A 57,671-nucleotide genomic window follows, 5' to 3' on the forward strand; every position below is an offset into this window, starting at 1 on the left:
AGATCGCAAGTTCAGAAAATTGTAATGAAATGAAAATTTGTAGGAACTTGCAATCTTGTTAAAAACTAAAGTAATTGAGGAAATCCGTAAAAAAAAGAATGAAAAAATCATTTACTTGTATTTAATAATAAATTATAGAAGTCAAAATAATAAGTAAAATAACACTCTTATAATTAATTACATAGGAGATTAATTCTTACATTTAAGTAATATAATAGTAATTATATTACTTAATATTTTTTAGTTTATGGAAACAAAAAAGAAACTTCTTAGTTTACTTAAAAAGGGTAATTTTAAAGAAGTAATAAATAAATTATCTTCATTAGGAGAAGAAAACAAAAACCAGCAACTTCTCCAGGTATTATCTCTACAATCAAAGCGCATAGAAGCTATTGAAGATACACCTACCGCCTCTCAAGAATATCAGCTTGAAATTATAAAAATAAAAAAAGCCTTAAAACAGGTTATAGATCACTTACCTGATGATTATTTTCATAACAGCAAACAGTCATTTTTATTTAAAATTTCAAAATCTAAATGGAAAAGATACTCTGCTATTTTTATAGCAACTGTTGCCTTTTTAGCAGGGCTAGCTGGAATCTCAGGATTTAGCATTAAAGATTTTTTTCAAAAAAAAGAAGATAAAGAACAAGAAAATAATAAATACAAAACTTTAAAACATGCAAATACCTCAGGTGACATAAGTCCTGCGATTATTAATGATGATGGAGATGTTAATATCAATTATCATGATTATAAAATCTCTGAAGATTCTACTAAAACAAAAAAAGATAAATGAAATTATACAAGCTTTTGCTATTTTGTACTTTTAGCTTTTCATTAGTTTTAAGTCAAACAACCAATATTAATACAGAAGGTGATAAGAGCCCAGCAGTAATAGCAAAAAAACTATCTATAACCTATGGAGTACGAGCAGATGCTATTAAAGCGATTCTTTGGATATATGAAGCTGAGGGTTATGACACCAATCGAAGAAAAAGAGCTTTAGAGCAAATTTTGAAAGAATACTCTAAAACTCCAGAAAAGCTTCAGAAAAAAAATAAGCTTTCACAAACATCACTTAAAAAAATGGGAATCTTAAATATTCCCAAAATAGCTAATGTATTAGAATGGGATTTGTTTGCTAACAATTACTATTTATCAACTTCTGGTCACAATAGCCCAGCAGTTGTAGCCAAAGGAGATGTTACTATTTGGTATGGGATTCCCCCTAAAGCATTAATGGCTTTAGTAAACAAATTAGAGCAAGATAAAACTGAGGTTACAGAATTTGAAACAAAATTGGCTAAGCAGGTAAAAATATATGAAGAGTTAAAGATAGAATTACAGACATACGGAAATAAAGAAAAAATATATGGAAAGGCAGAAATATTGCTTGATCAAGGTAAGCTAGAGGAAGCTGAACAACTCATAGAATCTGATTTTTATGCCTCCGTTAAGCGTCTAGCATATAAAGGTTTTATTTATGGAAAAACTAAGGAGCTACTTTTCAAATATGAAGAAGCGTCAAAAGGGTTTAAAACAGCTATAAACAATGATGAGGAAAACCCTGAATATCATTTATATTATGCAAATATTATGTTAATACTTGCAAAATATGATGATGCTATTTCACACTATAATATTGCTCTAGAAAATTATATAAAAAAAAATGGAGACCAACATCATAAGATTGCTATTTTATATCATAATATTGGTGTTACATGGGGACAAAAAGGGATACTTGATAAGTCTATATTCTACATTAAAAAAGCGATTGAAATAGATTTAATAGTTCAAGGCAAAGATCACCCAGACATCGCTATACAATACAATAGTTTAAGCCTAGTCTTTAATTTAAAAGGAGATTATGAAAAAGCGATTGAAACTTGTAAAAAAGCATTAGAAATCCAATTGTCATTTCCTGACAAGAATAATCTAGATATTGCATCTACATACAATAACTTAGGTCTTATATACCAAACAAAAGGAGATTTAGAAAAAGCTCTATTTTTTTTTGAAAAAACATTGGAGATTTATTTGACAAATTCCAATAATCCAAATGTTGCTTATACATATGGTAATTTGGGTTCATTATGGAATCTTAAAGGTGAATATAACAAAGCTTTAAAATTCTATGAAAAAGCTCTTGAAATAAGCTTATTCTTTTTTGGGAAAAATCATACTACTGTAGCGATTACATATAACGATATGGGAACTATCTTCCAAATTAAAGGAGATAATGATAAAGCAATCGAATATTATGAAAAAGCTTTAAAAATAAATTTAGCTTTATTCGGTAAAAAACATCTAAATATAGCAACTACCTATAATAATTTAGGAGGAGCTTGGAACTTAAAATCAAAACCTAACAAAGCAATAGAACATCATGAAAAAGCACTTGAAATAGAGTTTGCTATTTTTGGTAAAGAACATCCAAATATGGCAACTACTTATAATCATCTAGGATTAGCATGGAACTCAAAATTAAAACCTTACAAAGCTATTAGATATTTTGAAAAAGCTCTCAAATTGATTACAGATAAACAGAACCTCACAGCTAGTTTGTACAATAATTTAGGGCTAGTCTGGAATTCATTAGGGGATAATGAAAAGGGCATTGATTTATTTGAAAAAGCGATTGAAATAACTCTAGAAAACTTAGGTGATGAACATCCAAACCTAGGAGTATATTACCGTAATTCAGGACATTCTTGGAAATCGCTTGGGAATAATGAAAAAGCTCTTGAATTACTTGAAAAAGCTCTTAAAATAAATTTAAAAGTTTTTGACAAAAAACACGATAACGTTTGTAGTTTATATATTGATGTTGGCGCAATATGGTTGTTGAAAAGAGTGCCTGATAAGGCTATTTTATATTTAGAAAAAGCTCTTAAATTAGATATAAATACCTCAGAGAATCATCATCTCAGTTTTGCAAGTATTTACAATAATTTAGGAGTTGCTTTTTATTTAAAAAGAATGTATAATAAAAGTATACATTTCTATGAAAAAGCTCTTAAAATAAATTTAATTCATTCATTCAATAGAGACCAAATTATAATTGGCAATTATAATGACTTAGGAAGTGCATGGAATTCTCTAAAGCAACATGAAAAAGCTCTCTTATATTTTGACAAAGCTTTATATAAAAGTGAGATAATAAAACATGAAAAATCAATTTTTACTTCCATTAAAAATATCGGATCGACTTATATACATCTACAAGGTTATAAAAAAGGACTTATATATTTTAATACTAGAATTAATAAAGATAGAACAATTAAATACTCAGAATCAACAATTAGACTCATCAAATATTACAAAATAATTTTTCTTAAACGTCTAAATAAAAAAGTTGAAGCAAATAAAATAGCTGAATTATTATGGCACGAATGTGTTCAAAAAAATCAAAATTATTTATTGAAAAAGCTAAAATTAGAAGGTTATGATTTTTAATACTCTCAGTTGTCTTATAGAAAAGAAACACCTAGCATCAATAGTATTCATTTTTATTAGCTTCAATACTAACCTAGCACAAACAACAAATGTTAAAACAGAAGGTGACAATAGTCCTGCTGTTGTAGCAAAAAGCTTTTCTGTCACATATGGGGTGCGAACGGATGCTATTGAAGTCATTCTTCAGATATATAAAGATAAAGGATACGACTCAAACAGCAGAGCAAAAGCTACAGAACAAATTTTAAGAGAATATTCTCAAACACCCGAAAAGCTTAAAAAAAATCAACAACTTTCTAAAACTTCACTTCAAAAAATTGGTGTTACCAATTCCCCCAAAATTGTTAATGCCCTAGAATGGGATTTATTTGCTACGAACTATTACTTATCAACTTCTGGTTATAATAGCCCAGCAGTTGTAGCCAAAGGCAATGTTACTATTTGGTATGGGGTTTCACCAAAAATACTAAGGGCTTTAGCAAAGGAGCTAGAACAATATAAAATTGACTTTATCAATTTTGAAACAGTAATAATTGAACAAGTAAAAAAATATAAGGAATTAAAGTTAGAACTTGATACATATAAAAATAAAGAAAATATTTATAAAGAAGCAGATGCTTTACTCGAACAAGGAAAATTAGATGAGGCGGTACAACTTATTGAATCTGATTATTATGCTTCAAAAAAGAGACAGGCATACAAAGGATATATTTTTGGAAAAACTAAAGAGCTGACCTTTAATTATGAAGAAGCATCACTAGGTTATCAAGATGCCATTGAAATGGATGAAAAAAATGTTGAATATTATTTATCCTATACAAGAGTTGAACATAAAATAGCGAGATATGATAACGCAATTAAGCACTATAAAATAGCTTTAAAAATTGATTCTCTCTATAATGAAAGTAAAAACAAATCTGTCTTATTCAATAATTTAGCTGGAAGTTTAGAAAAGAAATTTGAATATGATAATGCCTTAAAATATTTTGAAAAAGCTCTAAAAATAGATTTAATAAGCTTAGGCGAATGGCATCCAAGTGTTGCTTCAGAGTATAATAATATTGGAGGAATATGGACTGCTAAAGGAAACTATGACAAGGCATTAATGTATTATAAAAAAACACTAAAAATAGACTCTACAAATTTTGGTATAAACAACCCTAAAATCTCAAAAATATATAACAATATTGGTGTAGTTTGGGACTTTAAGGGTAAATATGATAAAGCAATACAATATTACAATAAATCTTTTAAAATTGATTCTATAAATTTTGGAATACATAGCCCAAGAATTGCAACAGTTTATAATAATCTTGGTCTGGCTTTGAAAGCTAAAGGAGATAACACCAGACAATATCCAAAAGCTCAAGAATTTTATAAAAAATCAATACAATATCATAAAAGAGCCTTGATAATAAATTTATTAGTTCACGGAAATCGGCACCCTAAAGTTTCTACTAATTTTAACAACTTAGGTACTGCATTTCATGCAAAAGAGGAATATGATAGTGCTATCATATATTATAAAAAAGCCTTTAAAATTGATTCTATAAATTTTGGTTTGAGAAACCCAAATATAGCTACAATTTATAATAATTTAGCAGGGGCATACAGATTGAAAAAGGAATATAATAAAGCAATCGATTTATATAAAAAATCAATTGGAATAAATCTAATCTTTCTACCTAAAAAACATCCCAAAATTGCAACTACATATCGTAACCTAGGAAAAGCATATCATTCAAAAGGAGAGTACGACAAAGCCATCAATAATTACAAAAAGGCTTTGGCTACAGACTCTGTAAATCTAGGAAATAAGCATATAAAAACCGCATTTAACTATCATAATCTTGGAATATCTTATGATTCATTAAAAATCTACGAGAAAGCAATTAAATCTTACGAGAAAGAGGAAAAAATACTAAGTTATCATTTTGATTTAAGACATCCTTATCGATTAGATAGCAATAAAAACTTAATTAAGACTCTTTATTCAAATGGAATGGAATTCCTCGATAAAAAAGAATATAAGAAAGCTCTTCTCAATTTATTAAAAGCACTAGAAAAATCAGAATTACTAAAAGATAATACAATCTCTCTTTTTTGTTTAAATAGTATTGGAGCAATCTACAAACATCTTAAAGAATATGAAAATGGTTTATTTTATATAAATGTGGGAATTGAAAAATCAAAACAACTGAAAAACAATATTGTTCTAATTCGAATGATATATCATAAAATAGGATGTTTAAAAGGTCTAGGACGAAAGAAAAAGGCTGATGAAATCGCCAAAGAATTATGGAAAGTTTTAATACAAATAAATGACCAACGCACATTAAAAGATTTAAAAAGAGAAGGATACAAATTTAAAATAAACTAAAAATATCAAAATGACTTTTTTAGAAGCTGTTTTAGAAAATTGAAACAGTTTTATACGTGATTTGTTTTACCTATGTTTTACCCAACAAAAAAATAAACCCATAAAAAAACCCTTCAAAATCAAAAAGATTAAGAAGGGCTTTCGTACTCGAGGCGGGACTTGAACCCGCACGGCCCAAAGGCCATTGGATTTTAAGTCCAACGTGTCTACCAATTCCACCACTCGAGCGTGGATTTTATATTGAGCGAAAAACGGGGCTCGAACCCGCGACCTCAACCTTGGCAAGGTTACGCTCTACCAGCTGAGCTATTTTCGCATTGTGTTAAAGATCGTAGCAATACTACTACTGTATTGCGGATGCAAATTTAAAACATTTCTTTAAATACCAAAACGATTTGATGAAAAAGAATAAATTATTTTTTAATCCACTCGTAATCAACTACTTTTTTGTACGCTGCAACATGCGTTTTATCTCGTTGAGCTTCATTAATGCTTCTACTGGCGTTAACGTATCAATGTCAGTCATGAGAATTTCTTGCTTTATTTCTTCCAATAATGGGTCGTCCATATTGAAAAAACTCAATTGCATATCGTTTTCTACACTTTTTAAATCGGCTGCCAATTCTTCACTTGAATGCGATTTTTCTAAACGTTTTAAAATTTTATTAGCTTTGTGAATGACTTGTTGCGGCATTCCAGCCATTTTTGCCACATGAATTCCAAAACTATGTTCGCTTCCACCTTTGACTAATTTACGTAAAAATAAAACATTATCTTTCAATTCTTTCACGGAAACATTGTAATTCTTGATACGATCAAAAATTTCGGTCATTTCATTCAATTCATGATAATGTGTGGCAAATAACGTCTTTGCGCGCGATGGATGTTCGTGTAAATATTCTGAAATCGCCCACGCAATCGAAATTCCATCGTACGTACTTGTTCCACGACCAATTTCATCCAACAATACCAAACTACGCTCGGAAATATTATTCAAAATAGAAGCCGTTTCGTTCATTTCAACCATAAACGTCGATTCGCCCATCGAAATATTATCACTTGCACCAACACGTGTAAATATTTTATCTACCAAACCGATTCTAGCGGCTTCTGCGGGCACAAAACTTCCCATTTGAGCCAAGAGTACAATCAACGCGGTTTGACGTAATATAGCAGACTTACCACTCATATTTGGCCCTGTAATCATGATAATTTGTTGTCCATCTCTATCCAAATACACATCATTGGCAATATAACTTTCGCCAATTGGCAATTGTTGTTCAATGACTGGATGACGACCGTTTTTAATATCCAAGTCAAAAGAATCGTCAATTTCAGGATAAATGTACGTGTTTGCTTTCGCCAACGTTGCAAATCCGCACAAGCAATCAAGCTTGGCAATAATGTTTGCATTCTGCTGAACTGCTTTTATGTATTGATTGATCCAAACGACTAAAGCTGCAAATAACTCCTGCTCTATTTGCATTATTTTTTCTTCCGCGCCTAAAATCTTGGTTTCATATTCTTTAAGTTCTTCCGTGATGTAACGCTCTGCATTTACCAACGTTTGTTTTCGCGTCCAGGCTTCTGGCACTTTTGCTTTGTGCGTATTTCGGACTTCTATATAATATCCGAATACATTGTTTGAAGCTATTTTTAACGATGGAATACCCGTTGCTTCACATTCGCGCTGTAGCATTTTATCCAAGTAATCTTTTCCTGAAAAGGCAATTCCTCTTAATTCATCTAACTTATCAGAATAGCCGCTTGCAATGGTATTTCCTTTTAAGATATTTACAGGCGCGTCTTCGTTTAAAGTTTCCTTTATTTTAGATCGTAATAATTCACATTCATGAATGGTATCTCCAATTACTTTTATTGCTTCATTGGTACTTTTACTTGTAATTTGTTTGATGGGAACAATGGCTTCCAACGAGTTTTTAAGTTGAATGACTTCTCTTGGAGAAACTTTACTCGTGGCAACTTTAGAAATTAAACGTTCAATATCGCTAATCCTGCGAATATGATGCTGAATTTTTTCCAATTCTTCATCTTGATGCAACAAATGATTCACGACTTCATGACGTTGCTTTATTTTTTGACTGTTCTTCAACGGCAATGCCAACCAACGTTTCAATAAACGTCCACCCATTGGCGAAATGGTTTTATCAATCACGTTAATTAGGGTAATTGCATTGAAAGAAGTAGAAGCGTATAATTCTAAGTTTCTAACCGTAAAACGATCCATCCATACATATTCATCTTCCGCAATTCGTGCAATAGATGTGATATGTTGGAGTTTGTTATGACGTGTTTCTGATAGATAATACAAAACAGCTCCAGAAGCTATAATTCCTTGATTTAAATCTTCAATTCCAAAACCTTTTAATGAACTTACCTCAAAATGTGTGATGAGTTTTTCGTGTGCAAAATCATCTTTAAAAACCCAATCTTCTAAATAAAATACATGATGATTGGTGCCAAATGTATCCGCAAACGCTAATTTTTTCTGTTTTGGAATTAAAATTTCGCTCGGTTTGAAGTTTTGCAACAACTTATCAATGTATTCTTCCGAACCTTGCGTAGTCATAAATTCTCCAGTAGAAACATCTAAAAAAGAAATTCCCAAGCTTTTTTTTCCATAATGAATGGCACACAAAAAGTTGTTCGTTTTTGCTTGTAAAACCTCATCATTAAAGGCAACTCCAGGCGTAACCAATTCGGTAACACCTCGTTTTACAATCTTTTTAGTTTGTTTTGGATCTTCTAACTGATCGCAAATGGCAACACGTTCACCTGCTTTTACAAGCTTTGGCAGATATGTATTTAACGAATGATGTGGAAATCCTGCAAGCTCAATATTTTCACCTCCATTATTTCGATGTGTGAGTACAATTCCTAAGATATTGGCTGTCTTTACAGCATCTTGTCCAAAAGTTTCATAAAAATCGCCCACTCTAAATAATAACAACGCATCAGGATATTTTGTTTTGATGCCGTTGTACTGCTTCATTAAAGGAGTTACTTTTTTCGCGGTGCTTTTTGCCAATGTTTGGTTTTTTTAGTGTTATTTTTGCAGCAATTGTTGAATTGCGAATTTAAATAAATTCAAGGAAATCTCACGAATTACCTATGAGAAAACTTAAAAATAGTGAACTAAACCGATTGAGTGTTGATGAATTTAAATCATCAGACAAAACTCCTATTATTGTTATTTTGGATAATATTCGAAGTTTAAACAATATTGGCTCGGTGTTTAGAACAAGTGATGCTTTTTTGATTGAGAAAGTATATTTATGCGGAATTACGGCAAAACCACCACATAAAGATATTCACCGAACAGCTTTAGGCGCTACAGATTCCGTTGCTTGGGAATATCGTGAAGATACTTTAGAGTTGGTAAAAGAACTCCAAGAAAACGGCGTAAAAGTAGCTTCTGTTGAACAAGCCGATGAAGCTATTTTGCTAAACAAATTTCATCCTGAGAAATCAAATACATATGCACTCATATTCGGAAACGAAGTAAAAGGCGTGCAACAAGAAGTCGTTTCTGCAAGCGATTATGTGCTAGAAATTCCACAGTTTGGCACCAAACATTCGTTAAATATTTCGGTAAGTGTAGGTGTTGTCATTTGGGATGTGTTTTCTAAATTGGATCTTTAGACTACTTAGATTTATTGGACTTACTTAGATCTGTTTTGCTCTTGGATTGTTAGATTTTTAGACCGTTAGATTTGCTTGTTTCAAAGTATTTCTCAATACAAGAATTTGTCATTCCGCACCTGATGCGGAATCCACTCATAAGTAACTGTAGATTCCTGCCTACGCAGGAATGACAAGATATTTAGAACCAACTCAAAGCGCTTGCACTAAGCTTGCTGAAGTGAAAACGAGCCAAAAGCAGACTGAGCGGAGTCGAAGCGAAGATACCCAAATTACGCTTTATGAATCTCCGAAATAATCTTCTGATAATCATTTGCATTTGCTACGAAATCTAAATCGGAAACGTCAATAATTTTTACGTTTAAGTCTTTGTGCGTTCGGATAAATTCTAAATAGCCATTGTTGATTTTATCTAAATATTCAGAAGGAATTTTTTGTTCGTAATCGCGTCCACGTTTTTTAATGTTTCGCAACAAACGTTCTGTATTTTGATAGAGATACACATACAAATCTGGTTTTGGAATTTCCTTATACATGATATCAAACAACTTTCTATACAATTTAAATTCGTCTTGTTGCAAAGTTACTTTTGCGAAAATCAACGATTTAAAGATGTCGTAATCAGATACTATAAAATCTTTAAACAAATCTAACTGTGATAAATCGTCCGAAATTTGCTGATATCTGTCTGCCAAAAACGACATTTCTAACGGAAACGCATAGCGACCATTATCTTCATAAAATTTTGGTAAAAACGGATTGTCTGCAAAACGTTCTAAAATCAATTTTCCATTAAAATCTTCTGCAATTTTTGTTGCCAACGACGTTTTTCCGGCACCAATATTTCCTTCTATGGCAACATAATTAAATCGAGAAAAATCTTTCTTCTCATCAGGATTTTGCAAAGTTTCGTCACTTTTTTCAATTCCGTCTAAAACTAGTGCTTCATTGAGTTGTAAAACCGTTTTTTTATACGTTGGATGAATTTTACTCGGTGCAATATCACACAAAGGTTGCATGACAAATTTTCGTTCGTGTGCTAGCGGATGCGGCAATTTGACCAAATCTGACTCAATAATTATATTTTCATAAAAAATAATATCTATATCAATAATTCGATCTTGATAGCCTTTTTTGTCACTTCTAACACGTCCGAGCGACACTTCTACTTCCAAAATTTTTGTCATCACTGCTACGGGAGACAAGTTGGTACTTAAACACAAGCACGCATTGTAAAAATCGCCACCTTCAAAACCCCAAGAAGGTGTTTCGTAAATAGCCGAAACTTTTAAAACACGACCAATTTCCGCAGCAAGTTTTTGTACAGCATTTTGCAAATGTGCGCGTCTATCGCCAACATTACTTCCAATAGATATATATGTAGTGTGTAACAAATGTAGATGAAATTATTAAAGATGTTATGCGCTCAAAATTGATCCGCCAAATATAATTAAAATATATGGATCGAATTATGAAAAACCTACGATTACACATCTTTTTCATTGTTGTAGAAAAGATTAAAATCAGCTTCTTTTTTTGTTCGAAAATTTAATCAAGATTAATTTCACAAAAAGTGTAACAATTTGTTATAAGTACATACTTACTTCATAAGTATTCGATTAATCAATATTTTTGTCGAAAATATACAAAATACAAACACTATGAATTTTATAAAGCGTGTACTTTCAACAATCGTTGGAATTGGAATTTTCTTTGTTATTTGCTTCTTTATGCTCATACTTTTAATTTCCTTGTCAGGAGGATCTGATTCGGATATGGTTGTTGTTAAAAGCAATACAGTCTTAGAATTAAATTTAGATCGCCCTATAAATGATTATGCAGGAACGTTTGATTATGGAGAATTAACATTTTTTCCAAATGAACCAAGTTATGATGGATTATTCAATATTATTGATGCGATTCAGTATGCTAAAAACGATGCTAAAATCAAAGGTATTTCTATCAAAAACAATAGCATTCGTGCAGGAATGACACAAACAAAAGCCATCCGTGATGCATTGGTTGATTTTAAAGAATCTGGGAAATTCATTGTTGCGTACGGAGATTATATTTCGCAAAAAGATTATTACTTAAATTCTGTTGCAGATACTATTTATGTAAATCCTGTTGGTGCTTTAGACTTTAAAGGTTTGGCAATGGAACGTATGTATTATAAAGATTTTCAAGAGAAATATGGTGTAAAAATGGAGGTAATCCGTCACGGAAAATACAAAAGTGCTGTTGAAGGTTATTTAAACCAAGAAATGAGTGAAGCTAACAGAGAACAAATCTCTGTGTTTTTGCAATCTATTTGGGATGAAATGAGAAAAGAAATTGGGGAAAGTAGAAATATATCTTCTGACGAATTAAATACGTTAGCCGATGAATTAGCTGGAAGAAACCCAAAACTTGCGTTGGCTTCAAAATTGATAGATAAAGTTGGGTATGAAGATGAGTATGAAGCAGGAATTCAAAAAGCTATGGGACAAAATAGTGATGTAAACAGAATTGAAATTTACGATTATGCTGAATATGCAGGTAAAAAACCGAAATCTTCAACTAGTAAAAATCGTATTGCGGTTATTTATGCACAAGGAGAAATTATGTATGGACAAGGAGATGAAACTATTATCGGACAAGGTGTTATTAACGACGCGTTAATTAAGGCACGAGAAGATGAAAATGTAAAAGCAATTGTATTGCGTGTCAACTCTCCTGGTGGAAGTGCTTTGGCAAGTGAATTGATTTGGAGAGAAATTGAAATCACGAAAAAAGTAAAACCTGTAATTGTTTCTATGGGAGATTTAGCCGCTTCTGGCGGATATTATATTGCTTGCAACGCTGATAAAATTTTTGCTGAACCAAACACAATTACAGGAAGTATTGGAGTTTATGGTACAGTTCCAAACATGCACAAATTGGCAGAAGACTTAGGAATTAATGCAGAACAAGTTGGCACGAACAAAAATGCCATTGATTATAGCGTTTTTGAACCAATGACAGACGAACAACGCGCGTTGATAAAAGAAGGAATTGAAGATATCTATGATTTATTTACACAACGTGTTGCTGACGGACGAAGCATGACGCAAGTTGCAGTAGATGCTATTGCACAAGGACGTGTTTGGACAGGAAGTGACGCCATAAAAATTGGACTGGTAGACGAAATTGGCGGTTTGGATATGGCAATACAAGCGGCGGCAAATGCGGCTGACATAGAAGACTATCGCATTAAAGAATTGCCTGTTTATAAAAAAGATTTTCAAAGTATTTTAGATCAATACACTGGTGGATTTATTCAATCTAAAGAAGCAATTCTAAGAGAAGAATTAGGTGATGAAAATTACATGCTATTGCAAAAAATGAAGAAAATGACACAACTAGAAGGTCCACAATTATTATTACCATACGAAATAGAGATTAAATAATTTTGTTAGTTATTAATCACTAAAAAAGCCTTTCCATTTTACTGGAAAGGCTTTTGTTTTTAGTATAATCTATTGCTATCTCAAAAGAAATATCTTTACATGTAACAACTTCTATTTTTGGTTTTCACAACTAATACCTCTAGTATCCCAACAAAACTGAATACTTTCCCATGGACCAGTTTGACAATCTGCGGCAGTACAATTAGCACATGATTCCCATCCTGTACAGGTTGCATTTACAGACTGACCTGTTCCTCCAGAAATTAATTCTTTATTAAAATTAGAGATTGATTTCTTGTTTAATGATAAACCTTTGATTTCCTTTTTTTTCATGATCGTAAATTTTCAAATTAAAAATGCTTTACCTTTTCAAGTATTTTAGATTAACTAAAAACGCTCAAATACTATAATTCATTTGAACAATGCATTCCCCACATACTAGGTAGCTCGCATTCTGCTAAAGTTCCACTAGTTCCAACTGTACAATTTCCACAAGTTTGTTGTCCTGTACATGTTTCTCCTGCCGAACACGCCATTGATACAAATCTACCACCTGTTACAGATTCTGAGTTTAAATTAGACACAGATTTCTTGTTTAACGATAAATTTTTCATTCCTCTTTTTTTCATAATATTCTATTTTTGTGATTAATATTGAAGCAAATCTACACTCAGAAATAACCAAATCAAAACACTTACAATCAGCTATTTATAAATAACGACTCGTGATTTATATATGGCGACAATGTATATTATAAAAAGTCTTTCTGCACAAAACACGATACGTTCACATGAACTTCCTTCATGATAAACTGATGAATTTATTGAAAGAAAGGAAGGTTTAAGACAAAAAAATTGCCAGTTTAAATCCGCTTTGCAGACGCTTTACCAAATTAAAAAGAGGTTGCCTAAAAATATAGACAACCTCTACTATGCAATAATGTATTACCTTGGTAAAAACTTACTTTTTATTACATGCATCATCTGTAGGTTTTGGTTGAGTGTCTGCTGTACAGGTTACACTTACATACGTACAAAGAAATGTAATTGGAAGTGACGTACCACCTACTAATTGTTTATCAACTAAACTAGACACTTTCCTTTTGTTTAATACTAATGATTTTAATGTTCGTTTTTTCATAATAATAAAATTTTTGTGATTAATATTGAAACAAACTTACAACTCAGAAAAGCAGCTTCAAAACACTTACAATCTACTATTTATAAATAACGAGTCGTCATTTATATATAACGACAATTAACGTATATTTTACAAAAAAAGCCCTTTCAATTTCTTGAAAAGGCTTCTATTTTGATATTTTATTACAACGTAAATTGAATGTTAAACACTATAATTTACGCTTATAACAACTTTAAGCAATTAATCTGGAGCTTGAAGATCATCTTTTGGTGCGGTTGTGCAAATATAAGATGCTCCACCACCACAATCGTTTGTACAATTTCCTCTTGAACAATTCCAAGCTGTTTGTAAAGGCGTACATCCATCAGTACATCCATTAGTGAATCCTCCACCATAAATTGCATCTGGATTCAAATTTGAAACTGATTTCTTGTTTAATGCGAGTCCTTTTAATTCTTTTTTCTTCATGATTTTGAGTTATAAGTTTGTTAATAATGATGCTCAAATCTAAACAACTGAAAACCGTAGAAAAAGTTTTCCTTCTCGATATTTATGAATCCCGAGCCAATATTTTAATTCCAAAAAGCGCATGAAAACTAGCCTCATACGCTTTTTAGAATAAATAGATTTAGTGTGGTAATTTTTTAAATTATATTCCATCATCTTGCCCCATAGGACAAAGTATTGAAATTCCTCCTGCGCAATCATCTGTACAATTTGCACGTGTACAATTTAAAGCTGTTTGGAAAGGTGAGCATCCATCAGAACAACCTGCTGTAAATCCTCTTCCTCCGTTAATAGCGTCACTATTTAAATTAGAAATTGAGTTTTTGTTTAAATTCAGTCCTTTTATTGCTTTTTTCTTCATGGTAATAAGTTTTAATTGGTTTGTATAATTTTATAAAAAGAGTTGATTTTTAAAGTGCGTCATCTGGTGCTTCCAATGTGTAACAAATTCTAGATACGCCACCGTGACAATCATCTGTACAATTGGCGCGTGTACAATTTAACCAAGTTTGTGCTGGCGTACATCCATCTGTACATCCGTCGGAAAATCCGCCGCCGTTGATTGCTTCACTATTTAAGTTAGAAATTGATTTTTTGTTTAAATTCAGTCCTGATAATTTTTGTTTTCTCATAATGTAATATTTTAAGTTTGTTGTTAAATGGTTTGTTTTGATGATGCTAAACTACTCATCATCAATTACCTAAAAAAGAGAACACTCTTGGTATTTATAAATTTCAACTCCGTATTTATGAATTCGTAGTTGGTATTTTGTGGGAAGACAAATTCTACAAAAAGAAAGTTTAGTATCTTTACAAATATGACCGCAGCAGACAAAAAATTAGCTTCTAAAATATATTTATATTTAGCGGCACTCTTCATTACTTCCTTAGTTGTTTCGAATCTAATTTTTCAGAAATTCTTTTATTGGTATCCATTTGACATTGAAATATTTGGAGAAAGTTTGTTTAAAATTTCAGTAGGATTATTGCCGTATCCAATTACATTTTTAATTACAGATGCCATTTCTGAGGTTTATGGAAAAAAGAAAGCTAATCAGATTGTAATCGCTGGAATTTTTGCATCGTTTTTCTCATTAGGAATAATTTATATCTCGAAAAGTGTTCCCGCATTACCAAGTTCGCCTGTGAGTGATAAAATGTTTACACAAGTATTCGGAAACGCACCTTTAGCGGTTTTTGCGTCAATGCTTTCCTATTTATTTGCACAATTTATAGACATTCAATTGTATCATTTTTGGAAAAATTTGACCAAAGGAAAACACTTATGGTTGCGAAATAACTTTTCCACCTTCACATCACAATTTGTAGACACTTTTTCTGTAATAACACTCTTGTGCTTGTTCAAAATATTACCTTGGAGCTTGTATTTAGGATTACTTGTTAGCGGATTTATCTTTAAAGTTTTAGTCGCTTTTATAGATACGCCATTTTTATATTTAATAGTATATGCGTTTAGAAAACGGTTTAATTTAGAAATTGGTGAGGAAATCGACTTGGATTCGTACACCGAACAATAAGTGCATTTTATTCGTGTGTTGCAATTATCATTAATTCGCTTTGTAGTAAAATTTAGGAACGTTTTGATTCAACAAAGGCTCTAAGTTAACTCATTCAATTGGCACATTAACTCATATGATTCTATTTCAAAAATTTATCATCTTGTTAACAAAGGTTTTTTAAAATTTCACTTTATTAGTATCAGAAAAAAATTGAATGTATGAAAGTGAAAAAAGTTTTAAAAATAACCGGAATAACCTTACTAGTTTGCATCATTGCATTAGCCGCTGCTCCTTTTCTATTTAAAGGAAAAATTATTGCAATGGTAAAAGAAAGCATCAATGAAAATGTAAATGCAAAAGTTGATTTTGCTGATGCAGATGTTAGTTTTTTTCGAAACTTTCCAAAAGCGTCTATTGTCTTAGAAGATATTTCAGTAATTAATAATGCACCTTTTGATAACGATACGCTTTTTTATGGAAAAGAAGTTTCCGTTACAACAGCAATTAGTGAACTTTTTAAAGGTTCAAACGAAGCTATTCAAATTTATAGTTTTACAGTAGACAATGCAAAATTGAACATTCTTGTCAATGAAGACGGAAATGCAAACTACGACATTGCAAAACCAACTGAAACAACACAAACGCCTGAAAATGTTACGCAAACATCCGATTTCAAATTCAAAATAGACAATTATCATATTTTAAATACTGATATTAATTATTACGATGCAAAAAGCAAAACAAAGCTACTTGTTAACAACTTACAACATGAAGGTTTTGGCGACTTTTCATTGGAAAAATCTGAACTCAATACAACAACAGATGCACAAGTTTCTTTTGGAATTGATGGCATGAATTATATTGAACAACAACAAATTGCACTAGAAGCATTGATTGAAATGGATTTGGCAAATGCAACATATACATTTCTGGAAAATGAAGCATTGATAAATCAGTTACCATTAAAATTTGATGGTTTTATAAAAGTAAATCCAGACTCACAAGAAGTTAATCTTACATTACAAACACCTTCTTCGGACTTTAAAAACTTTTTAGGCGTCATTCCGAAAGCATATGCGAAGAATATTGAAACTGTACAAACATCTGGAAATTTTGAAGTTTCAGGAGAAATCAAAGGAATTGTAACCGAAACTACCATTCCTAACATAGACATCAAAGTAGTGTCAACAAACGCTTCTTTTAAATATCCAGATTTACCAAAAAGTGTTCAGAATATCAACATTGACGCTCAATTAAAAAATACGACTGGAAAAACGGAAGATACCTATTTCAAAATTGGCAACTTAGCGTTTAAAATTGACGAAGATTCATTTCGTGGAAACGGAACAATTTCACAATTAACCACAAATCCGAAAGTGAATGCAACCATTGTTGGGAAACTGAATTTAGAAAATATTTCGAAAGCATATCCAATTGAACTGAACAAAGAACTGAGCGGAATTTTAGATGCAAATTTGACAACAAATTTTGACATGAACGCCATTGAAAACGAACAATATGGACGTATTAAAAACAATGGAAACTTACAAATTTCAGATTTTTTATTCTCTTCGAAAGATGTGGTAAATCCTTTGGCGATTTCGGAAGCAAAAATTGATTTTGTGCCTGGAAAAATTTCCTTAAATAAGTTTGATGCAAAAAGCGGAAAAAGTGATTTTAAGGCAACTGGAACAATTGAAAATTTATTGGGTTTTCTGTTTAATGAAGGGAAACTAAAAGGTAACTTCAATGTAAACTCAGATAACTTTTATGTTAGTGATTTTATGGTTGCAAGTACCGAAGGAAGCGAAAACGAAAACACAGAAGTTGTTAAAGGTGAAGCGTTAAAAATTCCTGCATTTTTAGACTGTAATATTTATGTAAATTCAAACAAGGTATATTACGATAATATTACGTTAAATAATGTAAAAGGAAACTTATCATTAGAAGATGGAGACGCTATTTTAAATGATTTAAGTTCAGAAGTATTTGACGGAAAAATTAAAATGTCTGGATTAATTTCTACCAAAACAGACACGCCAACGTTTGCAATGGATTTAAACATGGACGAGTTTGATATTTCCAAATCATTTAATGGTTTAGAGTTGCTGCAAACTATTGCGCCGATTGCCAAAGCATTAAACGGAAAACTGAATACTACAATTTCTCTAAAAGGTGATTTAACGGAAAGTTACACACCAAATTTAACCACGATTTCTGGAAACGCTTTCGCGGAATTGTTAACGACTACATTGAAATCTCAAAACATTGATTTTTTCAATACTATTAATGACAAACTTTCTTTTATCGATCTCAATAAAATTAATATTGAAGACATCAAAACAAAATTATCTTTTGAAGATGGAAAAGTAGGTGTAAAACCGTTTTCATTCAACTACAAAGATATTAACATTACCGTTGATGGAAGTCACGGATTTGATCAATCGTTAAATTACAATGCTACATTTGAAATTCCTGCTTCGTACTTAGGTTCGGAAGTGACAAAACTATTATCTGAAATTAAATCTGATGAAGCAAAAAAGATTACTGTTCCTGTTTCTACAAAAATTACTGGAAACTTTACAAGTCCAAATTTCTCAACAAATATTGCAAGTGCCACGAAAGATTTGGTTACGAAATTAGTCAAAGTAAAAGCACAAGAAGCACTTGGAAATATCAACACAGGAAATGAAACAGTTGATGGTATTTTAGGAGGTTTGATTAAAGGAAATAAAACTGAAAAAGATACTACCGTTACCACTCCAAATTCTACAGGAGATAAGGTGAAAAGTGTGCTTGGAAGTTTATTTGGAAACCGTAAAAAGAAGAAAGAAGCCGAAGAAAAAAAGAAAGATTCGGTTAATTAATGTGAAAATTTTTTGAGTTTTTAGTTCGTTGATTTTCAATCTATTCTTTCAATTTCAACTTCTAAAACGTCTATTGAAGTGGTTTTTTGTTTGATGAGCAAATGCGAAACAAACAGAAAACTGTATCGAGAATTGCTTTGTAAACTATTACTATTCGTTGATTTGTGTATGTGTAGTTTCTTCTTCCGATTTTAAATTCATTTTCAATGTTTTGTAATGATTTAAAAAAGTTTACTACCAATACCTCATGGAATTTCTTTTATACTTTATCGTTGGTGTTTTTGTTACGTTTTTAGGCGCAATTCCTCTAGGAACGGTTAATATTTCGGTGATCAATACAACGTTGCGTGTTGACGCACGAAATGCAATGAAAATTGCGCTAACTGCCGGTATTGCTGAAATTATCATTTCGTTTTACGCTTTACACTGTAGCATGGTTGTTGCCGATTTTATTGATATGCATCAATGGATTCAAATTGCTATTGCTTTTATATTATTCTTACTCGGTGGAATTTTATTTTTTAAGAAAAAGAAAGAAGAAACTGTCGAGAAAAAACGTAAAACATCCAACTATATAACAGGTTTGTTTTTAGGATTGCTAAATCCGCCCGTATTAGTTTATTGGATTTTTATAATTACATATTTAAATAAAAACGCTTTCCAACTAAATATGAATACGTCATTAACAATTCTGTTTGTATTTTTCTCAGGTGTATATTTAGGGAAATTACTAACACTTTACGGCTACAGTAGGTTCAGTATTTTGATTAAGAACAGAGTACAAAATATTGCCGCAATAATCAATAGAGTAATTGGCGTATTGTTGCTTGTAATTGGTTGTGTTCAGGTGTTGAAATATATATTGGGGTAAACACAGATTTGAGTAGTAATAAGTTAATATTGAGACTTTAGTATTGAGGTTTGAGATTATTATAAGATACTCGTTGTGCATTTTGAGTTCAAAAGTATAAACAAGCGTCAGTTTGAATGGTTTTGAAGTACGAAAAATTGTATCGAGAACTTACTTAGGATAAAAATTCTATTCTCGATACAAATTTTACTCATTTTCAATCGTAAAATGCACAACGGATTAAAATATATTTTAAAACTAACACGTATGCATAATTCTTTAATTATTAAATTTTTAATGAATTGCAAGATTCACCACCAAACCTTCATTTCCGCGAACGTTGAAAACAGTATTGTCTTCAAAAATTAAGTATTGCCCTTTAATTCCTTTTAAAACTCCTGTATAATTTGGCGTTTTGGAAAGGTTCAAACTTTTTACTTTTTCAGGATATGAAAGTACAGGAAAATCTAACTCTACCACTTCCCTATTTGGCAAATAATACGGTTTTGCTTCTTCTGGAATAAATTGTTGTAACTCTTCTTTTTTAGCTAGCAAATCGGCATCTTCATTTAAGTTTTGAAGCATTTTTCGCCAATTTGTTTTATCGGATACAAATGATTTAAGTGCAACTTCCGTAATTCCTGCTAAATATCTGTTTGGAACTTCTACAATTTCTACCGCTTTTACAGCTCCTTGGTCTATCCAACGTGTTGGTACTTGTCCTTTACGTGTAACTCCAACTTTTATTTCACTTGACAAAGCTAAATAGACAATATGTGGTTGCAATTGTACTTTTTTCTCGTAGACCAAATCACGATCTTCTACATCCAAATGTGCTGTGCTCAATTCTGGTCGCATAATCCAATCGCCAGCCGTTGGAATTTCAAAAAAACAGCTTTTACAGAATCCTTGACGGTAAATTTGTTTATTTAAATGACAATTTAAACATTCAAATTTCTCAAAATTTAATGTGAGTGTTTTAGTAAGTAATTGGTTCATATTCAAGAAATCATCTTCAAAATTTAGGTAATATTGAATAGGTTTTCCGAACTCAGTTTGCATTTTTGTTAAAACACCTTGATACATCATTAAAGTTTTTTGCTATTTTTATTCACTTAAAGTGTGATTGCTGTAAAAGCAGATCGTTGACGAAAGTAAAAAACTTTTCACTAGCAACCATATTTTATCAACTAAAAAACAACCGAATAACGTATACATAATGCCGATACCATTAGTAAATTCTATCGCTTCTTGGTTTTTGAAAAAACGCATCTATCAAATAGAGCTTTTTTTGAAAAACCCGCATGAAGTACAATTAGAATTACTAATGTCGTTAATTACAACTGCGAAGAAAACAGAAATCGGCAAGCAATATGATTTTCCTACGATTACCAATTATAAAACCTTTACCGAACGAATCCCTGTAACTTCCTATGAGGAAATGCAGCCAATGATTGAACGTTCACGTAGAGGTGAAAACAATATTTTTTGGCCAAAACCGATTCGTTGGTTTGCAAAATCGAGCGGGACTACAGATGCTAAAAGTAAATTTATTCCCGTAAGTGATGATTCGTTAGAATTGTGTCATTATGCCGCCAGCAAAGATTTGTTGTGTATGTATTTGAACAATAATGAAGGTTCACAATTGTTTAATGGAAAAAGTTTACGCTTGGGCGGAAGTAAAGAATTGTACGAGCAAAACGGAACATTTTTCGGTGATTTATCTGCTATTTTGATTGATAATTTACCGCTTTGGGCAGAATTTAGTAGCACGCCAAGCAATAAAGTTTCCCTAATGGGCGATTGGGAAGTGAAAATTGACGCCATTATTGCTGAAACATTAAAGGAAAATGTAACAAGTTTGGCAGGCGTTCCTTCATGGATGTTGGTGTTGCTGAATGAAGTTATTGTGCAAACGAAAAAAGAACATTTATTTGAAGTTTGGGAAAACTTAGAAGTTTATTTTCATGGTGGCGTAAGTTTTGTTCCGTACGAAGAACAATATCGCAACTTATTGCCAAAGTCGGAATTTAAATATTATGAAATTTACAATGCTTCTGAAGGTTTCTTTGCAATTCAAGATCGAAATAACTCTGACGAACTCTTATTAATGCTTGATTACGGTATTTTTTACGAGTTTATTCCAATGGAAACATTTCATACAGTAAACCCAGAAACAATTCCATTATCAGATGTTGAAATTGGTAAAAATTATGCAATTGTTATTACTACAAATGCAGGTTTATGGCGTTATATGATTGGTGATACAGTTCGGTTTACCTCTACAAATCCACATCGAATTAAAGTTACCGGACGAACCAAACATCACATCAATGTATTTGGTGAAGAGTTGATTATTGAAAATGCTGAAGCTGCATTAAAACGTGTGTGTGTTACTACAAATTCTGAGATTGTAGAGTACACTGCTGGCCCAATTTTTATGGAGCATAAAGAGAAAGGCGCACACGAATGGATTGTTGAATTCAAAAAAATGCCAAAAAACATGAGCGAATTTGCTTTTTTATTGGATGAAGCTTTGCAAAATATCAATTCGGATTATGAAGCAAAACGGTTTAATAATTTAACATTAAATAGCTTGAAACTTCATGTGGCGCGCCCACAATTATTTTACGATTGGTTAAAGAAAAATGACAAGCTTGGCGGACAGCATAAAATACCAAGATTGTCTAATCAACGTACATATTTAGACGAATTACTTCGGATGAACTCTTTACAATAATACCTTGTTTTTCAATAAATTAGGTTTTTTATAGGTATAACTACTTGGTTTTCATATTACTTTTTTAACATTTCATACACCTTATCGGTTTTTCAGGTAATTAGTCTAAAAAACTGTAAGGATCTCGGGCGCAGTTTTATCTTTACGTTATCAGATTATTAACAAAGTACAATACCAAATTTTAAAATGAGAAAGTTTACACCTACGATGTTGCTATTTGCGGCGACATTTACTGTAACTTTCGCAACTGCACAAGGGCCAACGGCAGAAGCGATTGAGAACAGTAATTTCTACACAGAAACGAACAACACGGAAGAATTCGAGAACAAAGCTATCAAAGCGTTAGATCCAAACGGATTTATGTATGAATTCGAAAATCTAAACATTAATACACCTTATTCAGAACATGCAACTGCATTTTTCAGAGATAAAGTAATTGTATCTTCTGCAAAGCGAATTGGAGCTTTGACAAGTAAGAAAGATGGTTTTTACAATTTATATTGTGGAGATTTGAATCAAAAAGGAGATATTAAAAACTTAGTAAATTTTTCAAGAGCAATCAATACCAGAGAACACCATGAAGGTTCTGTAGCATTATCTAATGCACAAGATGTTGTTTTCTTTACAAGAAGTGTTGAGGAGAATGGAGAACACAATTTAAAAATATTCAGAGCAGAAATGCTTAATTACGAATGGACAAATTTTGAAATGTTGCCATTTAATGTAGAAGGATATTCAATTGAAAACCCTGTGTTATCTCCAGATGATAAAACAATTTATTTTTCTGCAAACATTCCAGGTTCAAAAGGTGGATACGATTTATTTTCCGTAACTATTAACGAAGACGGAACATATGACGCTCCTAAAAACTTAGGTAGTGAAATTAATACACACAAAGACGAAAGATTCCCGTACATCATGGGAGACAATAGTGCTTTATACTTTTCATCTAACGGACATTACAACTTAGGAGGTTTAGACATCTTTGAAAGTAAAGTAATTAACGGAAAATTCAATTTCCCTGTAAACATGGGAAGTTCTTTAAATAGTCCTGAAGATGATTTTGGATTTTTAATGGATCAGTCAAACTCTGGATTCTTTACATCAAACAGAGCTGGTGGAAAAGGTGGAAATGATATTTATTATTTCAAGAGAGAAAAGACATTACAATTATTACAAGGAACAATTGTAGATTACAAAACAAACATGGTATTGCCAAATGCTACTGTAACTGTAATTGATGCATATGGTCGTATTGTTGATAAAATCAAAACAGATGATAAAGGAGCTTTCACAACAAACGTGATTCCTTACAACTCATATACATTACACGCTTCTAAAGATGGTTTCATTGAAACTGACGAAGATTTCGAATCGTTTAGAGGTGATGATTTCACGCATGAGTTAACTATTAAGTTACCACAAACGAAAGCTGAAATCGTAGAAGTTGAAGAAAAATTAATGATCAAAATAGAAAATATTTATTTCGATTATGGAAAATGGACACTGAAAGATGAGTCTACATTAGCTTTAAACAAGGTAATTGATGTATTAAACGATAATCCAAACATGGTTATTGAAATCAATGCACATACAGATACAAGAGGTAAAGCTGGCTATAACTACAAGTTATCAGATAAAAGAGCCGCTTCTGCTATGAAATATTTAATCGAAAATGGAATTAACGCGAGTCGTTTAGTTTCAAAAGGATACGGTGAAACACAACCAATTGAAAAGTGTGGTGCTAACTGTTCAGAAACCCAGCATGAAACAAACCGCAGAATCGAGTTTGTTATTGTTGAGTAGTACTTAGTAATAAACTGATATATTGCCAAAAGCGCTTATGAAAATGAGCGCTTTTTTTATTTCTTAATTTGTAACAACTAATCTACTATTATTAAGTTTCTATATTTTGCCCAACCATATAGATATTCTCGTAATTCTTGAACTCTAGGGTTAACATCAATTTTTCCATTTCTAATTGCAACAGAAGCGTTTAGATCAATTAAATATTTAAAAATTCCTAGTATATCAGGAGCAAAATGCTGATTATCATCTTTATAACCCGGATTTAACCAATGACAATATATCTGATAATCTCTATCACTAAAATAATCAATTGTTTGAGTTACATCTTTTCGATATTGCATAGCGCATAATACAATTGATGGTTCATGTACGGTTATAATTTCACCTACGTATTTATTCCGTTCTTCAGGACTTCCGCTAACTAAAAAAACATTTACGTACTCAGATTGATTCAAATACAGTTTTCTCATTTTTTTTCCTGTTTTAATCTTATCATTACCAAAAAGAGAATACCAAGTTTTTGATTTTCCTGAATTTCTATGCCCTAAAACACCTATCACTAATTTATTCATCTATTATATTTTAAATTACTTCACTAAAGTATCATACCGTATACTATAATTATTACGGAAAACCGGAAAACTATTATGTGTTTATTAATGATTTATCTGAGAAAGCACCTCAACTGTGCTCGATGTGACATAATAGAATCTATTTTCGATACCGTAGTATTTTAGAATACCATCAAAAACAAACAGCCAAAAATAACTAGCGAACTAACTACTTTTGACTGTTATATATGATGATTATTTTTCTATTATTTGCTATTCGTTTCCTTCTTCAACATCTTTTTATAACGTCCATTTCCAACATATGTATAAATCAATTCAGACAAGTAGAACTTGTTATGTCTCCATGAATCGCCCAAACGAACGATAACAAGGTTTTCTGTCGGATTTACATAAACATGTTGCCCAAGGATTCCTAACGCGTTGTAATCGTCTCCTTGGAAGTAAGAAACATATCTACCGCTTTTTAGCTTTTTCGTCTTTAAAAACTGCTTATTATTCGCTTTAGCATAGGCTTCACCTTCTGCTTCCGTATCAAATACGTCGTAATGTGAACTTGTCCACCATTTGTTTTTGTATCCAGAGTGCGCATTTATTTTTTTACCACTGTTTGTTTTAGCAACCCAAGCTTCTGGCACAATCTGAACTCCATTATATTTTCCGTTGTTTAAGTATAAACGTCCAAATTTCGCAAAGTCTTCCGCAGTTGCGTTTAGACAACAGAATGCTTTTACCATTTTGTTACGTTCGCTATCAACCGTCCAAGTAGCATCAGATTTCATTCCTAATGGTTTCCATATTTTTTGTGACAGGTATTCTTCTAAAGGCATTTTCGTTACACGCTCTAAAATGACACCTAATACTTGCGTATCAATACTTCTGTAGTTGAAACGACCTGGCGCTTCTGCAATTGACATTCCGTTGGTAATTTTTCCGCGAATGTTGGTTCCATAATATAAACGTGCCATTCCTGTAAATGGATTTAATCTTGGATATTCGTCAAATTTGATTCCGCTTTGCATGTTTAGCAAGTGCTTTACTGTAATTTTCTCAAAATCTTTATCTTGGCGTAATAATTCTGGTAAGTACGTTGTAATTGGTGCGTTTTCGTCTAATAAACCTTCGCCTTGTGCAATTCCGATTAAAGCAGATACAAATGATTTTGCTACCGAGAACGAAGTTAGTAATGAGTTTTCATTGTATTCATTGAAATATTTTTCATAGATAATTGTATCGTTTTTGATTACCATAAAGGCGTTTGTGTTTGTACCTTGTAATGTTTCATCTAAAAATGAAGCCAATGCTGCATCAGTTTTTGCTGCAAACATGAAATCTTCTGTCCCTTTTTTTACTGTAACATTTGGTTGCCATTCATTGTCGGTTATATCGGCTTGTCCGTGACGAACAGTTCTATAAACCATTGTGCAACTTTCGCAATAGATTGCGGTAAGTACGATGAGTGTAAGGGCGAATACTTTGAATATTGACTTTTTCATAACGAATTGTTTTTATTGTTTGACAGTTCAATATTCCGACTTTACACGAGTGTTTGCAACTATTTGTGGCGAATGGAATGATTTGAGTGGTAGAATTTTTCCGCTTTGGCGAACAGTTTATTCTGCGGGATTAATGAATTTCTCTACCAATGCTTTTTTGTATGTTTTTGAAACTGGAATTTCTGTTACGTTTGGTTTTAACAGTAAGATGGTTTGAGAAGATTCACGTTTCCATTCTAAAAAGTGTGTTGGATTTATTAAGAAGGAACGATGTGTTTTTAGTAAGAATGGAAATTCTTCTTGCAAGACAGATATTTTGTTTCGAAAGAGTTCATTTTTCAATTCGCCTTGTAATAAGTAATGAACTTTTACGTAGTTGTTTGCCGATTCAATAAAAACTAATTCGGACGCTGTTAAGTGTAATACTTCTGCTTTGTTTTCTCCTTTGATGACAATGGTTTTTTCTTTCGGGGCAACCGAAATTGTTTCCACCATTGTTTTATCACCAAAAACCCAACGTAAAAATATCATTACTGGAAGAATGAGAAATACAGTTGGTATGACGCGTTGTGTGAAGAAAAACCAAAAATCGTGTGCATACGGATCATTTTCAAGCAAAATAAATTTGAAGAATATGTATCCTATTACGCCCGAAATTAAAAGCATTGACAGAATAAACAACCCTTCTTGCAGAATGGTCCATTTTCCTGAAAACTTGTAGAGTAATTTTTGTATTGGAATTGTGGTGAAATAGGTTAGTATACCTACTATTGAATATCCAAATGTAGCAAGTATTCGTTCTTCTTTTGGGAGTTGATACATATCGAAAGGTTCTACATAGAAGAAAAATAGAAATAACCAAAACCCAATAAAAAATCCAATCAATAATTGTTTCTTTATTGATTGGATGTAAAAATTTTTTATTTGCATTATCTACTAGATATTGTTTAGGATACTGCTTTTAATTTTTTGATGGCTACTTTTGATAGCTTTTTCTCAGCATATATTTTACTGATTTTTAATTCTTTTTCGTCAGATCCTGGCAATTCGAACATGGCATCTGTTAAGATGGTTTCACATAATGAACGTAATCCACGAGCTCCAAGTTTGTATTCAATTGCTTTTTCAACAATAAATTCTAACGCACCTTCTGTAATTTCAAACTCAATATTATCCATTGAGAATAATTTTTTGTATTGTTTGATGATTGCATTTTTTGGCTCAGTTAAGATAGCACGTAATGTATTTGCATCTAACGGATTCATGTGTGTTAGTACAGGTAAACGACCAATAATTTCAGGAATTAGACCAAAATCTTTTAAATCTTTTGGAATGATGTATTGCAAAATATTTTCTTTGTCAATGATTTCCTCTCCTTTGGAAGCACTGTAACCAACCGCTTGCATGTTTAAACGTTTGGTGATAACTCTTTTGATTCCGTCAAAAGCACCACCTGCAATGAATAAGATGTTTTCTGTATTTACTTCAATGAATTTTTGATCGGGATGTTTTCTTCCACCTTTTGGCGGAACATTTACCACAGTTCCTTCTAGTAATTTTAACAATGCTTGTTGTACACCTTCTCCAGATACATCACGTGTAATTGATGGATTGTCACTTTTACGTGCAATTTTATCAATTTCATCAATGAAAACAATTCCACGTTCTGCTTTTTCCAAGTTGTAATCAGCCGCTTGTAATAAGCGCGTTAAGATACTTTCTACATCTTCTCCAACATATCCAGCTTCTGTTAATACAGTTGCATCTACAATTGCCAACGGAACGTTTAACATTTTGGCAATTGTTTTTGCCATTAATGTTTTTCCAGTTCCTGTTTCACCCACCATGATGATATTACTTTTTTGTATTTCAATATTATCATTTGTTGGTGGTTGTAACAATCGTTTGTAATGATTGTATACGGCAACTGACATTACTTTTTTTGTAGCGCCTTGCCCGATAATGAATTCGTCTAAGAATTCTTTAATTTGTTTTGGTTTGCGCAATACCAATTCTGATGATAATTCATCGGTATTAGCTTGTTTTGACTCTTCTAAGACAATTCCATGCGCTTGTTCAATACATCTGTCACAGATATGTGCATCTAAACCTGCGATTAACAGATTTGTTTCTGGTTTTTTTCTACCACAGAATGAACATTCTAATTCTTCTTTCGCCATTATTTGTTGTTATTTACTTGTAGAGATTTTTAGTTTATTCTCTTACAAGTATTTCATCAATCATTCCGTAAGCTTTTGCTTTGTCAGCTTTCATCCAATAATCTCTATCAGAATCGTTGTAAACTTTGTCGTATTCTTGTCCAGAATGCTTTGAAATGATATCGTATAATTCTTTTTTCAATGTCATTATTTCTCTAGCCGTAATTTCAATATCACTTGCTTGTCCTTGTGCGCCACCAAGTGGTTGGTGAATCATAACTCTTGAATGTGTTAATCCAGAACGTTTTCCAGGATGTCCAGCACATAGCAATACTGCTCCCATAGAAGCCGCCATTCCTGTACAGATAGTTGCTACATCTGGTTTGATAAACTGCATGGTATCATAGATTCCTAAACCTGCATACACGCCACCACCTGGAGAGTTGATGTAGATTTGAATGTCTTTAGACGAATCTACACTTTCCATAAATAAGAGTTGTGCTTGTACAATATTTGCTATTTGATCGTCAATTCCTGTTCCTAAGAAAATGATTCTATCCATCATTAAACGTGAGAATACATCCATTTGAGCAACATTCATTTGACGTTCTTCAATAATATAAGGTGTCATTCCTACTGGGTTTGAAAATGCAGAAGGTGACATGCGACTTACGATTTTATCATAGTACATGTTACTGATACCGTGATGTTTAGTCGCATATTTATGAAATTCTTTTTTATAATTCATTTTGTGTCTTTCTATTTTTTGATTAAAAAAGGCGTTAAAATGTTGATTTTAACGCCTTAAATATAAGTATTTTATTTCTTACTGACTGTCTCCGTATACTTCTTTAACGAAGTTTTCGTAAGTCACTTCTTTCTTTTTAAGGTTTGCTTTTTCTTTGAAAAGTTCTAATAGTTTTTGACTTAACAATTGATCTGTTAATCTACGTACCTCTTCTTGGTTCGATAAAATTCTTGCCGCAATGTCTTCTAACTCTTGATCGCTAGGGTTCATTTGTCCAAATTGCGCCATTTGTACTTTGATCATTTGCTTGGCAAATTCTTTTAAATCTTCAAACTGAACTTGAACTTCGTTTTCCTTTACTAATTTGTCTTGAATTAGTTGGTAACGTAATCCTTTTTCAGATTTTCCGTATTCTTCTGCTGCTTGTTCAACAGTTAATTCTTGCTCACCTGCAGATTGAATCCACTTTTTCAAGAAGTCAGCTGGTAAATCAAATTTTGTGTTTTCAATGAGTTCTTCCGTTACATCATTTAGTAAACGCTGATCAGATTGTTGTACAAATTGCTTTTCAGCATCTTCTTTAATCTTCGCTTTTACTTCTTCTAATGTATTTACATTTCCTTCACCAAATAATTTGTCGAATAATTCTTGGTTAAGTTCTGCTAATTCTCTTGTATTTATTTCATTAATTTTGAAAGAAACTTCAATATCTAAATCGTAAGCAACATCGTGTTCAACTTTTAGAAAGTTCACTAAATCGTGATCATTATTGAATAATCCTTTTGTTTTTAATGTAAGTGTATCTCCAACTTTTGCACCAACAAACTTGTTAAGGTTTCTTTTTCCTTTGATTTTATCTAAACCAACTGTTGCATTGTTTTCAATTCCTGCTTCTTCATTTGAGAAAACTCCTGTTACTTCAGATTCTTCAGAAACTTCATCTTGACTGATTAGTTTTCCGTATTGTTTTCTGATGTTTTCAACTTGACCGTCGATCATTTTGTCATCTGCAACAATATCATATTGTGTAATTGGTTTTGCTTTTAAGTCAACTTTAAACTCAGGAGCTAATCCTAATTCAAATTCAAAAGAGAAATTTTCAGCGTCCCAGTTGAATTCTTCTTGCATTCTTGGTAATGGATTTCCAAGAATGTCTAGTTTTTCTTCTACTAAATATTTGTTTAATGATTCTTGTAACAATTTGTTTACCTCATCAACAAGTACTGCTTTTCCGTACTGCTTTTTTACCAATCCCATTGGTACATGACCTTTTCTAAATCCTGGGATATTTGCTGTTTTTCTGTAGTCCGTTAAAATTTTAGTTACTTTTTCGCTGTAATCTTCTTTCGCAATCTCAACAGTAACAACCGCATTAAGCGTATCTATATTTTCTCTTGTTATATTCATCTCTTTTATTATGATATAAAAATTGGCTTGCAAAAGTACATTATTTTTAGAAGCGAATCAAGTTATTTAAGTATTTGTGTATCAGTTTATTTTTACTGCAATTACTGAAATTATAATGTATATTATTTTTAAATTGACTTTGTTCCTGTTGAAAAATAGAATAGAGACTATCTTACTTGTATGATAGTCTCTATTTTTCACTCTATCAATTACCAATACTTTTGATGAAAAGCAGTATTGAAATTGTCACTATTTTTTAATTATTTTTTTATTTAAAGAAGTTCCATTTGGCAATTGAAGCTTTAAAATATAAATACCTACAGGAAGTTGCTCTATATTTATCTGACCTTGCACCATGTCTTTACCATTCAACATTTTCGCAACTGCTCTTACTTGCTTTCCTGTAATATCGTGCAAAACTATATTTGCTTGTCCTTTATCTTGTGTATTAAATCTAAAGTTAACAATAGTACTTACCGGATTGGGATAAATACTTAGTCCTAAGGCTGTAGCTGTTGGTACTTTTTCTAGTTTTTCTTGAGCATTTGTAACGGCTTCTAACGTAGTGTCTACTTGAAAAATATTGGTTGTATAGTCGGTTGCGTCAAATTCTGTTTTGAGCACTTTAAAACGACCATTTCCTTCTACTATTTTATTGCATTGACAATCTGAAAGTGCATACTTTGCTACTTTTAGTGTTGAGATATAGCCCATGGCTACCACTTTGCTATTTGCATTGGTACGCTCAGGACCTTTGCTCCGTATTCTAAATACAAGTTCGGTTGTTTTAAGTGTACGATCAGCAATCATTTTAGCGGTTCCAGCGGCATCAATAGCGACTAACTTTCCCTTGTGTTTTGCACTGTATAGTTGAAACGTATTGTTTTTAACATTTTCAACAATCCAAAAGTAAAAGCTTTCATCATTTTTTACCATTGGCGCAAGTGTTAGTACATCATTTTGCTCTTTAAGGTACTTTCCTGAGTCAGTATCTCCTTGTATTTGGCACAATCCTTTCACTTCCGCACCTTCGGGCAACATAGAGGATTGTAAGCCTTGTATATTTTGTCCTAGCATCAACCAAGGTGCCCAAAATATACTTATGATTATTAGTATTTTTAGTGTATATATTTTTTTCATGATTTTATGAGTTAAAATTTATTGTATGACATTGTATTGCTGTAAGACTTTTATTTTTTACTTCGTCTTAATTCGCTTTTTAAAGACGCGTTGTCTTCTTTCAATAGTTGAATTTCTTTTTTTAACTCAATTAAATGCAAGTATAAGGTCTCTATATTTTCTACGGAACGTGTAAGAATGTCAGATACATTTAATCCGTTTTCAACAATTTCTGCTTCTGCTGGCATATTTGGCAAATGCTTGTTCTTTTTCACATAAACTTCTACTTCATTTAATGGTAAAATTTCATAATCATCTGCAAATACATAATCAGGAAAACTCGCCGCAGACGAAACAATTGATAATGCTCTAATCGTTCCATTTACGTGTAATTTGTCTGTAGGGCTTGCAATACCAATACCAAAATTTCCATTATCTAACATAGTCATTCTTATCTCATGCGCAGCTTTAAAAACTATGACACCATCTCCACTATTGTCATTATCAGCTTGAATATTAATAAAACCTTCAGATTTTAAACTTTTATTATGCTCTAAGTTAACATCTCCTTGTACTCGTATATCTCCAGAAACATGAAGCTTACTCGTTGGATCAATTGTTCCGACACCTACATTTCCACTATTATCAATTCGTATTCTTTCCACATTGTTTGTGTATACACCAAGTTCTCCATCTCCATTTTGACTAATCCCAGTATCATTATCACCAATAGCTAAATCTATTTGTGGGTCTAGCATACCGAGTCCAAAGTTTCCATTATTGGCAAGAGTCATTTGATTTAAACCACCTGTACTGAAATTGAAACCATCTACATCATAAAATTTCATTCCCACAGAGTATTCTCCTCTTATATAGTGATTGGTATCTCCAAATCTAATCTCACCATAATCGCCTACGGAGTCCCATTCATTAGGCTCTAAGAATATAACAGGATTACCTGACCCCTTAATATGTAAACTTTCAGTAGGCACAATTCCTAGTCCCAGTTTTGCATCATTGGTAAGCGCCATTTTGTTAACACCTGCGTCTCCATGATTACTATTCGTACCATATCCGAACCATAAAAATGTTCCTTGGTTTACCATATTCCAAGAATGTGCTGTTCCTACTTGAAGTCTCAACTGTGACCAGTGATTTGAATTATCATCGTTAATTGTCCATCGATCTAAATATGTTCCAGCTCCTTGCCCACTCCAAGTTTGTGCTATTGTTGTGTTGATACAAAAAAATGTTGCGATCAGTGTGCATAAAAACACGAATGAGCGTTTTGCCTTCAGTGTCGGATTTATAGATTGTTTTCGGTTGATTTTGTAATTTTTCATGTGTTCTTGTTTTTTTGGTTGATTAAATATTTCCCTATTTAATATATTTCTTACTCTATTTAAAAGAGGCTTTTCAGATTCCGCCTATCAAATCAAAAACAAATTCGTGTAGCTACTCAATCGAACTGTTTATTTTTGATTATGACATGAAATTGAAAAAAAAATCTGCTAGAGCTGAAAAAAAATCCTTGAACTTTAGTTTCTTTGGAACGAAACTTATATTATGAAGAACAAACTCTTGTATAATTTTATGAAAGTAAGTCTGCTAAGTATTGTAAATGCATGTTTGGTTGGATAGAAATACTTAATAAAATTGTTGAAGAAATATTAATTTTAGATTTCGTATATGTTTGAGAAACGATCAATACCTAAAATCTAAATTTTTATCGTGATTGAGCACTCATAATATACTACTTTAAGTAGAAAAATTCAACTGTTCGGATTCATCTGGAAACGTCAAAAACGAATTTGATTCGGTATCTTAAAAGAATTAATACTAGTTTGATGAGATTCTGGATCAAGTCCAGAATGACGCTTCTCAGAACTTTTTAGATCTTTTTTTCAACTTACAATCTTCCGTGCGTCCTATCGGACTTCGCACATAGAAATAGTCATTCTTTACCGTATTGCAAAAAATAAAGTAGCAGATCCCGCTGTATTGCGGGATTAGTTCAACTTACAATCTTCCGTGCGTCCTATCGGACTTCGCACATAGAAATAGTCATTCTTTACCGTATTGCAAAAAATAAAGTAGCAGATCCCGCTGTATTGCGGGATTAGTTCAACTTACAATATTGCACGCGTCCTATCGGACTTCGCATATAGAAATAGTCATTCTTTACCGTATTGCAAAAAATAAAGTAGCAGATCCCGCTGTACTGCGGGATTAGTTCAACTTACAATCTTACACGCGTCCTATCGGACTTCGCATGTAGAAATAGTCATTCTTTACCGTATTGCAAAAAATAAAGTAGCAGATCCCGCTGTATTGCGGGATTAGTTCAACTTACAATCTTGCACGCGTCCTATCGGACTTCGCAAGATTGAGTTTCACTAACAAAAAAAGCACTGATTTCTCAGTGCTTTTTAATGATGTGTATTTATGATATTTCTTAGTTCGTAGGAACTACAGTTACACCAGGATAATATCCGGCAGTAACTCCAGGTACATCAGAACCATATTTTTCGTTGATTACTTTTATAAATTGATCAGCCACAATTGCATAACCTCTTGAGTTTGGATGTACACCATCTAAAGAGAATACTGCTGTAGAAATCGCATCCGAAGAACCGTCAAAGTAGTTGTTTGTATAAATTTGCCCGTCAGTTGTACGTAAACCAGAAACTAATACTTCAAGTGTTGTTGCCATGTCAGCAATTGCTAAGTCTTTCTCTGTTGCAATTGCAATAATTGCATTGTTGTATGCAGTTCTTGCATTTCTTACCAATTGAATTTCTGTAGCCGTTAACACCCAGTTATCAGCTAAAGGCACTCCAACTCCGTTTACACTTCCAGGGTTTGTTGGATCTGCTAATGTTCCGATAATTCCAGAAGATGGTAAAATTAATAAGTCATTTACAGTTGCCATTCTTAAGTTAGGCAATCCTAATACAGAAAGGTTTGTTAAATCTTCATCAACAATTACAACAGCATTTTGACCTGCTGAGAATTGAATGGTACGTTGTGCAACTTCTCCAGTCGTAATTAACCCATTAGCTGCTGCTAATTGCAATCCTCCATTGTATTGTGCATAAGCTCCACTTGCAAATGCAGCAGTTTGTGCGTCCATTGGAATTGGATTGTAAGGTACTGTTGTAAAGTAAGGAATAGACGTTACATCTGGTAATGTAGCTACAACTCCTTTTGCTCCGTTTGCTGTTAATGCATCTACAATACCTTGATATGTTAATGCGAATACTGCAGGATCGGTAATATCATTAAATCCGTATGATAATACATTTAAGTTTCCTGTTTGGTCAACTCCTGATCCACCAGAAGTAGCGTATGATAAAATATCATTGTTCCCAATCCATAAAGAAAAGAATGTAGGTCCTAATGATACAGCATCGTCAATTACTGTTGCGTTCGGAGATGTTGCATGTCTTACAAAGTAAGGATTTGCAGCTCCTAAAGCCAAGTTCGTTATGTTTCCATATCCTGGAAATCCTAAATGGAATGATTTTGCTCCAGGAACTCCCATGTTGTTATATGCAGTTGCTTGTAAGTTTGAAACTTCAGAAGTTGGAGTCACGTTTAATGGTTCTGGTCCGCCTTCACTTGCATCAATTACCAAACGAGTTCCGAATCCTGGTAATGGATTTCCTCCTAATAAGAATCCACCAGCATCATTTACATCATCTTCAAAAGATGGTTGTGTAAATGTTCCACCGCCTGCAAATGCAAATTTCTCTGCCATAATGTTTGGAAATGAGTTTTGTTGCCCACTTCTAAATACAGTTCCGTCCATGTAACCAGCCGTTAATGAGTTTCCAACAGCTACATATGTTGAAAAGTCTGCTGTCCCACTTGTGTATGCTCCGCTTTCGTCAATTGGATTGTCAAATTCTGGTTCACAGGCAACTAATCCTAAAGCTAGTATTGCTATATATTTTATATTGTTTTTCATCTTTTTCTGCTCTTTAATATTATAATTTGTATGAAACTCCGATTCCTGCTACTAAAGCATTCGACTTATATTCTCCTCCAAAAGACAAAGGTTGTCCTGCTTCTGTGAAGTAATCATAAGAGTTTTGAATTTCATTAGAATGTACATATAATACAGAAGCATCAATAGCCCACTTACTGTTTAAGTTATATGAAAATCCTGCTGTAAAGTTTACTGAATCTGGTCTTGGCGTTTCTGGTGCGAAGAATCCATCTCTAATTGGCGACTCATCAAAGTAGAAACCTGCTCTTACAGTTACTTTTTGAGTTGCTTCATATTGTGCTCCAATTTTGTATATAGAAGAGTTTTTATAGGCTCTTGGGTTTCTTGATAAACCTGCAGAATTGAAAAACTGAACATCTAATGATTCGTATGCATCCCAAAATGTTCTTGTGTAATCAAAAGCTAACAACCATTTATCAGATGGCTTGAAAGAAGCTCCTAATGTTAATTCTGCTGGCAATGGTAAAGATGCTGTAAAGTCTCCATCAGGAAAACCTGCTGCTAATGCTCCTGGTAAGTTTTCAAAGTCTGCTGTTCCATCTCCTCTTTCAACATTCATGTCAATTTTTGAACGATAGTTGAATCCGATGTTAAAATCTTTTGTTGGACGAAACATTGCTCCTACAGTATATCCCCAAGCGTTAATTCCTGATGCATCAATGGTTACGTTAGCACGTGCTCCAGTTTCATCTGTTAAACTTCTAGATAAGTTTCTGTTGAAGTTTACAGCGCCTGAAACATATATTGGTCCACCACCAATACTTAGTTTTTCACTTATTTTAATAGCAATTGTAGGCTGAATAAAGATTGCAGACAATTCAATGTTATTAACTAAATGCGAACCTTCCCAATCAGTTGGCCATTCTACTCTACTTCCGTAAGGTGTATATACTGCTAAACCAGCAGATAACCAGTCTGTTATTTTATATGATCCATATACATAAAAAGGCGTTCCTACTGGATTGTCAGCTTCTGCTTTGTATCCGAACTCTCTATTTTGATATGATGTGTTTGATAATACAGCCGCCGCTCCTAAAGATACATTTAGCTTTCCATCCAAGTATACAAGTCCAGCAGGATTGAAAAATGCTGATTCTGCACTTGTTACCACAGCAACTCCTGTATGTCCCATAGCTAATTGCTTATGACCCTGAACTCCGACTCTATATCCTCCAGCGTACATTACCGAAGCCGAAAACGCGATGGTCAATACCAATAAAAGTTTTTTCATAATTGTAAAAATTGTTGATTTAAGGTTAAATTTTTGTAAAATTATCGGCTCAAAAATAGCACAAATTATTATAAACACAAGATTTAAGGGAAATTATTATGCATTCATAGTAAATTTAGACCGATTTTTAAGAATTCAAAAAAGATAGTGCTTTTTTCAGAAACTGTGTAGGATTTTCCGCATGCAACCAATGACCCGAATTTGAAACTTCTTCAATCGTAGCTTTTGGGAAATATTGATGAATTAATTTTTCATCTCCTATTTGTATGTATTCCGATTTGTCTCCTTTTAGAAATAACGTTGCTTTTTCATACGTATTGTTTCCAGGAAGTGCTTCTCCTATTTCTTCTACATTATTAATTAATGCTTTTAAATTGATTCGAAGCCCTAGTGTTTTATCTACTTTCCAGTATAGGTTTTTTAGCAAAAATTGACGCGTACCTGCTTCTGGAACATATTTTTTCATGATGTCTTCTGCATCACTTCTACTTGCTAACATTTCAGCATCAAGTGCTGATAATCCTGCTAGTATTTGTTCGTGATGTGTTGGGTAAAATTTTGGCCCAATATCTACAATGACTAGTTTTTCAAGCATTTCTTTATGATCCATTGCAAATACCATTGCCGTTTTTCCGCCCATAGAATGGCCAATTAGCGAAATTGATGCTAGTTTGTGATGCTTACAATAGTGTTTCAAATCGTCCGAAAGCAATTCATAGTTAAATTCATCCGAATGAAAACTACGTCCATGATTTCGTTGATCTATTAAGTGTACTTGATATCCTTCACGTGCAAATTTCTTTCCAAGTGTTTTCCAGTTATCAGACATTCCCAAGAAACCATGTAATATTAATAATGGTTTTCCTGTTTCTCCAATAATGTTTGAATGTAAAATCATTATTTTAGTTTGTTTAAATACATATTAACAACATTATCTACTCCTAAATATATAGATTCAGCAATTAGCGCATGTCCAATAGACACTTCCAATAGGTTTGGAATTTTTTTTGCGAAGAATGCTATGTTTTCCAGACTTAAATCGTGTCCGGCATTGATTCCAATTCCTAGTTCGTTTGCACGATTGGCACAATTAATATAAGGCTGAATTGCTTTTTCATTGCCTAAACTATACTGATGTGCAAATTCTTCCGTGTACAATTCTATACGATCCGTTCCAACTTCCTTTGCGCCGTCAATCATTTCGATAACAGGATCTACGAAGATAGAGGTACGAATTCCGTGATTTTTAAATTCCGTAATGACTTCTGTTAAAAAGTCTTTGTGTTTTATCGTATCCCAACCTGCATTTGAAGTAATGGCATCAACCGCGTCAGGTACTAAAGTTACTTGTGTAGGCTGTACTTCCAACACTAAATCCATAAATTTTTTAATCGGATTGCCTTCAATATTATATTCAGTATGTACTATCGGTTTTAAATCTCTAGCGTCTTGATAGCGTATATGTCGTTGGTCTGGTCTTGGGTGAATTGTGATTCCTTGTGCTCCAAAATTTTGCACATCTTTGGCAAACTTCACTAAGTTAGGCACATCGCCACCTCTGGCATTTCGTAACGTAGCAATTTTATTTATGTTTACACTAAGTTTTGTCATCATTGCGTTTTAATTTTATAACTGAGTGCAAAAATACAAAGTTAGCATGCTTAGAAGTAGTTATTTTTAATTAATTTGCGCCCACAAACCTTTTGTTCTATGAATATTGCACACTACATTTTAAATGATGTTACTCCTTTAACTGTTAATGACAAGGTAAAAGAGGCGCAATTGGTATTTAATCAACTTACATTTTCGCACATTCCAATTATGCAAGAAGGCGTGTATTTGGGCTGTTTATCTGAGACAGATTCACATTGTTTTGATGCGGCGAAAACTATAGATGAATACCGCTATGCATTGGAACAGTTTTTTGTAAGAACTCAAACGAATTGGATTGATGTGTTGGAAGCATTCGCTCAGAATTCTACGAATGTGATGCCCATTTTGAATGAAAAGAATGATTATGTTGGTTATTACGAGCTAAATGATATTATAAATATTTTTAATGATACCCCTTTTTTACACGAACTTGGAAGTGTTTTAGTGGTTGAAAAAGGCATGAAAGATTATTCGTTTAGTGAAATTAGCCAAATAGTAGAATCGAATAATGCACGTTTGTTAGGTGCTTTTATTTCGAAAACTGAAAACGACGTTGTGCAAGTTACCATCAAATTGAACAATGCTGGATTAAACGAAATTGTACAATCGTTCAGAAGATACAGTTATAATATTGTGTCAGAATTTGCAGAAGATTCATATATGCAAAATTTAAAAGAACGTTCGGACTATTTAGACAAATACCTTAATATATAGTATAGGAAATTATGAAAGTTGGTATTTACGGGCAATTTTATAATAAAGATTCAGGTGAGTATATACTATATTTACTGAAGGCGTTGCATCAATTTGGTATAGAAATTTATATTGAAAAACGTTTTTATGAAATTTTTTCTTCCAAATTAAACATAACCGAAATCTACAAAACTTTTTCTTCGTATGAAGACTTAGACAATTCATATGATTTATTTTTGAGTTTAGGTGGTGATGGAACTATTTTAAGAACCATTACACTTGTGCAAGATTTAAATATTCCCATTTTGGGAATCAATACAGGTAGACTTGGATTTTTAGCAACAATTCAAAAGGAAGAAATAAAAGATGCTATTTCTAAAATTATTGGAAAAGAGTTTGAAGTTATTGAACGAAGTGTATTAGCTGTAGAAACTTCTCCAGAAAACGAAGACATTAAAAACATGAACTTTGCTTTAAATGAAGTTACAGTAGCTCGAAAAGATACCACATCAATGATTACTGTAAAAACACATTTGAATGATGAATATTTAAATTCCTACTGGGCAGACGGACTTATTGTAGCAACTCCGACAGGTTCAACAGGATATTCATTAAGTTGTGGCGGACCAGTTATTACACCAAATAACAATAATTTTGTACTAACACCAATTGCACCACACAATTTAAATGCACGTCCATTAATAATTCCAGATCATACAACCATACAATTAGAGGTTTCAGGACGTGAAGACAAACACCTAATTTCATTAGATTCGCGAATAGCTACAGTAGATATAAACACCATAATTACTGTAAAAAAAGCACCATTTACCATTAAACTTGTAGAACTTCAAGGACAGAGTTTCTTAAAAACGCTGCGAAAAAAGCTCCTTTGGGGAGAAGATAAACGAAATTAAAAGCAATAAAATCCAGCAAATTATGTTTAAATCCCATAGGTTGATTATTACAATTGCCTATAACAAAAGAGAATACTATATTTGCAAACTTTTGATACTATGAAGAGACTCGTCTTACTATTGGTTGTTTTTACTTTAACCCACACAGCAAATGCACAACTCCATGAAATTGGAGCGTATGTTGGGTACAGTAATTTTATTGGTGATGTTGGTTCCACAAACTACATCAACCCAAACCATTTGGCGTATGGAGCTATTTACAAATGGAATAGAAGTGAACGACACTCGTTTAGAGCTTCTATAACAAGAACACTGCTTGAAGGAAAAGATATCAATTCAGATGATCCAGCTAGACAAGCAAGAGGATTACAATTTACAAATACAATTACAGAGTTGTCTGTAGGGTTAGAATTTACCTTTTGGGAATTTAACCTCCATGACCTTGATCCGCAAGGAACTCCGTATTTATATTCTGGAATTTCTTACTTTAGCTACGATACACTATTTTTGGACGATGGAAATATTGTTCCTTACGGAAATGATAACACATTTGCCATTCCGATGGTTTTAGGATACAAAATGACAATTTCTCCTAGTATGATTTTAGGTATTGAAGTTGGCGCACGTTATACGTTTACCGATGATTTGGATGGAAGTAACCCAGTAAAAGACAAAAAAGACTTTGAAGATTTAAAGTTTGGAAATATAAACAGTAATGATTGGTATATGTTTATGGGAGTTACCCTAACTTATACTTTTGGAAAAAAGCCCTGCTTCTGCTACTAGCAAAGCATGCAACTATAGAAATGAATTTAGCAGATCAAATACAAAAAGACTTTTTACCAAAGCATTTAGCCATTATCATGGACGGAAATGGGCGTTGGGCAAAACAAAAAGGCAAACTTCGTGTATTTGGACATGAAAATGGATCAAAAGCAGTACGTCGCACCATCGAAACTTGTGGTGAACTTGGCATAGCAAACTTAACGCTATACGCATTCTCTACCGAAAATTGGAATCGTCCAAGGTTAGAAGTAGAAGCTTTGATGCGATTATTGGTCTCTTCATTACGAAAAGAATTAAAACAACTTGTTAAGAACAACATAAAATTACAAGCTATCGGGAACTTAGATTCGCTTCCTGAGAAGGCTAAAAAAGAGTTATTTGAGGTCGTTGAAAAAACCAAAAATAACACGCGCATGACGCTCACACTAGCACTTAGCTATGGTTCAAGAGAAGAAATAAAAAATGCTGTTAAAGAAATATGTCATAAAGTTAAAAATAATATAATTTCTTTAGAAACTATTGATGAATCAATTATTAATCAGCATCTTTACACGCAAAATTTACCTGATGTAGATTTACTTATACGCACCAGTGGTGAGCATCGTATAAGTAATTTTTTGTTATGGCAAATAGCATATGCTGAACTTTATTTCACAGATGTATTATGGCCAGATTTTAGCAAAGAACACTTATATGAAGCGTTGATTAATTATCAAAATAGAGAACGAAGATTTGGAAAAACAAGCGAACAAATTAATTAGAATTTTAATGCAAAAAAAGTACCTAAAATTATTTTTACTAGTATCATTACTGTTTTGCAGTATCGCGACACATGCGCAGGAGACTACTTTTGATAAAGGAGAAAAATATATCATTGGCGGAATTAAAGTTACAGGGCTAAAAAGTTACAACGAACAAACCGTTGTAACCTATACACAATTGCGTGTAGGGCAAGAAATTTTAGTCCCTGGAGAAGAAATTAGTGCTGTCATCAAAAAACTTTGGGGATTAGAACTTTTTAGTGATATCAATTTCTATATAGAACGTATAGAAGGCGACAAAATCTTTTTAGAACTAAACATTCAAGAATTACCAACACTTTCTGAGGTAGAAGTTAGAGGTTTAAAAGAGAGCAAAGCCGCTACTGTAATCAAAGAAACCGAACTTAAAAGAGGTAAAAAGATTACAGAAAGTTTCTTAGCGAATACGAAAAACTATATTCAAAACAAGTACAAGAAACAAGGGTATTACAGCACAAAAGTAAACATCACTACCATTGCTGATTCAACAAATACTGAGTCTAAAAATGCCATGAAAATCATCGTAAATGTTGATCGTGGTAAAAAAGTAAAAGTGAAGAAAATTCGCTTTGAAGGAAACACACAATTTAAAGACGGAAAGTTGCGTAAAACCATGCGTAATACGAAGCAAAAATTCCCATTACGTATCTTTAAAGCGTCTAAATTTATTCCTGAAGACTACAAAGAAGATTTAGCTTCTATTATAGAAAAATATAAAGAAAATGGATTCCGTGATGCCAGAGTTACCAAAGACTCGATCAGTTGGAATGAAGATAATACCATTAATATTGATATCGCTCTTGAAGAAGGTAGAAAATATTACTTTGGAGATATTACATTCTTAGGAAACTCAGTATATACTGATGATGAATTAAGAAGATTATTAGGAATTAATAAAGGTGACACCTATAATGGCGTTTTGTTGGAAAGACGTATTGCAGACGAAACGAATCCTGATGCAGACGATTTGACAAACAAATATCAAAACAACGGATATTTATTCTCTAACATTAACCCTGTTGAGGTTTCTGCGAAAAATGACACCATTGACTTTGAAATTCGTATCATTGAAGGAAAACCTGCCTATTTCAATAACATTACCGTTAAAGGAAACGAAAAAACAAACGATCACGTAATCTATCGTGAAATCAGAACAAAACCAGGAGAATTATACAGTAAAGATAAAATCATTCGTACCATTCGTGAATTGGGACAACTAGGTTTCTTCGATGCAGAACAAATAAAGCCAGAAATCAAAAACCCAGATCCAAACAGTGGAACTGTTGATGTAGAATTCTCAGTTGCAGAACGTGGAGGAAGCCAAATAGAACTACAAGGTGGTTATGGTGGTGGAGGTTTCATCGGAACTTTAGGTTTATCATTCAATAACTTCTCTATTCGAAACTTATTCAATGGTGACGCATACAAACCACTTCCTACTGGAGACGGACAAAAACTAGCATTGCGTGCGCAAGCAAGTAGATTTTTCCAAACATTCAGTTTCTCATTTACTGAACCATGGTTAGGAGGAAAAAAACCTGTACAGTTTACAACATCATTATCACATACAGTTCAATTCTTATTCAATCCGCAAACAAACAATGCTGATAAAGACAGACGTTTCTTAATTACAGGATTATCTGTAGGATTGGCAAAAAGATTAGCAGAACCAGATGATTTCTTTGTATTATCACAAGCATTAAGTTTTCAACATTACAACTTAAAAAATTATAATACTGGATTATTTACATTTGGTGATGGATTCTCAAACAACTTCTCATACACAGCTGCGTTGAGTAGAAATTCTTCAGGTCCAAACCCAATATATCCAATGTCTGGATCTGATTTCTCAATTAGTGCTAAACTTTCATTGCCGTATTCATTATTCAATAACATAGATTATGGAAATCTTGAAAATGAAGAAGAATATCAATTACGAGACGCCAATGGAAACTTCTTAAACGGAAATGCTGGTCAACCTGGCGAACCTGCAAACTTAGGTCCAACCTTAGACGAAGGAGAAGTATCAGTGGTAGACAGAGGAAAAGTAGATCAAGAAAAATTTAAATGGCTCGAATTCTATAAAATCAAATTCAAAGGTGCTTGGTATCAAAAAATTGTTGACAAATTAGTCTTAAAAACAGAAGCAAACTTTGGTTTCTTAGGAGCGTATGACAACGATAGAGGAATCATTCCTTTTGAGCGATTCTTCGTTGGTGGAGACGGTTTAGGAACGTTTAGTTTAGATGGTAGAGAGGCAATTGCACTACGTGGATATCCAAATCAATCACTTTCTGATATAGATGGAGGTACTATTTACAATAAATTTTCGTTAGAGTTACGTTATCCGATTACTTTGAAACAAACAGCATCTATTTATGCGTTGACATTTTTAGAAGCTGGTGGATCATTTAATTCGTTTAAAGAATACAGCCCGTTTGAATTAAATCGCTCAGCTGGTGCAGGATTACGTATATTTATGCCAGCGTTCGGATTATTGGGTATTGATTTTGGATATGGATTTGATCCAATTCCAGGAACAACACAACGAAATGGATGGGAAACACATTTCATAATCGGACAACAATTTTAAGTCATTTTAATTTTGGCACGATATTTTCTATTAACAAACCGACACAGTATGAAAACTAAAGTTCTTTTATTATTAACAATGCTTCTCACGCTATCAACCATCAATGCACAACGTGTAAATGGAGCAAGAGTTGGTTACATAGATATGGAATACATTTTAGAAAATGTAACTGCGTATCAAGAAGCTAATACACAATTAGAAGCAAAAGCAAATCGCTGGAAAACAGAGATGCAAAAAAAGCAAGGTGAGATTGAACAAATGAAAAAAAATCTCAGTGCCGAACGTGTATTACTAACAAAAGAATTGGTTGATGAACGTGAAGAAGAAATACAAATATTAGAAGGAGAATTAACTAAATATCAACAAGATCGTTTTGGTCCTAATGGAAGCTTAATGATTCAACGTCAAAATTTAGTTAAGCCGATTCAAGATCAAGTATTAACTGCTGTGCAAGATATTGCAAAGAAAAGAAGATACGATTTCGTATTTGACAAATCAGCAGATGTTGTAATGTTATATTCGGCACAGAAATTTGACATTAGTGATCTTGTTTTAAGAACAATTAATAGAGACGTAAAACGAAAAGGAAGAGCCGCGAAGTTGAAAGAAGCTAGTGAAAAAACGAAGTTTGATGATACTGAAAAAGAAGTAAATCCTGAAATAGAAGCAAAAAAACAAGCTGCTGCAGAAAAGAGATCTGAACGTGAAAAAGTGTTGGAAGAACGCAAACAAAAGCGTTTAGAAGAGCGTGAAGCAAAAAAGAAAGCATACGAAGAAAAGCGTAAAAAACTAATTGCTGACCGAGAAGCGAAAAAGAAAGCCGCAGAAGAAAAACGCAAAAAACGAGCGGAAGAAAAGAAAAAGAAGCAGGAAGAAAAGAAAAACGGAAAAGAAGAAGAACAAGAAGAAAATGAAGGCGGTGGCGCTGGAAACGGAAAATAATAACTTAAATATAAATAACACGTAAAGTAAATAATTGAAAATCATGAAACAAATGAAAAAGCTAATAGCTATTGCAGTCTTATTTTTTGGAGTAGTAAGTCTTACAAATGCTCAAACTAAAGTTGCTCATATAAACACGCAACAATTGATTAGCGCTATGCCTGAGATGAAAAATGCAAAAGCTGAATTTGACAAATTACAACAGTCGCTAGGAGCAGATATTCAAGCTTCAGTTACAGAGTACAGAAATAAATTAACACAGTATACAAACGAAGCACCAACAAAAACTGACGCTGAAAACGACAGTAGAAAAAAGGAATTAGCTGAGTTAGAAGGTAGAATTCAAGAAGCACAAACTGCTGCACAAAAAACTGCTGAACAAAAGTATATTGACTTAACAAAGCCTATTCAAGAGAAAGCACTAGCAGCTATTCAAAAAGTTGCAAGAGCACAAGGATATGCATATGTACTTGACGAAACTCCAGGTTCTGGATTATTACTTGCTGACGGAACAAACTTAATGTCTGCAGTAAAAAAAGAATTAGGTATTACACAGTAAATTATACATACCTCATTATATAAAAAAGCTTCCAAATTGGAAGCTTTTTTGTTTTTTTACCTAAAACCTACATCTCTCATTAGCAACCGCCATTACACGTACGACAATGTAAAGGATCACTTAATGGATGATTATTAGTTAAACAATTATTAGTTCCGCATGCGGCAGTTCCACAATTGTTGGTTCCGCAATTATTAGTACCACAATTTCTAGTTGCGCAATAAAATGTAATATAACCACCTTTAATTTCTCCTAAATTTGAAACGTTTGTTTTGCCTAAAAGGAGTTTTCTACTTAATTTCTTTTTTTTCATAATGCTTATTTTCAAATTAATTTACTCAAATATACAGTGCACAATCATTAGTAAATTCCTACAATATGTAGGATTTCATCAAAAATTACGACTCTCGTATCAAATCTTATAGAGCGCCTATTTTTTTTACTTATTTTTACAACTATGAGTAATTCTCCAATAGGTATTTTTGATTCTGGCGTTGGCGGCACTTCCATCTGGAAAGAAATCCACCAATTGCTGCCACATGAAGACACTGTATATTTAGCAGATAGTCAAAACGCGCCGTATGGACCAAAAGGAAAAGAAAGAATTACAGAACTCAGTATAAAAAATACAGAATTACTACTCAAAAAAGGCTGTAAACTTATTGTGGTGGCTTGCAATACGGCAACAACAAATTCGATACAATATTTAAGAGAAAACTATAACGTTCCATTTATCGGAATTGAACCAGCTATAAAACCTGCCGCTTTACAGACGAAATCCAACACGATTGGCATTTTGGCAACCATAGGCACCTTATCTAGTGAGTTGTTTCACAAAACGTCTGATTTGTATGCTAATGGCGTAAAAATTATTGAACAAGTTGGTGAAGGTTTAGTTCCACTGATTGAAAACGGACAAATTGAATCTCCAGAAATGGATAAATTATTAGAAAAATACCTGCAACCAATGCTAGCCGCAGAAATAGATTATTTGGTGTTAGGCTGTAGTCATTATCCATATTTGATTCCGAAGTTGAAAACCTTCTTACCAAAACATATACAAATTATAGATTCGGGCATTGCGGTTGCACGGCAAACTGAAGCCGTTTTAAATCAATATGAATTACTTAATACTTCGCAGGAATTAGGAACGTGTACTTTTTATAGCAATGGAAATATTGACATTTTAAATGATATTATTCAATATGAATTCCCGGCAACTAAACTGAAGTTTTAATCTTCTTTAAACCAACTTGAATATTCCACATAATTATCTGCAATTCGGTTGATTTCTCCTGAAATTAATTCGTCACTAATATCTTTTACTTTTTTAGCCGGAACGCCCGCATAAATACTTCCAGAAGTTACATGTGTGTTTTTGGTAACGACAGCGCCAGCCGCAATAATACTGTTGCTTTCAATTACGCAATCGTCCATGACAATACTTCCCATTCCAATCAATACATTATCATGAATGGTACAACCGTGTACAATAGCATTGTGTCCAATAGAAACATTATTTCCAATCGTTGTCGGTGATTTTTGATACGTTGCATGAATGACAGCACCATCTTGTACGTTTACCTTATCACCCATTTTAATAAAATGAACATCACCACGCAATACCGAATTGAACCAAATACTACATTGATTTCCCATACTTACTTCGCCGACAATGGTAGCGTTCTCAGCAATGAAACAATCGTTTCCAATTTGTGGATGTTTTCCGTTTACAGGTTTTATGATCATGGGGTTTTGGGTTTTGGGTTTTGGGTTTCTTTAAGTCGCTTTGCTCCTTGTCTGTTGATTTGTTTTTTTGTGAATTCGTTATTTTGTTTACGCTGAGCGGAGCCGAAGCGCTATTTAAAATACGACAACAAATTTGCTTTTTTGGTTGAGGAAACCATCACTTCTTTTCCAGTAGATAGTACAACGCTTCCTCCTTTTCCTTTTTTGTATTTTACAACTTCATTTACATTTACTAAATACGATTTGTGCACGCGCGCAAAAGGATACTCACTTAAAGCATCTTCAAAGTATTTTAATGTTTTACTGACCACAATTTTTGAATTATTAATGTAAATTTCTGTATAATTATCATCCGCTTTACAATATATAATTTCGGCAACATTCAACACTTCAAAACCGTCTTGTTGCGGAATGGTAATTTTTCCGTTAATGGTCTCAATTTTTGGAGAAAGTACAGCGTCAGACAAACTATCTTCTTTCGTTTTAATTGCTATTACATGATCTACCGCTTTAATTAATTCGTCAATCGAAATTGGTTTTAATAAATAATAAGAAGCATGACTGTTTAGCGCTTCTATTGCATAATGATCATACGCCGTGACAAATATGGTTTCGAACGTGCGGTCGCCTACTTTCTCTAACAAATCAAAAGCGTTCCCAAACGGCATTTCTACATCTAAAAAAACCAAGTCTAATTCATTATTTCGAATCAACACCAATGCATCTTCAATGTTTGAAGCTTCGCCGATAATTTGAACATTTGGGCAATATTTCCCAACATATTTTTTCAGAATTTCTCTGCTAATTTCTTCGTCTTCAACAATAATTGTTTGGAGTTGCATTTAGTCTTTTTTAAGTGTTAATATTACTTTTGTTCCTTGTCCATCTTCCAACACATCAGAGATCGTTACGTCTACTTTATCTTTGTACATATCGTTTAAAATGGCAATACGTTTTTTAATATTCCCCATTCCTTTTGACTTTTGACGCAATTGATTTTTCGTTTTTAATTCCATAGAACGCAATCTTCCAATTCCGTTGTCTTCAATAGTAATTTGAAGCGTTTCATCATCTTTTTTAGCAATTGAAATGTGTAGCATTCCTTTTTCTTCTTTGTAACGCAATCCGTGCCAAATAGCATTTTCAATGTACGGTTGCAATAACATTGGCGGAATTTGAAAGTCTGAAACTTTTACGGTTTCATCTACATGAATTATGTATTCAAATTTATCTTGAAAGCGCATGTGCTCTAACCGTACATACAATTCTAATAATTCTAATTCTTTGGAAAGCGGAATGAAATCTTCATCAGAATTTTCTAAAACAGAACGCATTAAAGTTGAAAACTCAGATAAATAGCGATTCGCGTTTCGTTCGTCATTTATTGCAATGTAATTGTTTACAGAATTTAATGCATTGAAAATAAAGTGCGGATTCATTTGTGTTCGTAACGATTTTAGCGCCAATAAGTTGTTTGCCAATTTCTGCTGTTTGCTGTTTCTGTATAATAAGTAAATGGTGAAAACCAGCAACGACATTGCAAAAATTAGTGAATAAATTGTGTATTTCTGACGCGTATTACTTTCTTGTGCATATTCTTTTTGAATGATATTATTTTTAATTCGCGCCTCGCGCAACTCACGATCAGCTTCTAAACTTCGGATGCGCAATTGATTATCTTGAATTCGTTTTCCAAATCGACTTGCTTGCGAAATTTCTTGCTCTCTACGCAATACCAATTCATTCACAACATCTACATAGTCTTCAAATACTTTTTTTGCTTGATCAAAATCGCCGATATTTTCTAAACTTTCAGATAATTTCCGCGTTGCATCTTTTTTAATGATTAAATCCTCCTTCTTCCCTGCTTCCGAAATACTTTTTTCAAAATACGGAATGGCTTCATCATATTTTTCTTGTAGTAAGAAGGCGTTTCCAATTTTGTAATTAATTTTTTGAGAAGTAATTAATGTAGAATCTTTTATGGAGTTTGTAAGTGATTTATTTTCAAATCCAGATTTTTCTAAATCTTCTAAATTTTGCTTTCGCAATTCTATTTCTTTATCAAAAGAATTTGTCGTGTTATAAAAATCAGCTACTCTATTTTGTTCAACAATAGCTCTGCTTTCATTTTGTTTTTTGGCAAGTCTTAATGAATTTAAAAACAACCCATTTGCCGTCTTAACATCACCTTTAGCTGCATAATTTTCAGCAATTTTTGAATTTAAATCTGTAATTTTTGGCGTAATTAAATCTGCTTGTGCTATAGCCAATCCTTTGTTGTAATTTTCTAAAGCTTTATCATATTGCTTCAATGCTTTATACGCATCTCCCAAACCTTCATATATGATAGTTTGTTGATAGCGAGATAAATTATTTCGCAGAATAGTTTCAAACGAAACAATAGCTTCATTATATTCCTTATTTAACAATTGTGTTGTTCCAATTGCAATCCATAAACGTGTTGTTCTATATGTATTTAGAGCAATTCGATAATTACTGATTGCCAAATCGTATTGTTTCCAATACACATAAATATCACCTAAAACTGCGTATGAATCTGATAGTTTTTTATCGTCTGTGCTATCATATAAGTTCTCTAAAGATTTTTCTACATACTGAATACTTTTATCAATATCTTTTTTCTTGAACATCACTGCAGAATCCAATAATACACGGTGTGATGCAATAAATTCTTTACGTCTTCCAGTTCTTTTTTTTACTTCTTGATCGTATCCTTCAACGACGACTTCAATTTTTTCATCATTCGTAATGGTGTGAAATTCTTTTCCAAAACTTGGATGTTCTATAATGAGTTGATCGCCAACTTTTGTGCGTATGGAAAAGTGTCCATATTTGTTGGTTTTCGTTTCTTCACCTCCAATAATGCGAACAACAGCATTCGGTATTGGTGTTCTTTTTTCGTAGCCTCTTACTTCACCTCTTACTGTAAATACTGTATTTTCCATTTTATCCTCAGATGTATTTTGCGCAGAAAATTCATGGAAAGAAAAAAGGAATACGAGTAAAAGTATGTATTTAAGATGCTTCATTTTTATGCTTAAGAATGATAAACTTACGTACTTTCAATGATATACTAAAATGCAAGCTTCGTAAAAACGGTGATTTTAACTAATTTTCACTGTATTTTTCATTACTTCTCTCAACAATCTGTTAAGTACACTCATTCAAATTGCTCGTTGACTCATTGCTTGTTTTTTTCGGTTTTTGTTGCCAGTATTTTAGCTCAAATTAAAAAATCATCATGAAAAAAATAAGTTTAGTTCTCTGTTTGCTAGTCACACAATTTATACTTGCACAACACAAAGGAAATTATAATCAAAATACACAAATTTCAAGACAAAATGTACTTTCATCAGCTTATGGGAATGCACGGGTTCATGGACCACAAACCACTAATCCTGCAAGAAATGTGCATCCAAATTCAGCAATTACCATAGATGTTCATGCGCTTTTTAATGCCAAAGCAAGTTCCTATACCGCAATTTTTAATGTTGCACAAATTGGTCCTTCTGCGGATGCTGCAAGTACTTTGATGAACGAGCGTATTACGAATATTAAAAAAGAATTATTGACTATTGGAATTAAAGAAACAGATATTGCTATTGATGTGATTTCGTTTATTCCTGTGTATGAAATTGAAGTAACCAAAAAGCTGTTTAGCACTAAATACAATGAAGTTCCAAAAGGTTTTGAACTGCAACAGAACATTCATATTCAATTTAAAAACACACAACAATTTGAAAAAATATTAGCGGCTTGCGCTTCTAACGAAATTTACAATTTGGTTAAGGTTGATTATTTCATCGAAAATATAAAACAAGTGTATAAAAAATTACAAGATGAATTAATAAAATTGATTCAGGAGAAAAAAGAATATTACAAGCTTTTGGGTTTTGACCTTACAGACTATAATGTAGTGATGGCAGATGATAAGTATTGTTATTTTCCAAAAGATTTTTACAAAAGCTATCAAGCATTTAATAGTATTTCTTTTGAAGCATTAAAGAAAAATAAAGGTGTTACCAAAGCTAAGAAACAAACTTCGTATTACTACCAACCAATTTCATATGAAAACTATGATATTGTGATGAATCCTGCCATTTTAGAACCTGTTGTACAAGTTGGAATGCAAATAAAGTTGGTGTATTCTCCAAAGCCAAAAGAGCAAAAACAACAGCCGAAAACAGAAATAAAGACAGAACATAAATATTATGTGATTTCGCCTGATGGAAAAATTGACGTAAAAGAATTGAATACTAAGAATTAGTAGTACGCATAACCGCCACTGTTATAACCAGATTTGAATTAAAAAATTAAAAAACAATAAGACATGAAAAAACTAAATTTATTCCTGGCAAGTGCATTGTTATTGACAATGTCTTGTAAAGGAAATTCAAAAAACGACACTGCATTATTGGAAGATGCGGTACCGAAAACGGTTATTGAAACTACAGTTTTAGAGACCAAAACAACAAATACAATTAAAGTTGCTTTATTATTAGATACAAGCAATAGTATGGATGGTTTAATTCATCAAGCGAAAGCACAATTGTGGGAAATTGTAAACGAGTTGTCATACGCAAAGTGTGATAATGAAAAACCAAATTTAGAAATTGCCTTGTATGAATACGGAAATGACAATTTATCTTCTGAAGAGGGTTTTATACGACAGGTATTGGCCTTTAGTAGCGATTTGGATGAAATATCCGAGAAATTATTTTCGTTGACCACACGCGGTGGAAGTGAGTTTTGCGGGCATGTAATTCAAACATCCATGGATCAATTAAATTGGGGCGATAATGACAAAGATTTAAAGTTACTTTTTATTGCAGGAAACGAGCCTTTTACACAAGGACGCATCAATTATAAAGATGCTATTACAAACGCGCTTGAAAAAGACGTTGTAGTAAACACTATTTTTTGTGGTGGTTATGAACAAGGAATTTCAGGAATGTGGAAAGATGGCGCCGTCATAGGAAAAGGCGATTATATGACCATTGCACATACACAAAACATTGTACATGTAAAAACACCGTACGATCAACAAATTATGCAATACAATACAAAACTGAATAAAACATATGTTGGTTATGGCAATCTAGGAACAGTGAATACAATACGTCAATCTGCGCAAGATGTGAATGCAATTTCGGTTGATGAAGAGATTGCAGTAGAACGTGCTGTTTCTAAAAGTTCGTCATTATATCAAAATTCATCTTGGGATTTAGTAGATGCTGTTGAAAATGATAAAGTAAAAATCGAAGAATTGAGCAAAGCTGAACTACCAAAAGAATTAAAAAACAAATCAAAAGAAGAGATTACTGCATATGTAAAAAAGCAAAGTGAAGCTCGAAAAGAGATTCAAGGTAAAATACGTGAATTAGATGCAAAGCGTAAATCATATATCAAGCTTCAAAAGAAGGATGATTCTAAGAAGTCAGATTTAGAAAGCGCTATTATCAAAGCTATTAAAACACAAGCAGCTCGTAAAGGTTATGTTTGGTAGTTTTTTAGACCGCTTTACTCTTAGATGTTGAATCACTAGGTTTTTAAAATCTAGAAACTATATAAATAAGTTTAAAAAGAAAACGGCTTGCAATAATTTGCAAGCCGTTTTTATATACTGTTTTGTGTAAGTCTTAGTTAATTGCAGGACAGTTACAATCGTAAGGATCTCTTCTGTCTCCAAAGTCATATCCTAAGGTAATCTGGTGAAAACCGCCATTAGATAATACTAACGAGTTTGCTTGGTATGAATATGTATATGCAAACATAAATTTCTTGTAGTTTACACCAACAAATGGCGTAATGTATTGTAATTTTTGATTGTCTACTTGTGTTCCGTTTACAAATTCAGCTCCATCTAAACTTCTTCTGTATGATAATCCTCCCCAAATAGTTCCGAAGTCTACATCTTTGTAAACTTTCATATTTGCATCAATAGAAGATTCTTGTGTTTCGTCTGTATATTGAAACATTACAGAAGGTTCATATTTCCAATCGCTGTCATATCCACCAAATACATATCCTGTAGATGCTAAATAACGACGTTGATTTTGCGATTCAAATTGCTCTGAAAATAAATCTCTTTTTGTTGGCAATGCATTTTTAATTGTTAAATGCGCATAAAAATCTAAGAAATAGTAAGACGCTCCAAAGTCTACATTAAAATACGTTGCATTTTGTTGTGTACCTGAAATTATTGGATCTGGATTGTTGATAATATCAAAACCTGTTTCGTCTAACGTACCTTGTGTAAATCCTGTACTAATACCAAAAGATAATTGATTTAAATCTACTCTATTTCTTGATAATAATAAGTGATATGCAAATGTTAAGTATGCGCCTTGCTGTGAAAAGTTACCATTGGCATCATTGTACACAATAGCTCCAAAACCAACTTTATCTCCAACTCTTGTATTAAAACTCAATGTTTGTAAAGAAGGTGCATCTTCAACATCAAACCATTGTTGTCTTGCTGTTAACCTCAATTTAGCAGCTGAAGAAGCTCCGGCCATCGAAGGATGAATTAAATATAGATTATCTGAAAGGTAATCTGAATAAACAGGAATACCATCTTGAGAAAAAGAACATTGCATTCCAAATGCGATGGCAACAATAGCTAAGTATTTTTTAAAATTCATTAGTGTTTATCTTTTTGTGTAATAAATGTATGACATACTTCCGCACATCATGCATTCAATGCAACTTATTATTTGATAACGAGGCCTTTAAATATTGTGTTTCAGTTAGTTATATGCAATACTACTATGAAATAGGAGTTTTTACAAAGTAAAATGTTACACATTTGGTCAAATATATAAATTATTTGATAAGAATGTAATTCTTATTTCAATTTATTACTCATTGTTAGCACTAAGATTCTCTTTTTAACAAAACGATTTTCTTTAGCTAGCATTTTTAAGGCACCAATTTATTAAAAACGCATTTATTTCTTAATTATTTTAACATAAAAAATAAATTTATTGCAAAGTGAACTACAAACCTGCATAAATTCCGTTGATACAGTTACACAATACATTGATAATAGTTACTTTTGTAAAAAAATAAAACCATGAGTGGTATTACGATAAGTATAGAAAAAACAAGTAATCCAGCAATTATAAAGTTTGAAGCTAGTTCGTTTTTAACAAGACATAGCAGTTACGAGTTTAAAAATATAGACGACGCAAAAGACTCTCCATTAGCACAGCAATTATTTTACCTTCCATTTGTAAAAACAATTTTTATTTCTGGAAATTTTATAGCAATTGAACGTTATAATATTGTCGCTTGGGAAGATGTACAAACAGAAGTTGCAACACAAATTGAAACTTATATTAATGAAGGAAAAGAGGTCATTAGCGAATCTGCTACGCCTAAAAAAGTAGTTCCTGTTACGGTATATGCGGAAAGCACACCAAATCCGACAGTAATGAAGTTTGTTGCCAATAAGAAAATTATTGATCGTATGCTTGAATTTAAAAGCATTGACGAAACAAAATATGCACCATTAGCACAAGCGTTATTTCATTTTCCATTTATAAAAGAAATTTTTCTTGATAAAAATTACATCTCAATCACAAAGTATGACATGGTTGAATGGAATGATATTGTAATGGAAATTCGTGAGTTTATCCGCAATTATATTCAAGAAGGGAAAGAAGTTGTTTCAAAAGATATTCCTGTAGCACAGAAAGAACAAATTGAATTGTCCGAAGAAAGTTTTGAAGCGTTGGACGATATTTCAAAAGAAATTGTAAATATTTTAGAAGAATACATCAAACCTGCTGTAGCAAGTGATGGTGGAAATATTATGTTTGATTCGTACGATCCAAATTCTAAAATCGTAAAAGTGGTATTGCAAGGTGCTTGTAGCGGTTGTCCATCATCAACAATGACGTTAAAAAGTGGTATTGAAAACACACTAAAAAGCTTGTTAAAAGACCAAGTAAATGAAGTAGTTGCTATTAACGGGTAAATTACAACTTTTATAATTGAAAGAATTACCGTAATTTTATAGCACTTAATTAGTATGTAACCTTTAAATAATAGTATTATGGCAGTATTGAAAGTAATAGAAGTTCTTTCGAATTCAAAGAAAAGTTGGGAAGATGCAACAGCAAAAGCTGTAAAACAGGCGTCTAAATCTATAAAAAACATTAAGTCTGTATACGTACAAGAACAAAGTGCTATTGTAGCTGACGGAGCGGTAGTTGAATATCGTGTAAACCTTAAACTTACATTTGAAGTAAAATAAAACATATAATGCCTATCATATAGAAAAGCGTTGTCAATAGTTGGCAACGCTTTTTTAATACTTATATATTTTTCCATACCTTCAACATATGAAAACTATTCAAACTATTTTAATTGCGCTTGTCGCGATAGAACACGTCTACATTTTATACATTGAAATGTTTTTATGGACCAAGCCAAAAGGCATGAAGACATTTGGGTTGAAATCGAAAGAATTTGCAGAAGAAACTAAAACACTTGCCGCGAATCAAGGATTGTACAATGGTTTTTTAGCCGCCGGATTATTCTGGTCGCTATATACAGGTGATACTACTGTAAGCCTATTTTTCATCATTTGTGTATGTGTTGCCGCTTTGTATGGCGCATATTCTACAAAAAGTAATCGTATTTTAATCGTACAAGGAACGCCAGCATTTATAACACTTGCTGTTTTGTTAATTAATCGATTTTTCATGTAGTTTATAGAAACTAATTCTTTTTATATTGTTACATGAACCTAAAAGTATTTGATTCTCTATTTTTGTTTAAAATTAAAATCTAAAAAAATTATGCAAATTAATGCTCCCGAAACAGCTGATAATAAAGATTGGCTTACTCAATTTAAAGATTCCATGATAGAATATGCGCCAAAAATAGTAGCCGCTTTGGTTATTTTAATTATTGGTCTTTTCGTTATAAATATCATCATACGATTGATAAAACGTATTATGAAAAAACGTGGCATTGATGCTACTTTACAAAAGTTTTTAGGCAATTTACTTAGCTGGACATTAAAGATTTTATTATTTGTTGTTGTAGCTTCAAAATTAGGTGTAGAAACAACTTCATTCGCCGCTGTTATTGGAGCCGCTGGTTTGGCAATTGGACTTGCATTACAAGGTTCATTAGCAAATTTTGCAGGTGGTGTTTTAATCATGATTTTCAAACCGTATAAAATTGGGGATCTTATTGAAGCGCAAGGAGTTCTTGGAGTTGTAAAGGAAATTCAAATTTTCACAACAAAATTAAATACACCAGGAAACAAGTTGGCAATTATTCCTAACGGAGCATTGTCTAACGGAAATATTATCAATTATACTGCGGAAGGTGTTTTGAGAGTTGATCACGTAATTGGTGTTTCATATGATGCTGACATTAAACAAACCAAAGATGTTTTGATGAAAGTATTAACAGCAAATACACAGGTTTTAAAAGATCCTGCGCCAACAGTTAATGTATCTGAACTTGCTGATAGTTCTGTGAATTTTGCAGTACGTCCTTGGGTAAATGCCGCTGATTATTGGGATGTGTATTTTAAAGTTTTAGAAGATGCTAAAATTCAATTAGACGCTGCTGGAATTGAAATTCCTTATCCACACAGTGTTGAAATTCAGAAACAAGGATAAAACAAACGTTTGTTTCAGAATAATATATATAAACAAAAGCCTGATATTTAATTGTATCAGGCTTTTTTGCTTTGTTTTATTTTTTCTTAGGTTTTGGTTTTGTTACGACAAAATCTTTTAGGTAATACGGTTCAAAATAGGCAACATCTTCAACTTCGTTTTTAGCGTGTCTTTCCATTCCTAATGGAATCATATGTTTGGCAGATG

At 32.6% G+C, this 57,671-nt stretch carries 51 protein-coding genes and 2 tRNA genes (1 of these 53 only partly in view); 24 read left to right on the plus strand and 29 right to left on the minus strand.

The features are described from left to right. The first annotated feature begins 247 nt into the window (after positions 1 to 247). From ACQ654_RS10385 to ACQ654_RS10395, 3 genes are read left to right on the plus strand one after another with little or no spacing between them, the layout of a single operon-like run. The gene (locus tag ACQ654_RS10385) at positions 248 to 799 is read left to right on the plus strand and encodes a hypothetical protein (RefSeq protein ID WP_430410263.1); all 552 of its coding nucleotides are present in this window, start codon (positions 248 to 250) and stop codon (positions 797 to 799) included. Beyond that, positions 796 to 3,459, plus strand: coding sequence for a tetratricopeptide repeat protein (locus tag ACQ654_RS10390; RefSeq protein WP_430410264.1), 2,664 nt, complete (start codon positions 796 to 798; stop codon positions 3,457 to 3,459). Before ACQ654_RS10385 ends, ACQ654_RS10390 begins: the two co-directional genes overlap by 4 nt. Then, complete coding sequence (locus ACQ654_RS10395; RefSeq protein WP_430410265.1) at positions 3,449 to 5,839, plus strand: tetratricopeptide repeat protein; 2,391 nt, start codon at positions 3,449 to 3,451, stop codon at positions 5,837 to 5,839. Before ACQ654_RS10390 ends, ACQ654_RS10395 begins: the two co-directional genes overlap by 11 nt. 144 nt (positions 5,840 to 5,983) lie before the next feature. Here the strand turns inward: ACQ654_RS10395 and ACQ654_RS10400 are convergent. The 3 genes from ACQ654_RS10400 to mutS all read right to left on the minus strand — a co-directional run bounded on the left by ACQ654_RS10400 (position 5,984) and on the right by mutS (position 8,888). Continuing rightward, positions 5,984 to 6,067 (minus strand) — tRNA-Leu (locus tag ACQ654_RS10400). A gap of 15 nt (positions 6,068 to 6,082) precedes the next feature. Then, a tRNA-Gly gene (locus ACQ654_RS10405) sits at positions 6,083 to 6,155 on the minus strand. 123 nt (positions 6,156 to 6,278) lie between these two features. After that, the gene (gene mutS / locus ACQ654_RS10410) at positions 6,279 to 8,888 is read right to left on the minus strand and encodes a DNA mismatch repair protein MutS (RefSeq protein ID WP_430410266.1); all 2,610 of its coding nucleotides are present in this window, start codon (positions 8,886 to 8,888) and stop codon (positions 6,279 to 6,281) included. Between the two features lie 83 nt (positions 8,889 to 8,971). On the opposite strand from mutS, the gene ACQ654_RS10415 reads away from it, so the two are divergent. Further along, positions 8,972 to 9,502, plus strand: coding sequence for an RNA methyltransferase (locus tag ACQ654_RS10415; protein WP_430410267.1), 531 nt, complete (start codon positions 8,972 to 8,974; stop codon positions 9,500 to 9,502). Positions 9,503 to 9,774: 272 nt separating this feature from the next. On the opposite strand, the gene folK is transcribed toward ACQ654_RS10415, so the two are convergent. Beyond that, positions 9,775 to 10,896, minus strand: coding sequence for a 2-amino-4-hydroxy-6-hydroxymethyldihydropteridine diphosphokinase (gene folK / locus ACQ654_RS10420; RefSeq protein ID WP_430410268.1), 1,122 nt, complete (start codon positions 10,894 to 10,896; stop codon positions 9,775 to 9,777). Between the two features lie 267 nt (positions 10,897 to 11,163). On the opposite strand from folK, the gene sppA reads away from it, so the two are divergent. Then, complete coding sequence (sppA, locus tag ACQ654_RS10425; RefSeq protein ID WP_430410269.1) at positions 11,164 to 12,930, plus strand: signal peptide peptidase SppA; 1,767 nt, start codon at positions 11,164 to 11,166, stop codon at positions 12,928 to 12,930. Positions 12,931 to 13,041: 111 nt separating this feature from the next. Here sppA and ACQ654_RS10430 read toward each other — a convergent pair whose 3' ends face one another. The 6 genes from ACQ654_RS10430 to ACQ654_RS10455 all read right to left on the minus strand — a co-directional run bounded on the left by ACQ654_RS10430 (position 13,042) and on the right by ACQ654_RS10455 (position 15,209). Beyond that, a complete protein-coding gene (locus tag ACQ654_RS10430) occupies positions 13,042 to 13,263 on the minus strand; it encodes a hypothetical protein (RefSeq protein WP_430410270.1) in 222 nt (73 codons plus the stop codon). A gap of 71 nt (positions 13,264 to 13,334) precedes the next feature. Next, positions 13,335 to 13,559, minus strand: a complete 225-nt coding sequence (locus ACQ654_RS10435; RefSeq protein ID WP_430410271.1) for a hypothetical protein — start codon at positions 13,557 to 13,559, stop codon at positions 13,335 to 13,337. A 331-nt stretch (positions 13,560 to 13,890) separates the two neighbouring features. After that, positions 13,891 to 14,070 carry a hypothetical protein gene (locus tag ACQ654_RS10440; protein ID WP_430410272.1) on the minus strand — a complete coding sequence of 60 codons (180 nt, stop codon included), beginning with the start codon at positions 14,068 to 14,070 and terminating at the stop codon, positions 13,891 to 13,893. Positions 14,071 to 14,310: 240 nt separating this feature from the next. Next, positions 14,311 to 14,538 carry a class I lanthipeptide gene (locus ACQ654_RS10445; RefSeq protein WP_430410273.1) on the minus strand — a complete coding sequence of 76 codons (228 nt, stop codon included), beginning with the start codon at positions 14,536 to 14,538 and terminating at the stop codon, positions 14,311 to 14,313. A gap of 181 nt (positions 14,539 to 14,719) precedes the next feature. After that, positions 14,720 to 14,938, minus strand: coding sequence for a class I lanthipeptide (locus ACQ654_RS10450; RefSeq protein WP_430410274.1), 219 nt, complete (start codon positions 14,936 to 14,938; stop codon positions 14,720 to 14,722). A gap of 49 nt (positions 14,939 to 14,987) precedes the next feature. Next, positions 14,988 to 15,209, minus strand: a complete 222-nt coding sequence (locus ACQ654_RS10455) for a class I lanthipeptide (protein WP_430410275.1) — start codon at positions 15,207 to 15,209, stop codon at positions 14,988 to 14,990. 186 nt (positions 15,210 to 15,395) lie between these two features. On the opposite strand from ACQ654_RS10455, the gene ACQ654_RS10460 reads away from it, so the two are divergent. The 3 genes from ACQ654_RS10460 (at position 15,396) to ACQ654_RS10470 (ending at position 19,835) form a co-directional block, all read left to right on the plus strand. Beyond that, on the plus strand, positions 15,396 to 16,115 hold the full coding sequence (locus tag ACQ654_RS10460) for a queuosine precursor transporter (protein WP_430410276.1): 720 nt from the start codon (positions 15,396 to 15,398) through the stop codon (positions 16,113 to 16,115). A 200-nt stretch (positions 16,116 to 16,315) separates the two neighbouring features. Continuing rightward, complete coding sequence (locus tag ACQ654_RS10465; RefSeq protein ID WP_430410277.1) at positions 16,316 to 18,964, plus strand: AsmA-like C-terminal region-containing protein; 2,649 nt, start codon at positions 16,316 to 16,318, stop codon at positions 18,962 to 18,964. A 247-nt stretch (positions 18,965 to 19,211) separates the two neighbouring features. Then, positions 19,212 to 19,835 carry a LysE family transporter gene (locus ACQ654_RS10470; protein ID WP_430410278.1) on the plus strand — a complete coding sequence of 208 codons (624 nt, stop codon included), beginning with the start codon at positions 19,212 to 19,214 and terminating at the stop codon, positions 19,833 to 19,835. Between the two features lie 273 nt (positions 19,836 to 20,108). Here ACQ654_RS10470 and ACQ654_RS10475 read toward each other — a convergent pair whose 3' ends face one another. Then, positions 20,109 to 20,903, minus strand: coding sequence for a DUF2797 domain-containing protein (locus ACQ654_RS10475; RefSeq protein WP_430410279.1), 795 nt, complete (start codon positions 20,901 to 20,903; stop codon positions 20,109 to 20,111). A gap of 130 nt (positions 20,904 to 21,033) precedes the next feature. On the opposite strand from ACQ654_RS10475, the gene ACQ654_RS10480 reads away from it, so the two are divergent. Together ACQ654_RS10480 and ACQ654_RS10485 are read left to right on the plus strand one after the other, a co-directional pair. Then, positions 21,034 to 22,554 (plus strand): GH3 auxin-responsive promoter family protein, encoded by a 1,521-nt coding sequence (locus tag ACQ654_RS10480; protein ID WP_430410280.1) that lies wholly within the window; start codon positions 21,034 to 21,036, stop codon positions 22,552 to 22,554. 186 nt (positions 22,555 to 22,740) lie between these two features. Next, complete coding sequence (locus ACQ654_RS10485) at positions 22,741 to 24,360, plus strand: OmpA family protein (protein ID WP_430410281.1); 1,620 nt, start codon at positions 22,741 to 22,743, stop codon at positions 24,358 to 24,360. Between the two features lie 77 nt (positions 24,361 to 24,437). Here the strand turns inward: ACQ654_RS10485 and ACQ654_RS10490 are convergent, their stop codons facing one another. The 12 genes from ACQ654_RS10490 to ACQ654_RS10545 all read right to left on the minus strand — a co-directional run bounded on the left by ACQ654_RS10490 (position 24,438) and on the right by ACQ654_RS10545 (position 38,715). Further along, complete coding sequence (locus ACQ654_RS10490; protein WP_430410282.1) at positions 24,438 to 24,935, minus strand: hypothetical protein; 498 nt, start codon at positions 24,933 to 24,935, stop codon at positions 24,438 to 24,440. 245 nt (positions 24,936 to 25,180) lie between these two features. Further along, positions 25,181 to 26,428 (minus strand): serine hydrolase domain-containing protein, encoded by a 1,248-nt coding sequence (locus tag ACQ654_RS10495; protein WP_430410283.1) that lies wholly within the window; start codon positions 26,426 to 26,428, stop codon positions 25,181 to 25,183. A 117-nt stretch (positions 26,429 to 26,545) separates the two neighbouring features. After that, on the minus strand, positions 26,546 to 27,313 hold the full coding sequence (locus ACQ654_RS10500; RefSeq protein ID WP_430410284.1) for a LytTR family DNA-binding domain-containing protein: 768 nt from the start codon (positions 27,311 to 27,313) through the stop codon (positions 26,546 to 26,548). A 62-nt stretch (positions 27,314 to 27,375) separates the two neighbouring features. Then, complete coding sequence (gene clpX, locus ACQ654_RS10505) at positions 27,376 to 28,608, minus strand: ATP-dependent Clp protease ATP-binding subunit ClpX (RefSeq protein ID WP_430410285.1); 1,233 nt, start codon at positions 28,606 to 28,608, stop codon at positions 27,376 to 27,378. A gap of 34 nt (positions 28,609 to 28,642) precedes the next feature. Then, positions 28,643 to 29,335, minus strand: coding sequence for an ATP-dependent Clp endopeptidase proteolytic subunit ClpP (gene clpP / locus ACQ654_RS10510; RefSeq protein WP_430410286.1), 693 nt, complete (start codon positions 29,333 to 29,335; stop codon positions 28,643 to 28,645). 78 nt (positions 29,336 to 29,413) lie between these two features. Then, positions 29,414 to 30,742 (minus strand): trigger factor, encoded by a 1,329-nt coding sequence (gene tig, locus ACQ654_RS10515; protein ID WP_430410287.1) that lies wholly within the window; start codon positions 30,740 to 30,742, stop codon positions 29,414 to 29,416. Positions 30,743 to 30,991: 249 nt separating this feature from the next. Next, the gene (locus ACQ654_RS10520) at positions 30,992 to 31,882 is read right to left on the minus strand and encodes a T9SS type A sorting domain-containing protein (protein ID WP_430410288.1); all 891 of its coding nucleotides are present in this window, start codon (positions 31,880 to 31,882) and stop codon (positions 30,992 to 30,994) included. A gap of 50 nt (positions 31,883 to 31,932) precedes the next feature. Beyond that, a complete protein-coding gene (locus tag ACQ654_RS10525) occupies positions 31,933 to 33,204 on the minus strand; it encodes a hypothetical protein (protein WP_430410289.1) in 1,272 nt (423 codons plus the stop codon). Positions 33,205 to 34,316: 1,112 nt separating this feature from the next. Then, complete coding sequence (locus ACQ654_RS10530) at positions 34,317 to 35,831, minus strand: G-D-S-L family lipolytic protein (protein ID WP_430410290.1); 1,515 nt, start codon at positions 35,829 to 35,831, stop codon at positions 34,317 to 34,319. 19 nt (positions 35,832 to 35,850) lie between these two features. Then, on the minus strand, positions 35,851 to 37,104 hold the full coding sequence (locus ACQ654_RS10535) for an OmpP1/FadL family transporter (protein ID WP_430410291.1): 1,254 nt from the start codon (positions 37,102 to 37,104) through the stop codon (positions 35,851 to 35,853). A 127-nt stretch (positions 37,105 to 37,231) separates the two neighbouring features. Further along, positions 37,232 to 38,002: an alpha/beta fold hydrolase gene (locus ACQ654_RS10540; protein WP_430410292.1), complete on the minus strand. Its 771-nt coding sequence runs from the start codon at positions 38,000 to 38,002 to the stop codon at positions 37,232 to 37,234. Beyond that, positions 38,002 to 38,715 carry a pyridoxine 5'-phosphate synthase gene (locus ACQ654_RS10545; protein ID WP_430413021.1) on the minus strand — a complete coding sequence of 238 codons (714 nt, stop codon included), beginning with the start codon at positions 38,713 to 38,715 and terminating at the stop codon, positions 38,002 to 38,004. The genes ACQ654_RS10540 and ACQ654_RS10545 overlap by 1 nt, the downstream gene beginning before the upstream one ends. 99 nt (positions 38,716 to 38,814) lie before the next feature. On the opposite strand from ACQ654_RS10545, the gene ACQ654_RS10550 reads away from it, so the two are divergent. The 7 genes from ACQ654_RS10550 to ACQ654_RS10580 all read left to right on the plus strand — a co-directional run bounded on the left by ACQ654_RS10550 (position 38,815) and on the right by ACQ654_RS10580 (position 46,047). Beyond that, positions 38,815 to 39,471, plus strand: coding sequence for an acetoin utilization protein acuB (locus ACQ654_RS10550; RefSeq protein ID WP_430410293.1), 657 nt, complete (start codon positions 38,815 to 38,817; stop codon positions 39,469 to 39,471). 11 nt (positions 39,472 to 39,482) lie between these two features. Beyond that, on the plus strand, positions 39,483 to 40,367 hold the full coding sequence (locus tag ACQ654_RS10555) for an NAD kinase (protein WP_430410294.1): 885 nt from the start codon (positions 39,483 to 39,485) through the stop codon (positions 40,365 to 40,367). Positions 40,368 to 40,466: 99 nt separating this feature from the next. Beyond that, on the plus strand, positions 40,467 to 41,153 hold the full coding sequence (locus tag ACQ654_RS10560; RefSeq protein ID WP_430410295.1) for a DUF6089 family protein: 687 nt from the start codon (positions 40,467 to 40,469) through the stop codon (positions 41,151 to 41,153). Positions 41,154 to 41,173: 20 nt separating this feature from the next. After that, positions 41,174 to 41,914: an isoprenyl transferase gene (locus tag ACQ654_RS10565; RefSeq protein ID WP_430410296.1), complete on the plus strand. Its 741-nt coding sequence runs from the start codon at positions 41,174 to 41,176 to the stop codon at positions 41,912 to 41,914. 7 nt (positions 41,915 to 41,921) lie between these two features. Continuing rightward, a complete protein-coding gene (gene bamA, locus ACQ654_RS10570; RefSeq protein ID WP_430410297.1) occupies positions 41,922 to 44,546 on the plus strand; it encodes an outer membrane protein assembly factor BamA in 2,625 nt (874 codons plus the stop codon). Between the two features lie 48 nt (positions 44,547 to 44,594). Next, entirely contained in the window at positions 44,595 to 45,488 is an 894-nt protein-coding gene (locus ACQ654_RS10575) for an OmpH family outer membrane protein (protein ID WP_430410298.1), read from the plus strand. Between the two features lie 43 nt (positions 45,489 to 45,531). Further along, the gene (locus tag ACQ654_RS10580) at positions 45,532 to 46,047 is read left to right on the plus strand and encodes an OmpH family outer membrane protein (RefSeq protein WP_430410299.1); all 516 of its coding nucleotides are present in this window, start codon (positions 45,532 to 45,534) and stop codon (positions 46,045 to 46,047) included. Positions 46,048 to 46,126: 79 nt separating this feature from the next. Here the strand turns inward: ACQ654_RS10580 and ACQ654_RS10585 are convergent, their stop codons facing one another. Then, positions 46,127 to 46,360, minus strand: coding sequence for a hypothetical protein (locus tag ACQ654_RS10585; protein ID WP_430410300.1), 234 nt, complete (start codon positions 46,358 to 46,360; stop codon positions 46,127 to 46,129). A gap of 144 nt (positions 46,361 to 46,504) precedes the next feature. Between ACQ654_RS10585 and murI the strand changes: the two genes are divergently transcribed. Beyond that, positions 46,505 to 47,284 (plus strand): glutamate racemase, encoded by a 780-nt coding sequence (murI, locus tag ACQ654_RS10590; RefSeq protein WP_430410301.1) that lies wholly within the window; start codon positions 46,505 to 46,507, stop codon positions 47,282 to 47,284. On the opposite strand, the gene ACQ654_RS10595 is transcribed toward murI, so the two are convergent. The 3 genes from ACQ654_RS10595 to ACQ654_RS10605 form a co-directional block, all read right to left on the minus strand. Then, a complete protein-coding gene (locus ACQ654_RS10595) occupies positions 47,281 to 47,796 on the minus strand; it encodes a gamma carbonic anhydrase family protein (RefSeq protein ID WP_430410302.1) in 516 nt (171 codons plus the stop codon). The genes murI and ACQ654_RS10595 overlap by 4 nt on opposite strands. Before the next feature lie 110 nt (positions 47,797 to 47,906). Then, positions 47,907 to 48,638, minus strand: coding sequence for a LytR/AlgR family response regulator transcription factor (locus ACQ654_RS10600; RefSeq protein ID WP_430410303.1), 732 nt, complete (start codon positions 48,636 to 48,638; stop codon positions 47,907 to 47,909). Then, entirely contained in the window at positions 48,639 to 50,849 is a 2,211-nt protein-coding gene (locus ACQ654_RS10605) for a tetratricopeptide repeat-containing sensor histidine kinase (RefSeq protein ID WP_430410304.1), read from the minus strand. A gap of 212 nt (positions 50,850 to 51,061) precedes the next feature. Between ACQ654_RS10605 and ACQ654_RS10610 the strand changes: the two genes are divergently transcribed. Both ACQ654_RS10610 and ACQ654_RS10615 read left to right on the plus strand, forming a co-directional pair. Further along, positions 51,062 to 52,087 (plus strand): SIMPL domain-containing protein, encoded by a 1,026-nt coding sequence (locus ACQ654_RS10610; RefSeq protein WP_430410305.1) that lies wholly within the window; start codon positions 51,062 to 51,064, stop codon positions 52,085 to 52,087. 63 nt (positions 52,088 to 52,150) lie between these two features. Continuing rightward, entirely contained in the window at positions 52,151 to 53,326 is a 1,176-nt protein-coding gene (locus ACQ654_RS10615; RefSeq protein WP_430410306.1) for a hypothetical protein, read from the plus strand. A gap of 133 nt (positions 53,327 to 53,459) precedes the next feature. Here ACQ654_RS10615 and ACQ654_RS10620 read toward each other — a convergent pair whose 3' ends face one another. Beyond that, positions 53,460 to 54,464, minus strand: coding sequence for a PorP/SprF family type IX secretion system membrane protein (locus tag ACQ654_RS10620; protein ID WP_298418936.1), 1,005 nt, complete (start codon positions 54,462 to 54,464; stop codon positions 53,460 to 53,462). 431 nt (positions 54,465 to 54,895) lie between these two features. Here ACQ654_RS10620 and ACQ654_RS10625 point away from each other — a divergent pair, with 431 nt between their 5' ends. The 4 genes from ACQ654_RS10625 to ACQ654_RS10640 all read left to right on the plus strand — a co-directional run bounded on the left by ACQ654_RS10625 (position 54,896) and on the right by ACQ654_RS10640 (position 57,464). Then, complete coding sequence (locus tag ACQ654_RS10625; protein WP_430410307.1) at positions 54,896 to 55,801, plus strand: NifU family protein; 906 nt, start codon at positions 54,896 to 54,898, stop codon at positions 55,799 to 55,801. Between the two features lie 78 nt (positions 55,802 to 55,879). Continuing rightward, positions 55,880 to 56,080 carry a dodecin family protein gene (locus tag ACQ654_RS10630; protein ID WP_430410308.1) on the plus strand — a complete coding sequence of 67 codons (201 nt, stop codon included), beginning with the start codon at positions 55,880 to 55,882 and terminating at the stop codon, positions 56,078 to 56,080. A gap of 88 nt (positions 56,081 to 56,168) precedes the next feature. Further along, complete coding sequence (locus tag ACQ654_RS10635; protein ID WP_430410309.1) at positions 56,169 to 56,537, plus strand: DUF1304 domain-containing protein; 369 nt, start codon at positions 56,169 to 56,171, stop codon at positions 56,535 to 56,537. Positions 56,538 to 56,627: 90 nt separating this feature from the next. Then, positions 56,628 to 57,464, plus strand: a complete 837-nt coding sequence (locus ACQ654_RS10640) for a mechanosensitive ion channel family protein (protein ID WP_430410310.1) — start codon at positions 56,628 to 56,630, stop codon at positions 57,462 to 57,464. A gap of 76 nt (positions 57,465 to 57,540) precedes the next feature. Here the strand turns inward: ACQ654_RS10640 and tsaB are convergent, their stop codons facing one another. Next, positions 57,541 to 57,671 carry the 3' portion of a tRNA (adenosine(37)-N6)-threonylcarbamoyltransferase complex dimerization subunit type 1 TsaB gene (gene tsaB, locus ACQ654_RS10645; RefSeq protein ID WP_430410311.1) on the minus strand. Its footprint extends 553 nt past the window's final position, so only the last 131 of its 684 coding nucleotides appear in the window; the start codon falls outside the window, past its right edge; its stop codon occupies positions 57,541 to 57,543.

The organism is Kordia sp. (assembly GCF_965283645.1).
Classification (GTDB): domain Bacteria; phylum Bacteroidota; class Bacteroidia; order Flavobacteriales; family Flavobacteriaceae; genus Kordia.

What these genes read in the sequence shown, in the direction of transcription:
- ACQ654_RS10465 (WP_430410277.1), top strand. Translation starts at nt 16,316, where the DNA reads ATGAAAGTGAAAAAAGTTTTAAAAATAACCGGAATAACCTTACTAGTT.
- bamA (WP_430410297.1), top strand. Translation starts at nt 41,922, where the DNA reads ATGCAAAAAAAGTACCTAAAATTATTTTTACTAGTATCATTACTGTTT.
- ACQ654_RS10525 (WP_430410289.1), bottom strand. Translation starts at nt 33,204, where the DNA reads ATGAAAAATTACAAAATCAACCGAAAACAATCTATAAATCCGACACTG.
- ACQ654_RS10445 (WP_430410273.1), bottom strand. Translation starts at nt 14,538, where the DNA reads ATGAAGAAAAAAGAATTAAAAGGACTCGCATTAAACAAGAAATCAGTT.
- ACQ654_RS10625 (WP_430410307.1), top strand. Translation starts at nt 54,896, where the DNA reads ATGAGTGGTATTACGATAAGTATAGAAAAAACAAGTAATCCAGCAATT.
- ACQ654_RS10545 (WP_430413021.1), bottom strand. Translation starts at nt 38,715, where the DNA reads ATGACAAAACTTAGTGTAAACATAAATAAAATTGCTACGTTACGAAAT.
- ACQ654_RS10560 (WP_430410295.1), top strand. Translation starts at nt 40,467, where the DNA reads ATGAAGAGACTCGTCTTACTATTGGTTGTTTTTACTTTAACCCACACA.
- ACQ654_RS10460 (WP_430410276.1), top strand. Translation starts at nt 15,396, where the DNA reads ATGACCGCAGCAGACAAAAAATTAGCTTCTAAAATATATTTATATTTA.
- clpP (WP_430410286.1), bottom strand. Translation starts at nt 29,335, where the DNA reads ATGAATTATAAAAAAGAATTTCATAAATATGCGACTAAACATCACGGT.
- ACQ654_RS10530 (WP_430410290.1), bottom strand. Translation starts at nt 35,831, where the DNA reads ATGAAAAACAATATAAAATATATAGCAATACTAGCTTTAGGATTAGTT.
- ACQ654_RS10485 (WP_430410281.1), top strand. Translation starts at nt 22,741, where the DNA reads ATGAGAAAGTTTACACCTACGATGTTGCTATTTGCGGCGACATTTACT.
- ACQ654_RS10470 (WP_430410278.1), top strand. Translation starts at nt 19,212, where the DNA reads ATGGAATTTCTTTTATACTTTATCGTTGGTGTTTTTGTTACGTTTTTA.
- ACQ654_RS10520 (WP_430410288.1), bottom strand. Translation starts at nt 31,882, where the DNA reads ATGAAAAAAATATATACACTAAAAATACTAATAATCATAAGTATATTT.
- sppA (WP_430410269.1), top strand. Translation starts at nt 11,164, where the DNA reads ATGAATTTTATAAAGCGTGTACTTTCAACAATCGTTGGAATTGGAATT.
- ACQ654_RS10450 (WP_430410274.1), bottom strand. Translation starts at nt 14,938, where the DNA reads ATGAAGAAAAAAGCAATAAAAGGACTGAATTTAAACAAAAACTCAATT.
- ACQ654_RS10480 (WP_430410280.1), top strand. Translation starts at nt 21,034, where the DNA reads ATGCCGATACCATTAGTAAATTCTATCGCTTCTTGGTTTTTGAAAAAA.
- ACQ654_RS10415 (WP_430410267.1), top strand. Translation starts at nt 8,972, where the DNA reads ATGAGAAAACTTAAAAATAGTGAACTAAACCGATTGAGTGTTGATGAA.
- murI (WP_430410301.1), top strand. Translation starts at nt 46,505, where the DNA reads ATGAGTAATTCTCCAATAGGTATTTTTGATTCTGGCGTTGGCGGCACT.
- clpX (WP_430410285.1), bottom strand. Translation starts at nt 28,608, where the DNA reads ATGGCGAAAGAAGAATTAGAATGTTCATTCTGTGGTAGAAAAAAACCA.
- ACQ654_RS10550 (WP_430410293.1), top strand. Translation starts at nt 38,815, where the DNA reads ATGAATATTGCACACTACATTTTAAATGATGTTACTCCTTTAACTGTT.
- ACQ654_RS10585 (WP_430410300.1), bottom strand. Translation starts at nt 46,360, where the DNA reads ATGAAAAAAAAGAAATTAAGTAGAAAACTCCTTTTAGGCAAAACAAAC.
- ACQ654_RS10455 (WP_430410275.1), bottom strand. Translation starts at nt 15,209, where the DNA reads ATGAGAAAACAAAAATTATCAGGACTGAATTTAAACAAAAAATCAATT.
- ACQ654_RS10635 (WP_430410309.1), top strand. Translation starts at nt 56,169, where the DNA reads ATGAAAACTATTCAAACTATTTTAATTGCGCTTGTCGCGATAGAACAC.
- ACQ654_RS10390 (WP_430410264.1), top strand. Translation starts at nt 796, where the DNA reads ATGAAATTATACAAGCTTTTGCTATTTTGTACTTTTAGCTTTTCATTA.
- ACQ654_RS10540 (WP_430410292.1), bottom strand. Translation starts at nt 38,002, where the DNA reads ATGATTTTACATTCAAACATTATTGGAGAAACAGGAAAACCATTATTA.
- ACQ654_RS10435 (WP_430410271.1), bottom strand. Translation starts at nt 13,559, where the DNA reads ATGAAAAAAAGAGGAATGAAAAATTTATCGTTAAACAAGAAATCTGTG.
- ACQ654_RS10615 (WP_430410306.1), top strand. Translation starts at nt 52,151, where the DNA reads ATGAAAAAACTAAATTTATTCCTGGCAAGTGCATTGTTATTGACAATG.
- ACQ654_RS10555 (WP_430410294.1), top strand. Translation starts at nt 39,483, where the DNA reads ATGAAAGTTGGTATTTACGGGCAATTTTATAATAAAGATTCAGGTGAG.
- ACQ654_RS10440 (WP_430410272.1), bottom strand. Translation starts at nt 14,070, where the DNA reads ATGAAAAAACGAACATTAAAATCATTAGTATTAAACAAAAGGAAAGTG.
- ACQ654_RS10495 (WP_430410283.1), bottom strand. Translation starts at nt 26,428, where the DNA reads ATGAAAAAGTCAATATTCAAAGTATTCGCCCTTACACTCATCGTACTT.
- ACQ654_RS10575 (WP_430410298.1), top strand. Translation starts at nt 44,595, where the DNA reads ATGAAAACTAAAGTTCTTTTATTATTAACAATGCTTCTCACGCTATCA.
- ACQ654_RS10600 (WP_430410303.1), bottom strand. Translation starts at nt 48,638, where the DNA reads ATGCAACTCCAAACAATTATTGTTGAAGACGAAGAAATTAGCAGAGAA.
- ACQ654_RS10630 (WP_430410308.1), top strand. Translation starts at nt 55,880, where the DNA reads ATGGCAGTATTGAAAGTAATAGAAGTTCTTTCGAATTCAAAGAAAAGT.
- ACQ654_RS10565 (WP_430410296.1), top strand. Translation starts at nt 41,174, where the DNA reads ATGAATTTAGCAGATCAAATACAAAAAGACTTTTTACCAAAGCATTTA.
- tig (WP_430410287.1), bottom strand. Translation starts at nt 30,742, where the DNA reads ATGAATATAACAAGAGAAAATATAGATACGCTTAATGCGGTTGTTACT.
- ACQ654_RS10395 (WP_430410265.1), top strand. Translation starts at nt 3,449, where the DNA reads ATGATTTTTAATACTCTCAGTTGTCTTATAGAAAAGAAACACCTAGCA.
- ACQ654_RS10430 (WP_430410270.1), bottom strand. Translation starts at nt 13,263, where the DNA reads ATGAAAAAAAAGGAAATCAAAGGTTTATCATTAAACAAGAAATCAATC.
- ACQ654_RS10640 (WP_430410310.1), top strand. Translation starts at nt 56,628, where the DNA reads ATGCAAATTAATGCTCCCGAAACAGCTGATAATAAAGATTGGCTTACT.
- ACQ654_RS10535 (WP_430410291.1), bottom strand. Translation starts at nt 37,104, where the DNA reads ATGAAAAAACTTTTATTGGTATTGACCATCGCGTTTTCGGCTTCGGTA.
- ACQ654_RS10620 (WP_298418936.1), bottom strand. Translation starts at nt 54,464, where the DNA reads ATGAATTTTAAAAAATACTTAGCTATTGTTGCCATCGCATTTGGAATG.
- ACQ654_RS10610 (WP_430410305.1), top strand. Translation starts at nt 51,062, where the DNA reads ATGAAAAAAATAAGTTTAGTTCTCTGTTTGCTAGTCACACAATTTATA.
- ACQ654_RS10595 (WP_430410302.1), bottom strand. Translation starts at nt 47,796, where the DNA reads ATGATCATAAAACCTGTAAACGGAAAACATCCACAAATTGGAAACGAT.
- ACQ654_RS10605 (WP_430410304.1), bottom strand. Translation starts at nt 50,849, where the DNA reads ATGAAGCATCTTAAATACATACTTTTACTCGTATTCCTTTTTTCTTTC.
- ACQ654_RS10385 (WP_430410263.1), top strand. Translation starts at nt 248, where the DNA reads ATGGAAACAAAAAAGAAACTTCTTAGTTTACTTAAAAAGGGTAATTTT.
- ACQ654_RS10580 (WP_430410299.1), top strand. Translation starts at nt 45,532, where the DNA reads ATGAAACAAATGAAAAAGCTAATAGCTATTGCAGTCTTATTTTTTGGA.
- ACQ654_RS10475 (WP_430410279.1), bottom strand. Translation starts at nt 20,903, where the DNA reads ATGATGTATCAAGGTGTTTTAACAAAAATGCAAACTGAGTTCGGAAAA.
- ACQ654_RS10490 (WP_430410282.1), bottom strand. Translation starts at nt 24,935, where the DNA reads ATGAATAAATTAGTGATAGGTGTTTTAGGGCATAGAAATTCAGGAAAA.